We start from the raw sequence: 47,995 nt of genomic DNA on the forward strand, positions 1-47,995 counted from the left end.
TGGTCTTGGAAATAGGCCCGGGAATAGGAACGTTAACACAGTATCTTTGTGAAGCTGCCAGAGAAGTAGTGGCAGTAGAAATCGATAAATCTTTGCTTCCCATACTTGAGGATACCCTTTCTGATTATGACAATGTTACCGTAATAAATGAAGATATTTTAAAGGTTGATATTAACAAATTGGTGCAGGAAAGAAATAACGGAAAACCAATTAAAATTGTAGCAAATCTTCCTTATTATATTACTACCCCCATAATCATGGGACTATTTGAAGCTCATGTTCCTGTTACCAATATAACAGTTATGGTTCAAAAAGAAGTGGCTGATCGTATGCAGTCAGGTCCGGGCAGTAAAGACTATGGTGCACTATCCCTTGCAGTACAATATTATGCCAAGCCATATATTGCTGCCAATGTACCGCCAAACTGTTTTATGCCAAGACCTAATGTGGGTTCCGCAGTGATTCGATTAACGCTTCACGGGCAAAGACCCGTTGATGTAAAAGATGAAAAATTGTTATTTCAGATTATAAGGGCTTCCTTTAATCAAAGAAGAAAGACCTTGGTCAATGGCCTGAATAATTCTCCAGAGATACATTTGCCAAAAGATATTATATCGGAATCCATACAGGAGTTAAACCTGACCCCTTCTATTCGCGGAGAGGCCTTAACTTTAGATCAATTTGCAAAATTAAGTAATATCATTTATGATAAGACTAACGAAATATAAATGGAAAGAATGTTAATTCATAAGAAAAAGCATCTTCCCAATTTGCTTTAAGATGCTCCCTAAGGGGTATTCTTTGGAAGGTTGAAAGGAAATATACAAATAGAAAGGCTGCCACGAAGCTATTCTTTCAATCCGTTTATTTGTGGCAGTGTCATATCGGGCAGCAGAGTACATACCTGAATGAAGATGTGATATGTAATAGGTACAAAAATGATAGGAAATGTGATGGTTGGTCAATCGGGAGGACCTACCGCAGTGATAAATTCCAGTTTGGCTGGTGTTTTTAAAACTGCTAAGGATAAGGGCGTAAAAAAAGTATACGGCATGTTAAACGGAATACAGGGACTTTTAGAAGAAAGGTATATTGACCTGGAGCAGGAGCTGAAAAGCCAAGTGGAAATAGAATTATTAAAAAGAACCCCCTCTTCCTATTTGGGTTCCTGCCGTTATAAATTACCGGAGGCAAAGGACAATTCACAGGTTTATGATAAAGTTTTTCAGATATTAAAGAAGCTGGAGGTAGAATATTTCTTCTACATTGGCGGAAATGATTCCATGGATACCATCATGAAATTATCCAAATATGCGGCCTCCATAGGAAGCAATATTCGTTTTATGGGAGTTCCTAAAACTATTGATAATGATTTGGAAGCTACGGATCACACTCCCGGATATGGCAGTGCAGCTAAGTATATTGCAGCCACAACAAAAGAATTAATAAGAGACAGTTTAGTTTATGATCAGAAGAACTTAACCATTATTGAAATTATGGGACGTAATGTTGGCTGGTTAACAGGAGCAGCGGCTTTATCCAAAGGAGATGACTGTGAAGGACCGGATATGATTTACGTTCCTGAGTTAGTTTTTGATATGGATGATTTTATGGTAAAATTGGAGCAATTGCAAAAAGTAAAAAAATCCGTTGTTATAGCCATATCGGAAGGTATTCATTTAGCAGACGGCAGATATGTATGTGAATTGGTAGATCGTGCTACCTATACCGATAATTTTGGACATACTTTATTAAGCGGATCAGGTAATTATCTGGCCAATAAAGTTTCCTCTGAATTTGGCTGTAAAGCACGTTCCATTGAGCTAAACACCATACAAAGAAGTGCTTCCCATCTAGCCTCTCTGGTGGATATCAATGAAGCCTTTATGGCTGGAGGCGCTGCTGTAGCTGCTGCAATTGCAGGAGAAACTGGCAAAATGATAATCCTAAAGAGGATATCAACCAGTCCTTATCTGTGCGTTACAGATGTTTATGATATTAATAAAATTGCTAATCTGGAGAAAAAGATTCCAGCCGGCTGGATTGGCGAAGACGGAATATCTGTTACAGATGAATTTTTAAATTATGCAAGACCATTGATTCAGGGAGAATTGACTCCATATATGGTGGACGGGCTGCCAAGGCACTTGGTCTATTCTAAAACGAATAGTTAGGTGAAAGAATATTAAGCAGATGTCATTCTGAGCCGAAAAGGCGAAGGATCTCATGGTCATAAGAGATTCTTCGCCTTTCGGGCTCAAAATAACATAAACCAGGCAACTTGATTGGCATATGAATGAGGGCTAAAGGGAAATATATGTAGAAAGATTCTTTTTAGTTTTTATTCATAATAGAAATGGGGATAAGAATGAATTTATTAAATATGGAAAAAATGAGTAAAAGCTATACGGAGAAAATCCTCTTTGATCAAGTAACTTTAGGAATTAATGAGGGTGATAAAATCGGCGTTATTGGAATTAACGGAACCGGTAAATCTACTCTGTTAAAGATAATATCAGGTATTGAGGAGCCCGATGAAGGCAGTGTGGTTAAGGGAAAAGCAGTAAGGGTGGAGTATCTTTCCCAGACACCGGATTTTGATGAGAATCTAACTATTTTAGAGAATGTAGTAGTTGGAAAAAAAGCAGAAGAAGAGTATCGGAACTTGGAAGGGGAAGCCAAAGCCATGCTTCAAAAATTGGGAATTAATGATTTTGATGGCAGAATTGATGTACTTTCCGGAGGTCAGAAGAAACGGGTCGCTTTGGTTCGTACCTTGTTAACACCTGCAGAGATACTGGTGCTGGATGAGCCTACCAACCATTTGGATAATGACATGGCAGAGTGGCTGGAAGAATACCTGATTAAATATCAGGGTGCTTTTATTATGGTTACTCATGACCGTTATTTCCTTGATAAGGTTACCAATAAGATTGTAGAAATTGACAAAGGAAGCATTTACACCTATATAGCCAACTACACCAAATTTCTGGAGCTGAAAGCGGAACGTGAAGATATGGAAATGGCTACGGAACGTAAAAAGAAGAGCCTGTACCGAATGGACCTGGAATGGATGATGCGTGGGGCAAGGGCGCGTTCTACCAAACAAAAGGCACATATACAACGTTTTGAAGAATTAAGGGATAGAAAAGTAATTGAAAAGCAAAAGAACGTTGAGATAAATGCCTTATCTTCCAGGCTTGGTAGAAAGACCATTGAAATCGACCATATCAGTAAGACCTTCGGGGATAAAAAATTATTTGAGGACTTTACTTATATTTTCTTAAAAAATGATAGGATCGGAATTGTAGGTCCAAATGGTTCCGGTAAAACAACCCTTTTAAAGATAATCACAGGTAATTTAGAACCGGACAGCGGCTCTGTTGAAACCGGTGAAACCGTAAAAATAGGTTATTTTTCTCAGGAAAATGAATATATGGATCAAAACCAAAGAGTCATTGATTATATTCGGGATGTGGCAGAATATATTGAGACCAATGATGGCTCGGCCTCTGCTTCTCAAATGCTGGAACGATTTCTATTCACCGGTTCCATGCAATATTCACTAATATCAAAACTATCCGGTGGTGAAAGAAGAAGACTTTATTTACTTAAAGTACTTATGGAAGCACCTAATATACTTATATTGGATGAGCCCACCAACGATTTGGATATTCAAACATTAAGTATTCTAGAAGATTACTTAGATAGTTTTGATGGTATTGTTATAACCGTTTCTCATGATAGATATTTCTTAGATCGAATTGTGGAGAGAATCTTTGCATTTGAGGATAAGGGTGTTATCAAGCAATACGAAGGTGGTTTTAGTGATTATAAAGAGGCTTGCAGAGAAGAGGAAGATGCATCGTCCATTACGGCAAAGCCTAAATCAAATGAGACAGATGATGTCAGCGTTACTTCCAAAGGGAAACCAAAGGAAACTAAATTAAAGTTTTCTTATATGGAACAAAAAGAGTATAATGAAATAGACGAAGTGATTGCCAAATTAGAAACCGATATTGAAGATTTGGATAAACAAATAGAAGAGTCCTCCACCAACTATACTAAGTTAAATGAATTAATGGAACAGAAAGAGAAACTAGAAAAAGGGTTGGAAGAGAAAATGGATCGTTGGGTTTATCTTAACGACTTGGCAGAACAAATAGAAAATGCTAAAATCAAAAATTAAAAAGGCGTTAAAGTGCTTGAATCGAGGTTAGGTCGAAAAAACGAGTTTTTTCAACCGGCAATTTGTGCGGTCGCACAAAATTGCTGTCATTATTAAAATGGTGCTAAAGCACCGGAATCGAGGTTATTATGACAAAAATAGAACTAGTTAGAGCTGAGATGGTTAAAGCCATGAAAGAGAAGAACAAAGGAAGAAAGGATGCTTTATCTGCTCTTCTCACTGCTCTTAAAAATGCAGCCATTGATAAACGGGCTGACTTAACAGAAGAGGAAGAAAATGCAGTTGTATTAAAAGAAATCAAACAGCTGAAAGAAACATTGGAATCTGCACCTGCTGACAGAACAGAGCTTATAGAAGAATGTAAGTTAAGAATAGAAGTTCTTTCTGAGTTTGCGCCTCAGTTTATGAGTGAAGAAGAAATTAAGAAAGTAATTCAGGAGGTTCTAAATGAACTTGGAATTATGGAGCCGACCGCTAAAGACAAGGGTAAAATTATGAAAGAACTTATGCCTAGAGTTAAAGGAAAGTCTGACGGTAAAGTTGTTAACGATTTAGTTGCAGGTATGTTCAATTAATAATATTTGGGATGTTTTGCCTGCTTAGAGTTGATTATGACCTTCGGGAGTACGGGATATATGTAACTCACGAAGGTCGATTTAAGTTTTGAAATATTTATCTCTATGTATTAAAAACAACTATACTTATAGGATTTTTTCGTATAGTTTAAACCAATCTAAACCATATGAGCTATATCCCAGGTCTATGGTATCAATATATTTGAAACCACTTTTTTCATATAACTGAATGGCTGGCTGATTTTTTTCGTAAACATCTAAGCGAAGTGATTTCATATGTTTATTTTTCCCGTATTTTACAGCAAAATCTATTAGTTTTTTTCCTACTCCACAGTGCAGATATTCAGGATGAACAGTTAAAGTATGAATAACAAAAACATCGGAATAATCGGATTCAAATTCCCATTTCGCTTTTTTATATTCTTCTTCCGGTTCCTGTTTTAGAATAATAGAACCGATAATTCTGTCATCATATTTCGCAACAAACAAATCATTACTGCTAATGCCATTAATTGCATTTTGACGAACTGGATATACGCCTTTTTTCCAACCGGGATAATTTATATTCTTTTCTAAATAATCATTTAAATCATTATAGAGTTGTTCTAATTCGTCAATGTCATTTATAGTTGCTAATTGCATTACAATATCCATACAAGTATCCTTTCGGCTATATAATTTTATTTAATTATTTGGAGAACTTGCAACAGAAGGTATTGGGTGTCAAAATACCTATAGTTGAAATCCATATTTATTAACACCAAAGGAAGGATATTTCCCCCGACCTCCATTAACAAGAACCAGAAAACAATCCGGGTCATTGGTACTGATGGAATAATCCATTCCGTTATTATCAAAGTTCATACCAATAATGGTATTACTTTTTCTATGTATAAAGCTTGTACACATTTTAAACCTCCAAAATTATATGGATTTATTGCTAATATTTATATAAACATATTCCACCATGAATTAAGAATTGTCAATATCTTTATTAGTGGAGGTCCATTTTTATCTCTTATTTTATATTGGCATATTTTATCTTTTTTAAGAATATATTTATATGAAAATAGTAGTGCTATGATTGAGTATACTTATCTTAGTTCTATTGTATACAATCAGTGCACAGTATAAAGAGGGAGTTGAATATGCCTGACTATAGAAGATTAGTTTCATACATTTACAATTATGAAGATGGTAAGAAAAGAAACAACGTTGGGTATGCCAGGATTGAAGCACGTAATGGATTGTGCAAATGTACACTTCATATCACTGCCCCCAGCTTAAACGATAAACAATTAAAAGTTTATTTTTTTAGGCGAGACAATGGTGGACTGGATGGTATACAAATAGGTACCATGTCAATAAGAAGCGGTGCAGGTGATCTGAAAGTTCAAACGAATTCAGATCGTATCATGAATTCACCCTATAGTATAGAACATATGGGCGGAATGGTATTATACCTTTCCGATTCCAAATTTTTCGCAACAGAATGGGATGATCAGCCAATTAATATGGAAGTCGTTTCGACCTTAGGGAAAAAAGAAACGGTTAAAGCGGCAGAAAAAGAGCCGGAATTAGTTAAGAATGAAAAAAAACCTGAATTGGCGGAAGCAAATACTAACAAGGAAAAAGAAGATGTTAAAGAAGTTGAGACTGAAGAATATGACATTAAAAAAGACTCGGGGACAAAAGCTTACGAAGTAAAAGAAAGCCCAAAAGCAGATTCTGCCAGTATAAAAAAAGCGGTAGAAACAGTAGGCTGTGACGTAAAAGGTGATACAAAAACAGAAATATCAGAAGTAAAAAAGGAAGAAGAATTCCTTAAAGAGAAAGGACCGGAAGTTGCAGAGACAAAAGGGGAACCTCAGCCAGTTAATCAAGAAATAAAGAATACAAAGGAAGCTGATAAAGGCGAGTTGAATGTGGAGAATCTTCTTAAATTAGCTGCTGCTATTACAGGGCAAATCAGCCCGAAACCGGATACTTTGGAACAACAGGTTTCTGCAGAGTCTAAGCCAATTGTTTCTAACCAACCGGCAACAGAGGAAAAAGCAGAGGATAAGAATAGTACCATTGGTAATGTCACCCCGATTGCTTTAGCAGAGACCAACTGTACGCCCGGAAGAAATCTGGAAAGAGACAGATGGGAAGATGAAATGACAAGAAAGTATTACGAGAGAGAAAGTACCGGTAATAATATGCCGGACAATAGTGACAGGGAGAGACAGGATAGAAGAGAAAAATTAGTAAAACCGTTCTTTGAAGACCATCCTACAGCCAAGTATTTGTTTAATAATTTTCAAAGAATGTATCCATTCGAAGACAATGAGGTTGCCTGGTGTGTTAAAATAGAGCCTCAGGATATAGGAATGCTTCCAATGGAATCCTGGGTATTGGGTAATAATAGTTTTCTTCTTCATGGATATTATAGTTATCGCCATTTGATTTTTGCAAGATTAAATGATGACAAAGAGGCCAGATATGTATTAGGTGTACCGGGAATATACCATAACCGGGAAAAATTTATGGCCAGAATGTTTGGATTTGAGAATTTCAAAAGTATTAAGAGAAGAGATCGCAGATCTGGAGAATTTGGATATTGGTATGTTCCTATAATGCTGAACTGAATCTCGTATAATAATAAGACCCTTGCTTTTATACTTGAGCAGAGGGTCTTAATTTTTTAATCATTATTGATACAGGCATATCTTGCATGATCCTGCCACTGTCCATTTACTTTAATGCTGGAGACAGCTAAGCCTTCGTAGGAAAATCCAAGTTTTTCAATTAAATGTATGGAGGGGAGGTTAGAAGGCATGATATTTGCCTCAATTCTGTGTATATTGTATTCCTGAAACAGAACATTCATTCCTGCCTGAATACTTTCAAAAGCATAACCCTTTCCGGTATGGTTTTGATCAAATTTATAACCGATCTGACAGGAAGAATAAGGTCCCCGTAAAATGTTATAGAAATTAACGGTTCCAATTATAGTATGTAAGTCTTCCTGCTGAAAAACCCAAAAGCGTAATGCTTTCGATTGGAGTATTAAGTTATATTCTATGGATAAAGTAACACGCTGATAGGATATGGTATAAAAATTAGGATCTCTCTCTGGTTCCCAGGGTTCAAAGAAACTCTTATTATTTTCATAAAAAGCCAATACTTTATCTGCTTCCGAATTAGGTAAGATACTTAATACAAGACGGTTTGTATAATTGGTCATCTGCACTATTTCCTCTTTCTTGCTTGAAAAGCAATGCTAATACATACATCCATTATTATCAATATATGATAGTTTTATTCCTATGTTTCCATTAAATCATAAAGTCGTTTATGATCCTGGCAACTTAGTTAGGAATCAATTCCGCGGATGCCTATTTCCATTACATAGGGTTTTACAACCTCGGCAAAAGAAAGAAGTTCCTTTTTTGAATATCCGGTTAACCCGGGGGAGAGAATATCATCAGAGTCTCTGTAGGCTTGGAGGTAGTAAGCTTTCGCTCCTTGAATCCATTTGCTGATAGAAACAAAATCTTCGGTGGTATGATGTTCTTTCACAACGGTGGTACGAAATTCATAATCTATAGTGGAAGATAACAAATAAGAAACACTTTCGGATACTCTTGTGGTGTCAAAGTTGGGAATACCTATGGATAAACTATATTTTTCTTTGGAATTTTTAATATCCATGGCAACATAATCTATGGAACCGTTTGCAACCAAATCCTTTAAAATCTTTGGGTTCTGTCCGTTAGTATCCAATTTTACTTTAAGTCCTATATTTTTTACCTTATCAATAAACTGTGGTAAACCAGAGTATATAGTGGGTTCACCTCCGGTAATGCAGACACCTTCCAGCACACCTTTCCTCTTATTTAAGATTCTTAAAACTTCCTCTTCCGGTATTGTTGGCTGTCCTGTAGGATTTAATACCAGAGAAGAATTATGACAAAAAGGACATCGAAAATTGCATCCTCCCAAGAAAATGGTGGAGGCTAGATGCCCGGGGTAGTCTAAGAGAGTGGTTTTGTTAAAGCCATGTATTTCCATAATAACCTCGATTCTGGCCTTTTAGTGTTTGTTAAATAGCCTGATTTTTCTGAAAGTAAATAGTAAATGGATGTGAATATAACGCATTGCCACATCGTAACCTTCATGATAAAATAACTATAACAGAAGGTGTACATTTCGTCCATAGTACATTAACACTCATTTAAGTAAGAAAAGGATTAGAATATCTAGTATGAATATTAAATATATGAAAGAAGCAATCAAAGAGGCTAAGAAAGCCGCTAAAATCGGGGAAGTTCCCATTGGCTGTGTTATTGTTTATGAGGATAAAGTTATAGCCAGAGGATACAATAAACGTAATACCAAGAAAACCACATTGGCACATGCAGAGCTTCTGGCTATCCAGAAAGCAAGTAAGAAGTTAGGGGATTGGAGACTGGAGGACTGCACTATGTATGTAACACTGGAACCCTGTCAGATGTGTGCCGGTGCCATTATACAGGCAAGAATGAAAGAAGTGGTGGTTGGTGCCATGAATCCCAAAGCCGGCTGTGCAGGTTCTGTTTTAAATATTCTTCAGATGCAGGAGTTTAATCATCAGGCAGAACTCATTACCGGGGTGATGGAGGAAGAGTGTAAGACGGTTTTGCAGGATTTTTTTAAAGAATTAAGAATAAAAAACAAGTTGGAAAAGGAAGAAAATCAGAAATTAAGCGAGAGTTAATTCCGCTTAATAAATTCAGCTTGAATAAATTTAGTTTGAATAAATTCACCGTAAATTTGGAAGAGAAAAACTAATCCTTTTTCCTTGACTTTTTCTAGAAAAGGAAGTATACTGTTTGGTGCAAGTCTCTTAAGATAAGGAATAGTAGAGACTGATTAAAATAAGTCAAAAAGTTTCCGTGCAGCCGGGGAGATAGCGGTGCCCTGTACCTGCAATCCGCTACAGCAGGGGTGATGCTTTGCCTAGGGTGATTTTTTGTGGGGCTGCCCTTTATAAGTGATGTTGACGTTTGGGTCTTACGCAACAAGAATTCGTGAACCGTGTCAGGTCAGGAATGAAGCAGCACTAAGCGAAAGCTCTTGTGTGCCGTAAGGCAGCCTGGACCGAGTTAACTGTAGAGGTAACGCTCATGAAAGACATTCGAAGCGAGGCGCACGGAATTTATATAAAAATGAATAAATTATGATTAACTTCCATGTTTTGGTATTATGAACTTGGAGGTTCTTTTTTGTCTAAAGATGTTGTTTTTTCTGAAATTATTCCCGTTTTAGTACTATTTTACCATGAATTATTACATAAGTTAGCAATTTTCCACTTCCAGTCCGTCGAAATATGGTCTATAATATTGAATATGAGTAAAATGGACAGTTACAGGACGTTTACTCGGCTAAAAAATACTGAGGTGACTATATGGGGATTAAGTTAATTTATAATGCAGTGAATCAAGTTGAAAAAGGAACAACTATTTATAATGAAAATAGCCAGGTTGACAGCGTATGTATTATAATTAAAGGAAGAGTACTTGTATTACGAGACGGTGTTAAGATAGTTTTGGGCTCAGGAAATTTCATTGGAGTAAATGATGTCTACGCAGGAACATATTTAAATACATATATAGCATATGATGACGTAACTTTCTATTGTTTTCCGGTGCAGGAAGTAGAGGACCTATCAAAAATATTTGCAGCGAATAAAGATTATAGAGGTGTAATGGTTGCATCTTTAATTAAAAATTTATATGAAACGGATAAAGTTTATCTAAGCCTAAGTGCTAATATAGAACAGCTGTATGTGTTCATAAAACGATATTATGGACTATATCTGAATGCAGCAGGAAGATATGGTAATACAGCAAAGGCTATCAATTCTATTGAAAATATAGTGCCATATGATACCTCTTTTGAACCAGACGAAAAAAAGATGCAATATTACAGAGAATGTGCAAAGGTGTCCCTGGATGTCTGGAAGAATTTCTGTGGAGTAGGAGATGATACCATATCCCAATACATTTTAGAAGAAGTGTCCGGGCTTATGGGACAACTTTCCGGAGAATGCATGGAAATGACATCTTATCTGGAAGAGTTATTTACAACCTTAACTAATGGCAGTGGGGAATGTTTGTTTAATTCTGTAGCCAAACTTGCTATTGTTATTCAAAATGCCGGTGGAAATGGTAAAGACTTAATAAAAATTCTGGACAATATTATTGACCAGATTAATACCATAGAGACCTTATTTGAAGAAAAGACAAACCGTAGCTTAAAGGTTGATCGTAAAAAGATGGAAGAAATTTATTATATCTTATTATCAACAAGCAGCGCTCGAACCGATGAGGGGCAAGGAGATTCCGGTTTCCCGAAACAGGAGTTGGAAAAAGCAGAAACCGTAGAAAAGGAATTGACTGATTCCCTAAAACAAATTATGGACTATGTCAGCTTTGATAAAGACAGAGGGGCTAATTTTGAAAAAGCAATTACAGATTATATGAATGTAAAAGACAAGCATTCCATGGATGACAACGTAAGAATCTTAAGAAAGATTGTTATGACAAGCTTTTATGATTTATATGAGAAAGTATTCTTTAAAGCCTATAAGGATGAAAAGATTCCAAGGGTAATTGATTTATTCTTAAAATATGGATTTTTGGACGAGCGGATGCTTAGCCAGGAGCAGTTGATAGAGCTGTATTATTTGGAAGACGGAAGTAAAAATTTCTCAGGTCCTTGTGCCGTTTATAATATAAAAGAATGGCTTATAAAAATCTATGAAGGAGAAAAAGAACCTTCTAAAAATGAATTTGACCTGGATTACCGGGATGTATTAAGAGATAAGAGAAAAAGAGGAGAAATCAGAGAGCCCGAAGAAAAAGAACTCCTAGAAAATAATACTCAAAAGGTGATTCATGAAATTCATAACATGTTCCGGTACAACCATCGTGTTGTAAATGGACAAATCAGTTCCTTTGTTCCCTTTTTAAACGGTGAGAATATGCTGCAAGATATGAATAGGCTATTTGTAACTGCAGAAAGGGTAAATCAGGCGGTAAAAGAATTAATGGAAATTGATTATTCTATATTCCACAGAGAAGTATTATACGTAAACGAGGAAAAGGGAATTCAAAAGGAATATATTATGCAGCAGGTATTCCCTGATATTATACTAATGCCTACCCAAGGACATAATGCTGTAATGTGGCAGGATATCACCGGAAAGAGAAAGAGCAGGGAAGGAAGATTCCTGTTGCCTATATTTACAGAATTAGTATTAAAAGATATGCTTATTAAAGTGTTTGGCAGATTCCGCTGGGAGTTGTGCAGAACTATTCAGGGTACTGCCTGGAATAACATTAAGTATAAATCTTTAACTTCAGAATATAGCGATTATATCCAATTCTATCGTAAAAACCGTGATTTGTCCGAGGAAGCAAAAGAAAAGCTAAAGCTGCAGATTCAAAAGGGCAGAAATAACTTAAGAGAAATATTTGTTATTGATTATGAAGCGTGGATAAAAGGTGAAGCAATGGGTGGTTTAAGATTGAATAAAGTAGCCAGAGAATTGCTTGCTACATACTGTCCGTTTAGTCTTAACATAAGGAAGAGATTGCAGGGGCAGCCCCTTTTTATTGATGCTATGGCCAGGTTTGACAGAAATAATACAAAGAAAGTCAGAGAATTAGACCTAAGGTATCGGTCATTGGAAAAAGATAATATTGAAATTACAGAGGAATTAAAAGAAACTCTTATTTTCTTCCGGGATTTATAAAGAATCGATATAAAAATGGAAAAATTTCTACAAAATTTTCAAAAGTATATTGACAAAAATACTCGAATTTTATATAATTCAGTTATAAGAACAAGAAATATTGAATTATCTGAAAACTGTGAGTTGTGATTCATGGAAAGGAGGAGAGTCCAATGGGAATTGAAGAGATAGAATGCCAGTGGCAGCATATCATAATAACGATTATTCCTGCTGGAGGGCCTTCTATATAAATTGGGTATAATTACTTGGCATATTCGAGTGTATTGGATCAATCGTTTATCGTTATTATGATTGAGATGTAGTGCTACACAATATCATGTATACCAAGGAAAATAATAACATAGAGTTACCAATGAGAAATTCATGAAAAGTACAAATGATACCTGGAATACCAAAGATATTAAAATACAAAAGATATTAAAATACAAAAGATATTAAAATACAAAAGATAATATAATACAAAAGATATTAGAACACAAAAGACATTAGAATAATTAAAACACAGAAGAAATTAAAACACAGAAGAAATTAGAATACAAAAGATATTAAAACACAAAAGCAATAGAAAAGCACAGAAGAATAAAAAATACCAAAGATAATAATAAAGTACAATGGATAAAACAAAGTACATAAGGAATTTTGAGAAGGCATTTTAAATATTCTTATAAGGTAAAATTTTGAATGCCCTGTAGAAATGAAATACGAAAGATTAAACGGTTGGTAGCATTTATGTGAACAGATAAGGTATACATGATTTAGGTTTAGTGTTTCGCATAAAGGGTCAAGCAGGATTTAACAGAAGAATGCTTCCGATTACAATTGAATGAATTTAAAAATAAAAAATGCTTGCTGTATTTATTATGGCAAGCATTTTCTATTATTATGTTAATCGTAATTCCGTTGTGCAAATATGCACGGGAATATATTTATGATAGTATAACTTGGAATATTATACAATTGGCACGAGTATTAGTTTTAAACGAATGCAGATTTATACTTGTGCAAATTGTATATGGATGATAATATAAAAACAAGAAATCAGTTAGGAGGTTTTATATTGCTTCAATTGGTGCAGTTAAAAAAATATTATAAAAATAAGAAAGCTATTGATGGAATTTCATTTGAAGTAAATGAAGGAGAAATCTTTGGATTAATTGGTGCCAACGGAGCAGGTAAATCCACTACCATTGCTATGATTGCAACTATGTTAAAACCGGATAGCGGAGATATTTTGTTTGAAGGTAAAAGCATTATAAAGAAGCCAAGTGTTATTCGCAAGAATTTGGGTTATGTTCCCCAAGAAATATCTTTATACACGGCGCTTACGGGAATGGATAATTTATTGTTTTGGGGAAATGCCTATCATGTTCCAAAAGAGAAACTACCAGGAAGAATAAAAGAAGTGTGTGATATGATCGGTTTCGACGAAAACATATTAAAACAAAAAGTAAGTACTTATTCCGGTGGAATGAAACACAGATTAAATATTGGAGCTGCTTTATTGCATCAACCGAAGTTAGTGGTATTGGACGAGCCTACGGCAGGGATTGATATAGTGGCTAGAAACCAAATACTGAATTCAATTTTAAAATTAAAAGAAGCAGGTACCACTATTTTATATTGCGGGCATTATATGGAGGAAGTAGAAAGAATCTGTGATAGAATCTGCATGCTCCATAATGGTAAAATAATAGATATCCGTAATAAAGAAGAACTGTTAAATAACCCGGAGAAAAACTTAGAAACCATATTCCTGGAAGCAATAGGACAGGAATAGAAAAATAGTGGAGCTAAAGTGTGATTAAGAACAATGTAAACAAGGTATAACTTTATGTTACAATAAGTTTGTAACAAATGGATATATATGGGGGAGTCCATATGATAAGATACGAAAACAGGATAAAAATGCAGGAAATTAGAAGGCTGGTTGAAGAACATCAGTATATAAAAGCAGCCCATGTGGTGGATACGCTGGAATTATCAAAAATAAAATCCCTTCCGGATTTGAGCGTAATCGCTGATGTGCTGATTCAAAATGATCGTTTTGATGATGCATTACAGGTTCTTTCTAAAGTATATGCAAAATCCAAAACCAGAAGAATATTATATCAATTAGTGGATTTATCAATAAGAAGTAAAGATGTGGAGGAAGCAGAGAAATATTTATTACAATATATGAAAGTAGCTCCTCAGGATTCTTATCGATTTATTTTCCGATATAGTATTGATAAACTTAAGAATGAGCCTTATGAGGTTTTAATAGAATCCTTGGAAGAATTAAAAGAATACGATTATGTAGAAAAATGGGCATACGAGTTGGCTAAGCTATATCATAAAGCTGGTAAAAAAGATAAATGTGTCAGGGAATGCAGTGATATTGTCTTATGGTTTGGCGATGGAATATACGTAGAAAAGGCTAAGCTTCTAAAAGGATATTATGTTGGAGAAATTGATCCCATCAGAATGTTGAAGGCAACAGAGAAGAAAGAAGCGGAGAAAAGACTGGGTCTTGATAAAACAAAAGATTATAGTTCTATGAAAAATGAAATTGACAAATTTATAGCAGAAGAAGAAAATGCCGGTCAAATTAAGAAGAAGGCCTTTGAAGGAAAGGACACTGAGGAAGCAGAAAAACTGGATGAATTTAAAGCTGACGATAAAAGAACGGTGTCTTATATAACAGAAGAAAAATATGAATTAGCAGGGGAAAAGCCTGGAATAATAAGAGAAAAAGATGGCATAGCAGAAGAAGAATTCGGAATTGTAAGAGAAGAGCCTGAAACAGTAAAAGAAGAATCCAGAATAGTAAAAGAAGAGTCTGAAATAGTACGAGAAGATGAAATAGCAAAAGATGAACTCGAAACAATAAGAGAAGAAGAACCTAAAATAATAAGAGAAAAAGAATCTAAAATAATAAGAGAAGAATCTGAAATAACAAAAAGAGAGCAAGAGATATCAGATGGATTACCTGAATTGGAAGAAACCTACGCCATGAAAGGGGCTCTGGAAACAGAAAAAGGAGTTAATTCTCACAGAGCAGAGGAGGCAGGAATAACACCGGATACAACTGCAGCAGATATTTCTATGGTGGATCAGGAGGAAGCCGTCGAGGATGAAAAGTTAGAACAGATATTCAAGGAGACAAATTTAGACTACCATAAGCTATTCGGATATTTTATTCATAACCGTTATTATAGGAATGAGATTGCTGATTTTTTGGAGAATATGATAACAGACAATAAAAAGCCGATCAATTTAACAATCTGTGGTAATAAAAAATCAGGAAAAACAGCTTTAGCAAGAGAGATAGCTAAGGCTTTATACGGTTTGGGCCGGATTAGTTCCTCCAAGATAGCAAAGATATCAGCATCCAGAATAAATCGTATGAATCTGGAGGATAATTTTGATAAGCTTGTAGACTGTACGCTGCTTATTGAAGAAGCCAGTGCCTTAAATAACAGCGGTATAAAGCAGCTGCTTCATCTTCTGTGGCGTTTGGAAGGTCATATATTTGTTATTTTGGAAGATTCGCCAGATGGAATAAATAAATTATTGGATTCTGATGAGAATATGAAAAATAAATTTGAATATGGAATAACAATTCCTTGTTTTACTGAAGAGGATTTATTTCATTATGCAAATCATTATATTTCAGTTAGCGATTACAAGTTATCAAAGGAAGCAGAAGTTTTATTAAAGAATATAATTCAGGAAATAATGAATTCTGATACACCAGAAGATGGTTTAGAAATAATTATGAAGATAGTAATAGAAGCAGAAGTTCAAGCAGATGAAAGAAACAAAGAAGAATTGCTAAGAATTATAGGTAGTCAAAGGCTTAGCGAAACTGATTTTATGTATATCAAATTAGAAGATTTTGAAAGTATATACGGGGAGGAAATAAAATGAACTCAGAAATTTTTGTAATTGGACATATTAATCCGGATACGGATTCGATATGCTCAGCAATTGCATATGCGGAGTTAAAGAAAAAAATTACAGACGGTAACTATAAAGCCAAAAGAGCAGGGCAGATCAATTCAGAGACAAAATTTGTTTTAGAAAAATTCGGTGTTTCAGCGCCCAGCTATCAACCGGATGTCCGCACTCAGGTTAAGGATGTTGAAATACGTAAGTCACCTGGAGTTGATGGCAGCATATCATTAAAAACAGCATGGACTACCATGAGACAAAACAGTGATGTAACCTTGCCTATCGTGGATGATCAAAACCATCTGCTAGGTTTAATTACAATAGGCGACATTGCAAAATCCTATATGGATGTTTATGATAATAAAATCTTATTTACTGCCAAAACACCAATAAAAAATATCATTGCTACTTTAAACGGTGAGTTGGTTGTTGGTGATGAGAATGATTATTTGACCGAAGGAAAGGTTTTAGTATCTGCTGCTAATCCGGATTTAATGGAAGATTATATTGAAGAAGGAGATCTTGTTATCTTAGGTAATCGATATGAATCTCAATTAAGTTCCATAGAAATGAAAGCAGGTTGTATAATTGTTTGCGACGGAGCAGCAGTATCAAAATCAATTATTCTAATGGCAAAATCGAATAATTGTACTATTATAAAATCACCCTATGATACATTTACTGTATCCAGATTAATTAACCAAAGTATGCCGATTAGTTTCTTTATGAGTACGAAGGATTTAATTACTTTTACCAATGAAGATTTTATAGAGGATATTCAGGGGGTTATGGCAAAGAAGCGTCACCGTCATTTCCCGATTATTGATAAAAATGGCTGCTATTTTGGTATGATTTCCCGAAGAAACTTATTAGGAGCCAGAAAGAAAAAAGTTATATTAGTGGATCATAATGAAAAATCACAGGCAGTAGATGGCATTGAAGAGGCAGAAATCTTGGAAATTATAGACCATCATAGATTAGGCAGTCTTGAGACTATAAGCCCCGTATTCTTCCGAAATCAGCCTTTAGGATGTACTGCTACCATAGTATATCTAATGTATAAGGAAAATCACGTAGAAGTAGAACCCCGGATTGCAGGCTTATTATGCTCCGCTATTCTTTCCGACACATTGGTATACCGTTCACCGACTTGTACGGAAGTTGACCGTATGGCAGCGGAAGAATTAGCTAAAATAGCGAATATTAATGTAGAAGAATATGCGAAAGAAATGTTTGCGGCAGGAAGTAATTTAAGCAACCGATCACCAGAAGAAATATTCTATCAGGACTTTAAGAAGTTTACTGCAGGTGATGTTACATTTGGTGTTGGGCAAATTAACTCCATGAGCAAAGAAGAATTGGAGAAAATAAAAGAAAAGCTTATTCCATATATGGAAAAAGCTCATGGTGTTCACGGAATTGCAATGTTATTCTTCATGCTGACGGATATATTAGAAAGTTCAACAGAACTATTATGCCATGGACATGGGGCACGGGAATTGGCAGTCAATGCGTATAGATTGGATATGAATACAGAAAAAATTTATTTACCGGGAGTAGTATCCAGGAAAAAGCAAGTGATACCAGCCTTAATGTTTACTTTACAGCATGACAGTTAATGGAAAAAGAAAGAATACAAACAAGGTATACCCAAGCCAGGGTATACCTTAAACCACTATAAGCGGAATTGAATTTGAACCTGATTTTTCAAATATTGCCCTTTTTGGGATCTAACGTTTTGAGTAACGGTTAAAACATAAGATTCATTTTGGGAGTAAGGTTCTAAAGGTTCAATTTCAATATATTGATTAATAGAATCATAACGAATACTTGTTTTTAAAGGTATTTTATTTAAAGATGTAACGTAAAGATTACGATTATTAACGGTTGCAGGATTTAAAGGTGCTGAGAACTTTACTCTCCATACAAAGTCACCGGTAGGAAACTTTAATGTTTGTCTTACTTTATCTTGTGCTTCATCAGAAACAGATTCAATCTTAATATAATTGCTAAACATAGTGATCACCTCAAGTTATTTTGTCCATTTAAATATGCATATGTATAATTATACTATATTTTGTCGAAATAGGATAGTTTAAATTGTTATAAAATTAAAATAGTATTTAGAAAAAGGTATACAATATTTTTAAAAGAGATAAAATGCTGTTACAAAACTCGAAACCTTTGGTTTTTGTAACAGCATTTAAATATGAAAACAGTTTATTTTATGATAAAAAAGCTTTAAATAACAGATTGAAAGGTTTATATACATGGAAAAAGAATTTTGGAAGGCAGGTAATATGCTATATCCGCTGCCGGCAGTTATGGTAACTTGTCAAAGAGAGGGAGAAAAGCCTAATATAATTACTATCGGATGGACAGGAACCATATGTACCAACCCTGCTATGGCATATATATCAGTAAGACCGGAAAGGTATTCTTATGATTTGATAAAAGAATCCGGTGAATTTATTATTAATTTAACTACAAAAGCATTGGTGAAAGCAGCGGATTACTGCGGTGTTAAATCAGGAAGAAATACAGATAAGTTTAAGGATATGAAATTGACTCCTGTGGCTGGAAAATATGTAAAAGTACCTATGATTGAAGAATCTCCGGTTAATATTGAATGCAGGGTGAAACAAATCCTTCCTCTTGGTTCACATCATATGTTTGTGGCGGAAGTATTAGGTGTTCATATTAATCCAAATTACTTAAACAATACGGGTAAGTTTGAACTAAATAAAGCGGAACCTATTGTATATTCCCATGGAGAATATTATGGATTAGGAGAAATAGTGGGTACTTTTGGGTACAGCGTTAAAAAAAGGAAGCGAAAATAAGTAAAAAAAGTAAAATAATACTTGGCTTAACAATGAAAAGGTGCTATAATCAGTTGTCTATAAGTAAAAATGTTATTTTGCCGTTAAAAATAAGGACTTCTATAAAGCATCTGTGTAATTACAATAGAAAAACAGGATACGGTGTGATAATGAATAGGAAGAATATAGTTTTAATCGGTATGCCGGGTGCCGGTAAGAGTACCATAGGTGTTATATTAGCCAAGGTACTGGGATTCCATTTTATAGATACCGATTTAATAATTCAAGAGCAGGAAAAAAGTTTACTAAAAGATATTATTAAATGCAAAGGGTTGCAAGGTTTTTTGGAAATAGAAAATCAAGTAAATTGTGATATTAAACTTGAGCGCTCCGTAATAGCAACAGGCGGCAGCGTAATATACGGCTTACAAGCTATGGATCATTTACGGGAAATTGGCACTGTAATATATATAAAATTATCTTATGAAACATTAAAAACTCGTCTTGGGAATATAAAGCAAAGAGGTGTTGTACTGAAAAACGGACAAAACTTGAAGTCTTTATATGAGGAACGGTGCCCATTATATGAAAAATATGCCCATATTATAGTAGATAGTGAAGGGCTTGGAACAGAAGAACTAATGGAGAAAATTGTTTGTGTTCTTGATGAATTGCCTGACAAAAAGTAACGGATACTAACGGTAGTTTATAAAAACTATTTTACATCCATAAGTTTTATGGTATAATCAAGGCGGTATAGTAAAATAATACAATTAGAGAGTGTGTATTATGTGCAATTTGAATATTTTTTATTAAAAATTAGAGGTGTGCAATGGAGCAATATATTATAAAAGGTGGTAAAGCATTGCAGGGTGAGGTTTCAATTGGTGGAGCAAAGAACGCTGCACTTGGAATATTAGCTGCAGCTATTATGACTGATGAGACAGTAACAATTGAAAATCTTCCGGATATTCGTGATATTCACGTTTTATTAGAAGCCATTGAAGAGATTGGAGCTGCTGTAGAACGGGTAGATAAGCATACTGTAAAAATTAACGGTAAAAACATTAAATCAATCAATATAGATTATGAATTTATAAGAAAAATACGTGCTTCCTATTATCTGTTAGGAGCATTACTTGGTAAATATAATAAAGCCCAGGTAGCATTACCTGGAGGATGTAATATAGGCAGCCGTCCTATTGATCAACACATTAAAGGCTTTGAGGCCTTAGGAGCCTCCGTTAAAATTGAACATGGTATGATTGAAGCAGAAGCGAAAGAACTTAAGGGAAGTCATATATATTTAGACGTAGCCAGTGTAGGTGCAACCATTAATATAATGCTTGCTGCCTGTCGTGCAAATGGACAAACCATAATTGAAAATGCTGCGAAAGAGCCCCACATTGTTGACGTAGCCAACTTCTTAAATAGTATGGGGGCTAATATTAAAGGAGCCGGAACCGATGTGATTCGTATTAAAGGCGTTTCAAAATTGTCCGGAAGTGAATATATTATTATTCCTGATCAAATTGAGGCAGGAACTTTTATGCTTGCAGCAGCAGCAACGAAAGGTAATGTATTAATCAAAAACGTAATACCAAAACACTTGGAAGCAATTACTGCAAAACTAGTGGAGATTGGTGTAAAAGTAGAGGAATTTGATGATGCAGTACGTGTAATCGCAACGGAAAAGTTAGGTCATACCCATGTAAAAACCCTTCCTTATCCGGGATTTCCTACAGATATGCAGCCTCAGATTACAGCAGTATTAGCAGCCTCAGAGGGGACTAGTATTGTGACAGAAACCATCTATGAAAATCGTTTTAAATACGTAGATGAATTATCAAGAATGGGTGCCAATATTAAAGTGGAAGGTAATACCGCCATTATTGTAGGTGTAGAAGGTATTACCGGAGCTATTGTAAGCGCTCCAGATTTAAGAGCAGGAGCTGCTCTTGTTATAGCCGGTTTAGTGGCAGAAGGCTTTACTATTGTAGAGCAGGTTGAGTATATAGAAAGAGGATATGAAGATTTTGAGCGTAAAATGCAAGGATTAGGTGCAACTATGGCCAAGATTGACATTGAAGATGAAAAGGCTGTTCAAAAGTTTAAATTACGAGTAAGTTAATTAAGTAAGATATTAATGGGCGAAGAATCTTAAGATTTGCAAGATTCTCCGCCTTAAAATGTATTTTGGTACACTATAAAACAGCCACTATATGTAAATGATGTTCCTTTGATAAATCTATAAATGTATCACCGGATTTTATTACCGGCTTTGAAAGAGCCTGTTTATTTATTAAAATAATCTCTCCTTCTGCATTATTATTAAGACGAACATGATTTCCAACATAAGAATTTACGATTCCCTCTAAAAAGGTCATAATATAATGAGGATCAAATTTTTGCAGACCTACGGACTCAAAGTTCCGGATTGCATCAAATGGACTTAAAGCAGGTCTGTAGACTCTGGCAGAAGTCATGGCATCATAAACGTCAGCGATTGCTACAATTTTTGCAAAAGAGTCAATCTGTTCACCTCGGAGTCTTCTTGGGTAACCGCTTCCATCACAGCGTTCCTGATGCATGAATGCTGCATTTATTACTCTTTGATCCAGATCTTTATATTTCAGTATTTCATAGCCCAAACTTGGGTGAGTTTTCAGAATTTCATATTCTTCATCAGTTAAAGGTTCTTCTTTATACAATATTTCGTGTGGAAGCTTTAACTTTCCAATATCATGCAATAGACCGCATAATGTTAAAACTTCGATATCATTCTCTGATAATTTCAGCCAATGTCCGAATACGTTGCAGATTAAAGCTACATTTAAGGAATGAACATAAGTTATATCGTCAGACCCCCTCATGCAGTGAAGCATATCAAATAAATGGATGCCATTTCTTGTTTCAGACAAGGTCTTTGATACATCAGCTAAAAGGTTAGTCTGATCAATTGGGTTGTCTTTATCCACAATATGACTTAATTGAGATTTAAAATCATCAACGGAGTTCAAAAATTCTTCATTGAATTGTTTGAATTCGGAACTGTTTTTGATTTTCTCCGAATGAATCATTACTGTTTTAATAGGCTTCGGCTCCTCAGGAATCAACACAGTTAAATTATAAATGGAATAATCCTTAAGACGTTTAAGCATTCTGTCGGTTATTACAGTGCCGCGTGGTATTACTAATTGGTTGTTAATTGTATATACATCTTCTGCAACAACCATACCGGGCAGAACATTTTGAATTGATATACGTTTATTCATACCTACACCCATTACATGCCACATACAGACTGAAGACGGACTTTATTGTATTTTTCTACATATATGTTTTACTTTCAACTTTTGAAAGAATTCTTTTGTGGCAACCCTTCTATATTTTTATTTTTAAACCCAACTTTTCTACAAGGAATACTAATATTTTTGTATTCTTATGGTATATTATAGAAAGAATGCTAAGATATGTCAATCATGACAAAACCTAATTTATTTAATTTATAATAAATCAAAAACCTTGCATATTTTATACTGTCAAAAAACCTTACATATTTTATACTTGACAAAAACAAAAAGATAGGATATGCTCAATTATACAATAAAATATATAAATTATATTTCTCTTATTCAGAGTGACGGAGAGTAAAGGCTCTATGAAGTCACGGCAACCCCCTTTGTCGGAAGGTGCCAACCTGAGCGAGTAATCGAGCAATAAGAGGATTTGATTAACTTGATATCAAGTCCGTCTTACGGACTTTTTTTATTGCAGTTATTATTAAAAAGCGCTGAGGTGCTGAAGTTGAGGCTAGATTGAAAAAACATAGTTTTTTAACTGTTATCACAAGGCGCTAAAGCGCTAGAATCGAGGTTATTATGAATAAATTATTATTTACTTCAGAATCTGTTACAGAAGGGCATCCTGACAAAATCTGCGATCAAATATCTGACGCAGTGTTAGATGCTTTGTTAGAACAAGATCCAATGAGCAGGGTAGCCTGTGAAACTGCTATTACTACAGGACTGGTTTTAGTTATGGGTGAAATCACCACCAATGGCTATGTAGACATTCAAAAGACAGTTAGGGATACTATTAGGCAAATCGGATATGATCGTTCCGAATATGGCTTTGATGCTAATACCTGCGGTGTAATTGTTGCATTGGACGAACAGTCACCGGATATCGCCATGGGTGTTAATAAGGCATTGGAAGCTAAAGAAAATTTAATGACAGAAGATGAGATAGAAGCCATTGGTGCAGGGGATCAGGGTATGATGTTTGGATATGCAACCAATGAAACGGACGAGTATATGCCATATCCTATTCATCTGGCTCATAAGTTGACAAAACAACTGACCAAAGTAAGAAAGGACGGAACATTACCATATCTTCGTCCCGATGGAAAATCTCAGGTAACGGTAGAATACAATGAGGACGGAAAACCAATTCATTTGAATGCAGTTGTTTTATCTTCCCAGCATGATCAGGATGTTACGAAAGAACAACTTCACAGTGATATTAAAAAGTATGTATTTGATGAAGTGCTGCCGGAAGAATTGATTGATGAGAATACGAAATTCTATATTAATCCTACCGGAAGATTTGTAATTGGCGGTCCAAACGGAGACAGTGGTTTAACCGGACGAAAAATAATTGTAGATACTTACGGCGGTTATGCCCGTCATGGCGGTGGTGCTTTTTCCGGTAAGGATTGTACGAAGGTAGACCGTTCTGCTTCCTATGCAGCACGTTATGTTGCAAAAAATTTAGTAGCGGCAGGCTTAGCAGATAAATGTGAAATTCAATTATCCTATGCAATTGGTGTAGCCAGTCCTATTTCCATTATGGTTGATACCTTTAATACAGGTAAAAAAGATAATGAAGAATTAATTGAAATCATCAGGGAAAACTTTGACCTTCGTCCAGCAGGAATTATTAAGATGTTGGATTTAAGAAGACCAATTTACAAACAAACAGCGGCTTATGGACACTTTGGCCGCAATGAATTAGATTTACCATGGGAAAGATTAGACAAAGTGGATACTTTAAAAAAATATTTATAGAATCTGTTCCATGAACTCTGGTATCCATTTTACCAATAAAGATCCACTATTTAGATTATGACTGCAATTGGGTAAATGGAGAAAACAAATACTGTTAATTAAATTGAAAATTAGCGATATATAAAAGCCATTCTGGGCAAGCATTTAGCAATGCTGATTGTGGTCAGGAATCTTTAAAACAAGGTTTGAGATTCCTAACCATGGCCTGGAATGGCATTTTTTCATAAAATGTTTATATTTGTCATACATAGTTTATATGAAATTATCCGGCGGATATGATATAATACAAACGGAATGAGGTATTTACATGCTTGCATGAAAAAGCCGATTGGAGTGCCAAGACCATGAACATGCTTTAAGCTCATGGTATAATACAAATAGAATGAGGATTTGCATAATAAAATTATTATGGCAGGACAAAAGTTATAGTAAGCAGAAAGAGGTTCATATGAAATTAAGAGGAAGATTATTAACGGCATTTTTAATCATTGCAGCACTGCCGATGATTTTACTGCTGATAACCGGCGGTACCATTTTCCGGTACCAGACCAATTCCATCGAAGAAAATTATGATATAAAGTCTGATACAATTCAGGTGGTCACCAATCCTTTAAGAATCTTAAACCGTATTACAAGAGGTGTTTATAATGAGATTATATTAACCGGAATGAATGAGCCTGGAAAATTTGAAGACAATGAATATATTGAATATCTGAACCAACAATTAACGGCCAAATATTCTTTTATTGTAGTTCGAAAAGGCAATGATATTATATATAATGGGAATTCGGACAAGTTTGAAAAGATAGACAATCTTCTTCCGGAATTCAGCGATAACAGCATAGATATTGATGGGGGATTTTACGTAGACGGTGAATATCCCTTTTTGTTAAAACAGCAGGATTTCTATTTTACGGATGGAACTGAAGGAAGTATATTTGTTATAACGGATGTAACCACATTAATTCCACTTATAAAATCTTTTATTTATCAGATTATATGTTCCGCGATTTTGATTATGATAATTACTTCTGCGGTACTTATCATATGGATATACCGAAGCATTCTACGGCCTATAAACATTCTTCATGCCGCCACCAATGCAATGAAAGAAGGAAATCTGGACTATTCCATTGAAGGAGATCCGGAGGATGAAATCGGAAGGCTGTGTGAGGATTTTGAAGAAATGAGAATCCGGTTAAAAGAATTGATAGATGTTCGTTTAAAATATGAAGAAGATACCAAAGAATTAATCAGTAATATATCTCATGATTTAAAGACACCTATTACAGCTATTAAAGGATATGCGGAAGGTATTATGGACGGAGTAGCGGATACAGAGGAAAAAAGGGAAAAGTATTTAAGAACCATTTACACCAAAGCCAATGACATGTCTATTTTAGTTGATGAGTTATCTTTTTATTCTAAAATTGACTGCAATACCATGCCATATAATTTTACTTTTATCAATCTTCATGATTACTTTACTGACTGTATTGAAGAAATAAGTTTAGATTTAGAAGTAAAAAATATAGAAATTACTTATAATAATGAAACAGATAAAGATTTAATGATACATGCGGATGCAGAACAATTAAAGCGTGTTATCAGTAATATTATAGGTAACTCTGTAAAATACATTATAAATAGAAAAGGACTTATACAGATTCGAATTAAGGATATAGGAGAATTCGTTGAAGTTGCCGTAGAAGATAATGGACAAGGAATACCGGAAAAAGACCTGCCCCATGTATTTAACCGGTTTTACCGGGGTGATGCATCCAGGAATTCCTCTAAAGGTGGCACTGGCTTAGGTCTTGCCATAGTAAAGACAATTATTCAGGATCATATGGGTAATGTAAGCGTGGAAAGTGAAGAAGGTAAAGGAACAACTATATATTTCACCTTAAAAAAGTACGAGGAGGAGAATGATAAAGATGAGTAAAATATTAATTATTGAAGATGAAATGTCCATAGCAGAATTGGAAAAGGACTATCTGGAATTAAGCGGATTTGAAGTAGAGATAGAGAGTACCGGTGATAAAGGAGAAGAAAGGGCTCTAAATGAAGAATTTGAATTGATTATTCTGGATTTAATGCTTCCTAACGTTGACGGTTTTGAAATCTGTAAAAAAATCAGAACATTAAAAAATATTCCAATCATTATGGTTTCCGCCAAAAAAGATGATATTGATAAAATCCGTGGTCTTGGTTTAGGTGCAGATGATTATATGACCAAACCTTTTAGCCCAAGTGAATTGGTGGCAAGAGTAAAAGCTCATCTTGCCCGTTATGAACGATTAATTGGTTCCGGTGTAAAAGAAAATGAAGTGATAGAGATCCGGGGAATTAAAATTGACAAAACTGCACGAAGAGTTTATGTTAATGGAGTTGAAAAAAACTTTACAACAAAAGAATTCGATCTCCTTACTTTCTTGGCTGAGAACCCTAATCATGTATACACGAAAGAAGAATTGTTTCAGGAGATTTGGGATATGGAATCCCTTGGTGATATTGCAACAGTTACTGTGCATATTAAAAAAATTCGTGAAAAAATTGAATTTAATACTTCAAAGCCTCAATATATTGAAACTATTTGGGGAGTTGGCTATCGGTTTAAAGTGTAATTTATTATACCTATGCTGATTATTTAAGGAATTAAGAAAATGGGAATTGTTAAGTATAAAGAGGTGCGGAAATGGAAACCAGAATAGCTTTAATTGGAATTATTGTAGACAATATGGAAGTAGTGGAAGAACTAAATAAAATTCTTCACGAGTATGGCAAGTACATAGTCGGAAGAATGGGTATACCATATAGAGAAAAGAATGTAAGTATTATCAGTATTGTAATAGATGCAGAGAACAATGTAATAAGTTCCTTATCCGGGAAGTTAGGTATGCTAAAGGGTATTAGTGTCAAGACAGTATATTCTAAAAACGGAAAGTAGATACTTTACGTAAAGAACAGGCAATGATATAATAAAAGCGGAATGAGTAATTTGCAAGCTTGCTTTCAAATTTTGAATGGAGCGCCAAGATCCTGAACATGTATTATGTTCAGGATATAATAAAAGCGGAATGAATAATTTGCAAGCTTGCTTTCAAATTCTGAGTGGAGTGCCCTATATCATGGACATGCTTTACATTCATGATATAATATATAGCATTAAAGGATGGTTTGTGAAAATTTAATTTTAAAAGAAAGCCACTTATTTTTCGTAAAATACGCGGATTTCTTTTTTCATAAAACTATTAATAAATGAAATAGAGAGATAGGAACAGGTGTTAATATGCATATAACGATTACAGGTAATTTAGGAAGCGGTAAATCAACGATTTGTAAAATTTTAAGAGATCAGCATGGGTTTGAAATATATTCAACGGGGACCGTACAAAGGGAACTTGCAAGGGAATTCAACCTGACAACTCTTGAAATGAACCAATTAATGTGCAGCGATCCTAAATATGATAATATGATAGATGATGCAACGGCTAGAATATCAAGAGAAAACAGACATAAGAATATTATATTTGACTCTCGTTTAGCATGGCATTTTGTAGAACAATCTTTTAAAGTGTTTTTATCGGTAAGTCTGGATGTTGCAGCAGAAAGAGTTATGAATGATAGCAGAGGCGAGGTAGAGAAATATACCTCATTGGAAGAAGCAAAAAAATTGTTGGCAGCCAGAGCAGAAACGGAAGATAAACGATATAAGGAGCTTTATGGTTTAGATTATTTTAATTTTTCCAATTATAATTTAGTTATTGACAGTACTTGTACCACACCGGAGAATATAGTTTCTGTTATATTGGAAGAAACTAAGAAATTTGAAGCTATTATGAAGGAAAAAGGTGTTTTTGAACTGGGAAATCAGGGAGTCAATACAATTTTATTAAGCCCTCTAAGCTTATATCCTGGAGAGATTACCAAAGAAGAGAAAGAACAAGCCGCCGATTTAGTGAAATTAAGAAAAGAAAATCCGGAAAAAAGAAAGAAAGAAATACTTGTTAAAAAAATAAAAAATGAATTAAATATTATAGAAGGTAAAGAAGATGTTATCGCTGCCGTTATTGCAGAGGAGCCTTTTGTGCCTGTTATTTTAAAATAAATGGATTTAATTTGATTTTTTGTAAAATATGAATGGGAGAAGCTGTCTCACCATTCTTATGAAATCTATGAAACAATCACCTAACATACAATTTTATATTCTACAAACAATATGTACAGAGAGATATTTATATCTCTCTGTATTTTCTTTTTGCAGTACAATATAAATCTTTGTTATAAATGTAGATAATTTCTTTAGCGCATCTTTGTATAAGAAGGGAGGTTTCTATGATACACTTAAAAAATAAAACCAAACTAATTGTTGCTATGGTTCTTACAATTATTGGTGTGTACTTTGGGTTTCAGTATATATTACCTCTCTTTGCTCCTTTTGTAATCGCATATTTTATTGCATGGATTTTAATGCCCTCGGTAAATTTTTTAAATAAAAAATTAAAATTTCCCAGGGTAATAAGTGCAATCCTATCTTTGGGAGTGCTTGGAAGTCTGGTAATATGGATTTTTTGCTATCTGGGTAATATATTTATAAAACAATTAATGATATTATTGCAAAACATGCCTATCTATTTATCTATATTATCTGGAAAAATTGATTCCTTATGCAATTCATGTGATAATTTTTTTGGAACAAAATTAGGAACCATAAGAGGAATGTTTGATGATCACTTTGAAACTATGATTATTATAGTTAGAAATGATATAATGCCTTCTATAACAACAAAAAGTTTAAATATTGTAATAGGTATGATAGGGATGATAGGTATAATTTTAATTACCCTGGTTTCTTCATTATTATTAATAAAAGATGATGCTGCTTATAAAAAAAGTTTCAGAAGCAGTGTACTTTATCAGGACATACATCTTATCACCGGTAAATTATCAGAAACAGGAGTGGCCTATTTAAGGACTCAGGTTATTTTAATGGCTATTGTATCTGTTATATGTACGGTAGGTCTTTTGATTATAAAGAATAAATATGCTATGATAATCGGACTGGGAATTGGATTATTTGACGCCTTTCCGATGCTGGGAAGCGGTGCAATATTAATACCTTGGAGTATCATTTCTTTATTCAACCAGGATGTATTTTCAGCGGCTATTTTAATGACAATTTATTTTATTATTATGTTTATACGTCAATTTTTGGAACCCAAACTATTAGGGAACCGAATTGGGATAAAACCGGTATTTACCTTAATGTCCATGTACGTTGGATTTAAATTATTCGGTTTATTTGGATTTATCTTGGGGCCTTTGGGACTTGTAATAATAATTACAATAGTAAAAGAAACTGAGATAAGGCTAGCTTACCGGGGGGAAACAAACTAATATGTCGTATATGAGTGGGAGTATAATTAAAACATAAATTTATAGAGTATCTTTATTATTTTAAATGAGAAATGTACTTTTTTATTTAACACCAGATAGCCACTAACAAATTTTGCTTGACAAAAAAGTTTGAGTAGCATAAAATCTTCATTATAATCCTGAATATGAATTCTGGCGGAATAAATAAATTATAAGGTGATTATAACTAATTACTCTTAATTATTTTTTCAAAAGAATTCGGCATTCAGCTGAGAGCGATGAAAAGGAATAGTATATAGTAGTTGTCAATCCAGAGAGAGAATCGTTGGTGGGAAATTCTTTTGACAGCACTATGGAACCTACCTTGGAGCACTGTATGAAAATACAGCGTAAAACCGGCGTTAACGGATTGAAAAGAGAACTGTCAGTGAAACACCTGCAGTTAATTAGGGTGGTACCGCCGAGGTCTTTCGGTCCCTTGTGGATGAAAGGCTTTTTTTGTTGCCTTTCATACATGCATTATGCAAAACCAGAAATGTCAGAAAAAGTATGAAACTAATGAATATTTTTATGGCAGGACTGGAACTAAGAAAGGAGAGAGCGTTATGGCTAAGGAAAAAAAATTAGTAGAAGCAATTACTTCTATGGAAGAAGATTTTGCCCAGTGGTATACCGATGTGGTTAAAAAGGCAGAATTGGTTGAATATTCCAGTGTAAGAGGATGTATGATTATCCGTCCTAATGGTTATGCAATCTGGGAGAATATTCAGAAAGAATTGGACAGAAGATTTAAAGAAACCGGTGTAGAGAATGTATATATGCCAATGTTTATACCGGAAAGTTTATTGCAAAAAGAAAAAGATCATGTGGAAGGTTTTGCACCGGAAGTAGCATGGGTAACACATGGAGGTTTAGAACCTTTACAGGAACGTTTATGTGTAAGACCTACTTCAGAAACTTTATTTTGTGACTTTTATTCGAATATAATACAATCTTACCGTGATCTGCCAAAGCTGTATAATCAGTGGTGTTCCGTAGTTCGTTGGGAGAAAACAACAAGACCTTTCCTTCGTTCCATGGAATTCTTATGGCAAGAGGGACATACTGCACATGCTACCGCAGAAGATGCAGAAGACAGAACCATTCAAATGTTGAATGTGTATGCGGATTTTTGCGAACAAGTCTTAGCAATTCCTATGATTAAGGGTAAAAAGACTGATAAAGAAAAATTTGCAGGTGCTCATTCTACCTATACTATTGAAGCTTTAATGCATGACGGCAAGGCTTTGCAATCAGGAACCAGCCATAACTTTGGTGATGGATTTGCACAAGCTTTTGATATTCAATATACCGATAAGGAAAATAAACTTCAATATGTGCATCAAACCTCCTGGGGTATGTCAACCCGTATCATTGGAGCTGTTATCATGGTTCATGGTGATGACAGCGGCTTGGTATTGCCCCCAAGAATTGCACCTACTCAGGTTATGATAGTTCCAATTGCACAGCATAAAGAAGGGGTTCTGGAGAAGACCGCTGAGCTGAAAGAAAAGCTGGGAAACTTCAGAGTGAAGGTAGACGATTCTGATAAGAGCCCGGGTTGGAAGTTCAGTGAACAGGAAATCAGAGGAATTCCTCTTCGTATAGAAATTGGTCCAAAGGATATAGAAGCGAATCAGGCAGTAATTGTTCGCCGTGATACAAGAGAGAAGATTGTAGCTTCCTTAGATACCATCGAGGCAACAGTTTGTGAAGTTCTTGAAACTATGCAGAAAGATATGCTTGAGAGAGCAAGAGCACATCGTGATGTCCATACATCTTCTGCGGCTGATTATGAAGAATTTAAATCTGCCATTGAGAACAAACCTGGTTTTGTAAAAGCTATGTGGTGTGGAGACAGAGCCTGCGAAGATAAAATTAAAGAAGATACTGGAGCAACTTCCCGCTGCATGCCATTTGAACAGGAAGAAATTGCAGATACTTGTGTATGCTGCGGTAAAAAAGCAAAAGCAATGGTTTACTGGGGTAAGGCTTATTAATTTTAAGCTTCCCGTGCTTTGCATATTTGAGAATGCATAATATAGAGGGAAACCTGCATGAATATGTGTTATAGAAATAAGAGTATCTTATTATCTTTCACATAATGTATTCATGAAGGTCTCCCTTTTTATAATGGAATCTGGTTATTTTCAGTTACTTTATTGGAAGAAATAAATTAACCAATATAAAGCTAATATAAATTGACATACAGTATTATAAATATTTACAATAATATAAACATTTACGGAAATATAAAAAATATTGTTATAGATTTCATCTTAGGCTATAATATAAATAATGAAAGGAAGGATTCCTAAGCAGTAATGGAGGTTTTTCATGAAGATACAGTTGCCACAGAAGGTGGATTATATTATAAATCAATTAATGAATCATGGTTACGAAGCTTATGCTGTTGGTGGCTGCGTTCGGGATTCCATATTGGGTAAAGAACCCGAGGATTGGGATATTACTACCTCTGCAAAACCAGAAGAAGTAAAGAAGATATTTTACAGAACAATTGACACCGGTATTCTGCATGGCACGGTTACGGTTATGCTGGAAAAGGAAGGATACGAAGTAACGACCTATCGAATTGATGGGGAATATGAAGACAACAGGCATCCAAAAGAAGTAGAGTTTACGGCGAACCTGACGGAGGATTTAAAGAGAAGGGATTTTACCATTAATGCTATGGCCTATAATACAGAGGGCGGCATGGTAGATATATTCGGTGGATTAAAAGATATAAAAGAAGGAATTATTCGATGTGTAGGAAGCGCAAGAGACCGATTTGATGAAGACGCACTAAGAATCTTGCGGGCTATCCGATTCTCTGCTCAATTGGGCTTTGAGATAGAAGAAGGAACCTTAGAAGCTATTAAAGAAAAAAAAGAACATCTGAAAAATATAAGCGCAGAAAGAATACGGGTGGAGTTGAACAAATTACTAGTATCCGATCATCCGGATAAAATATTTATTGCCTATGACACTGGCATAACGAAAGTAATTCTGCCGGAATTTGATATTATGATGGCTACGGAGCAGTTTAATCATCATCATATTTACTCGGTGGGTGTTCATACGGTGAAAGGAATTGAAGCAGTTGGGTATACAAAAGATAAAATATCAACGATGAACCACTGGAAGGAATTAAAAATCATAAAACAGATTCAGGAATTTCACAGTAAAGACAAACTGGTTCTAAAATGGACCCTGCTTCTTCATGACGTAGAAAAGCCAAGCTGTAAGTTTCGGGGAAAAGACGGCGAAGATCATTTCTACGGGCATCAGGAAAAGGGAGCTAAAACTGCAAAAGATATTTTAAAAAGACTTAAATTTGATAATGAAACCATGGACAAAGTTGTCCGACTGGTTCAATGGCATGATTATGACTTTTCACTTACCCCAGCAGCAATGAGAAAGGCAATAAATAAAATCGGGGAAGATATTATGGAATTGCTTTTTGAAGTAAAGAGAGCGGATGTTTTAGCTCAAAACCCGGATACATGGGAAGATAAGCTTACCAATATAACAAAAGCTGAGACATTGTTTTATGAAGTTCAAGTGAAAAAGGAATGCATTAATCTAAAAATGCTTGCAATTAATGGGCAGGATTTGATTGGTCTGGGGCTTCAACCAGGGAAGAAGATTGGAGATCTTTTAAATAAGCTGTTGGAATGTGTTTTAGAAAAGCCGGAGTACAATGAGAGAGAGATTTTAATTGATCTTGCAAGAAAATATATAAAGAATTAATAACGAATCTTCGTTAGAAATACAAATAGAAAATCTTCGCAAAACTGTACATCAAAGTTTTTGTGAAGATTTTTTAAGAATGAAATAGATGAAAAGCATTTTATATGTGCAGCAGAGAAATTTAAGCATTTGATCGAGATGGAAAGTAGAACACTTGTCTCCGTCAATGTCAATAAGAAGGCTATGGGCGCCTTCATTGGCAGAGATGCCTGTACCTTTTGATTCAGACAGTAAACCTTTAGATAATTCATAATAAGTTAGATTTACTTTGATTTTTTATTAAAATCAAAGCATTTCCTGTCATGAAATATAATCTTTTATCATAGGATTAGAGAGAGACACCCCTTTGGGGCGGTGCAATAGTTTGGGTCAGGAGGCTTTCCTATGGAGGATAAAAACCAAGAGGTATTTAGGCAATATAATATAAAAATCTATAGTACGTATAGAATCAGGGGGGCATTAATCCTAGAGACGGATAAGGGACTCAAGCTATTGAAGAGCTTTGAGAGTTCTAAAAACCGCGTAGAATTTGAAAATATTTTGCTTGAGCAATTAAGAGAGCAAGACTATCCCTATGTTGATTTATATGTACGAAATGCCGCCGGTGAGATTATCACGGAGGATTCTATGAATAATCGTTACGTATTAAAAAACTGGTTTCCGGGTGAAGAATGCAACTTAAGAGATGAAGCTGATGTAGCAGATGCCGCAACTAACCTTGGGGTAATTCATTCCTTGTTACGTGGGGTTCATTTAAGTGAGGAGCAGGTCTTATACAATTCCAGCGGAAACCTTATTGAGCTGCTGGAAAAAAGGAACAGAGAACTAAAGAGGGTGAGAAGTTATATTCGAGAGAAAAGAAAAAAAAACGAGTTCGAAATGTGTTATATGAATTGCTATGATGATTTTTATGAGCAGGCCCTGGAAGCAACTGAACTATTGGAAAGTTCCAACTATAAGGAGATGTTACAGGAAGCCACGTTCAATAGACATATATGCCATGGAAGTTATACATACCATAATGTTATCATGCTTAAAGTGAATCGAATGCCTTATGAACAGAACAATCCATTTATCTGGGATAAGGCCAATGATATCAATGGCATGCCATATAGGGAACCAAAAGAAGGCCTGTCAGCAGCCGGACTTCGAAGTCCAACTGTTAATACCAATATGGCCACCACCAATTTTGATAAAGCCAATGTTGGAATTCAAATTACAGACTTATACCAGTTTATGCGAAAAGTAATGGAGAAAAATGATTGGGATCTGGATTTTGGAAGTATGATACTGGAAGCTTATAATAATATACTTCCTTTAAGCAGGGACGAACATAGATTGTTATATATTCTGTTGTTATATCCGGAAAAGTTCTGGAAGATAACGAATTTCTATTATAATAGCAAAAAGTCCTGGGTACCTCAAAGAAATATTCAAAAATTAATTGGAATCGTAGAACAAAAGGATAGAAAAAATCAATTTTTAGGTTGTCTTGAGCGGACATTTTGCTAATCAAAAATTATAATACATGGATAAATTATTGGAAAATAGCTGTTACATCTGCGGATGTAGCAGCGTTTTTTCTTTTGTGTTCTGCATAGATGGAGACATATGATTGGGGAAATTTAACTTTAAATTCATTATTATGATTGAATTAATAATTAGGATAGTCTATAATAATAAAAAAGTGTAAAATAATACAAGGGTAATGGCTAAACATAAGATAAAGAGAGGTAAACCAGGGGTATATGGATAACAATTATTTTAATGAGAAAACGAAAGGGAACATAGATAAGGGATTTCCGATTATTTTAGGAATTGCATGCTTTATTATTGTGGTAGCAACCATTATGGCGATTTCTAAAGGGCAAGGGAAGGGAAATGCTAAAACTTTATTTTCAACCAGTAAAGATACTAATGTGGAAGAACAAACCGGCAGCCTGGAATTTGATAAACAAATTATAGGTGTATTAAAAGAAATTAACAGGGAAAACAATAGCATCACTTTTTTTGATGTAAAAAAGAAAGAAGATATTGTTACCAATTACACCAGCGGAACAATTATATATGATAAATATGAACAAGCAATGGTATTAGAACAGCTAAAATTAGGGGAGCTGGTGGAGGTTTATTATAATTCGGATAACTCCGAGCTGGTTAAGCTTCAGATATCTAACCAGGCCTGGGAATATAAGAATGCAAATAATTGGGGAATAGATACCATTAATAAAATATTTACCATTGGAGATAATAAATATAAATATGGCAGGAATATTAGTATACTCAGTAATGATACTTTCCTGAAACCGGAAGATTTACATGAAAAAGATCTGTTAACCATAAAAGGCTTAGACAGAGAGATTTTCTCCATTCAAATCACAAAAGGTCATGGAACCATAACCTTTGAAGAGTATGAAGATTTTGTGGGTGGAATTGTATTTGTTGGTAACGATTCTATTTTACCGATTACTGAGAACATGGTGGTTACTGTCAGAGAAGGAGAATATGAGGTTACTTTGGAAAACGGCAGTTTAGCAGGTACTAAAACCGCTCGCGTAAAAAGAGATGAGAATGTCCTGCTAAATATGAGTGAATATAGAAAACCTGCAGTAAAATCCGGACTGGTTTCCTTTGAGATCCTGCCGGAGGGCGCAGAATTATACCTAGATGATGTAATTCAGTCCTATGATGAACCAATTAAGCTTGAGTACGGAAAATATATGGCGAAAGTTATTCTTAAAGGGTACGAGACTTATGAAAATACTATTATAGTAGATGAAGCGAGTAAGACCATAGCCATTGAATTGGAGGTTCCACTTGATGATTTGGATGACTCGGGCAGTTATAATTCAGACCAGACAGATAATGCTAACGGAGAAGAAAATAATAATGAAGAGATTCCAGATAAATCAAGTTCCCAAGGAGGAAAACAGATTTCAGGCCAGCTCATCTATATATTAGAACCGGAAGGTGCTTCTGTTTACCTGGATGGAGAACTTAAAGGTATTGCGCCGGTGAGCTTTCCAAAGATAACTGGTAATCACTATATTACTTTAATAAAAAATGGATATGAGACCAAAACCTATACCATTGAAGCTACTAATGATGGTGAAGATACCTATTTTAATTTCCCGGAAATGTTAAAATCACAGTAGATAGTTATTAATCTCCTTCGAAATTTAACATAAACAGACAGCTCATATTGAAGGTTAATGTAAGAAAAACAGATGTCTCACATTGAAGGTTAGCGTAAGAAAAACAGGTGTCTTACATTGAAGATTAGTATAAGAAAAACAGATGTCTTACATTGAAGATTAATGTAAGAAAAACAGATGGCTCTCATTGAAGGTTAATGTAAGAAAAGCAGACAACTCACATTGAAGATTAATATAAGAAGACAGACAGCTCTCATTAAGATTAGTTTAAGAAAAACAGATGGCAGTTAAGAGGATAATATATTTTTCAAGAATACCCCAAGGAACTCCGCATGATTTTATGCCATCCGTCATAAAATGAAATGAGGAATTCCTTTGGAGGAAATGATGAAAAGGTTTAAAATGATAATATTACTACTAGGAGTGATAGGAGCAGGTTTGATATTTACTTCATGTAAAGGGGAAAATACAGATGTAAAAAAGGTTCGGGACCTGGAGTTTACAGTTGTAGAGGATGCAGATATTCCTGAACCCCTAATGGAAATCATTAATGAAAAGAAGGCACAGCCCTTTAAAATGCATTATAAAAACACAGACTTTTTATACATAGTGGTGGGATATGGTGAACAGTCCACCGGCGGATACAGTATATCGGTAGATGAACTATTCTTAACCTCCAATGCCATATATATAGATACTAATTTGATTGGCCCGTCTCAGGATGAATTTGTAGCCAACGCAACAACCTATCCATATGTTGTGGTAAAAACTGAATTTTTAGATAAACCGGTTGTATTTAATTAATTTCTACTTATAAATATTCTATTTTTTCATTATGTCCTTCAGAAATACCAGCTTAACTGTCTAGTATTTCCGAAGGGCAATAAAAATATTCTTATATCTTTCCAATTATTTCTCATAATTATTTAAAAATTTAGTGTTGACAGAATATAAATATGTATATCTTGTATATTTTTGAAAAGAAAATGTGAAAATGTTTGTGTATTTTTTATGCCGTTTTTCGATCAAAAGGGAAAGAATGTTTGGATATTTCACTAAAAAGGGAAAGAAAATTATAAAATCTTATCTAAATTTATGTACGCAAGTTGGCTCAAAGCCTTGAATTGTCTGAAAATTCATTGACAAAACATTAAATTTATGGTATAGTGGCAATAGTTGCATTTTCGACACTTGTTCAAATGGTTATAATAGATAGAATATAACCTGGTGATACAGAGTTACCACTAGCAAGGAGGCTATTATATGATAAAGCAAGCAGATGTTAGCAGAGTTCGTAGAGAAGTAGTTAACAACATTGGAAGAAGAGTTAAGATAAAAGCAAACAAGGGCCGACATAAAATTGACATTACAGAAGGTATTATTTCTGAAACATATCCAAGTATATTTTTAATTAAAATTGATGATGGAAGTAGCGATTCGGTAAAAACTATGACATTTAGCTATACCGATGTACTAACAAAAGATGTACAGATGATGCTTTGTTCATAAATGTATAGAACGCCTGGGGCTGTTGCAAACAATAAATTCTTATTGTGCAACAGCCTCAGGCATTTTTTTTATTCTCCTGCCATAGAATTCTTATACATAAATATTACTCCTTGTGAATATGATATGGTATAAGACAAGGAGGGATTTTTTGTGGAGCTGATTAAGAAGAATATTCACATGAATAAAATAAAATGTCGAAGCAGCCTTCAGCTAACTTTGGATGACGACTTTAATGTTCCGGATGTAAAACCTGATATTTATAAAATTATTAAAGAACAAGGGGATATTAAGATTACGGATGTAAAAATGTTAAATGGGAAATTAATGGTGAAGGGCTCCCTTTGCTTTAATATGTTATATTTATCCGAAGAAAATGGAAGGCCGATACATAATATTTCAGGAGAAGTACCTTTTGATGAAGTAATACAATTGGATGATGCCTGTGTTGGGGATGAAGCAATGGTTACCTGGGAATTGGAAGATCTCTCAACAGGACTAATAAATTCCAGAAAAATCAGCGTAAGATCCATACTTCGGCTTACAGTTATAGTTGAAGAATTATATGACGAAGCAACTGCCATATCCATTGAAGGCGACGACGAAGTTCAGTATTTAACAAAAAATATAACCGTAACAGATGTAGCGGTGGATAAAAAAGACACTTACCGGATAAAAGATCAAATCCACCTTCCGTCCAATAAAGGAAATATATCACAAATTTTATATAGTGAAGTTGAATTAAGAAATCCGGAAGTAAGACTTCAGGATAATAAATTCATGGTTAAAGGTGAGATAGTAGTATTTATTATCTATGCCAGCGAAGACGAGGACAATCCGGTTGAATATTTAGAGACAGAGCTTCCTTTTAGTACATCCATTGATTGCAACGGCTGTACGGAAGATATGATTGATAATATCGGCTTCTCTATTGCCAATAAGAATCTGGAAATTATGCCCGATGCAGATGGAGAAGAAAGAATCATAGACATAGAAGTGGTTCTTGAAATGGATATAAAAATATACGAAGAAGAAGAACTGGAAATGCTGCATGATGTTTACTCTCCGTCCAAAGAACTTACTCCAGTCAGAAAAGAAGCCCATTATGAAAACTTATTAGTCAAAAATAACAGCAAAGTCAGAGTAAATGACCGAATCAAAGTAATGAACAATCAGCCTGGAATACTTCAAATCTGTCATGCTTCCGGAGAAGTGAAAATGGATGAAATTAATTTAGTGGAAAACGGATTAGAAGTAAACGGTGTGTTGGAAGTTCAGATTCTCTACATATGTGCCGATGATAACAGGCCTCTCAATGTGTTAAAAGGTTTGATCCCATTTACACAGGTAATTGATGTAAAAGATATAAAACCAACCAGCATTTATCAGGTTAAATCAGGCTTAGAGCAGCTAAGCGTTATGATGCTGGATAGTGAAGAAATAGAAGTAAAATCCGGTATTGGCCTGAATACCATCGTTTTTGATGTATTACAGGAACCTATCATCACCGACATCGAGGTTTCCGGTCTGGATTATGAAATGTTCCAATCCATGCCAAGTGTTGTGGGTTATATTGTAAAAGGCAATGACACTTTATGGGACGTTGCGAAGAAGTATTATACGACCATCGACAAAATTAGGGAATTAAACGGATTAGAAAGCGACCAAATTAAACTGGGCGACAAACTTCTCATAATGAAAAAAGTCGACAAACTGATCTAGGGAATGTATGTCTTGCCCGCTAAAAATTAGTGTAGAACTTCGATGATAGGGGATATAGGTTTTTTGTTACATAGGTGAATACGCTGGTCCTAATATGATAGGAACCATAGCGAATTTCCCTAAGTCACAAAAAACCTATATCCCCTATTATCAAAGTTCATTTAAGTTATTAAGGGCAAAGCTGTGTATTGAAGTATATTGATAAATATGCCAGCTGTTTGCTTAAGCTAAACGCGACCATACTTCCACACAAAGTATTATTAGGTATATTAAAAGTATGGTATAATTTTCTTATAAAATGAAAATTAGTACAAAGCGTATTTAGGTAACCTGCAAGGAGGGGTGTTAGTGAAAGGTTTTAATAGAAATGATTTGCTTTTTTCTTTATGTGGACTTAATTGTTCGTTATGCGTAATGAAATTGGATAACTATTGTCCCGGCTGTGGTGGCGGACAAGGCAACCAAGGATGCCCTATTGCAAGGTGCAGCTTACAATATCAAGAGATAGAATACTGTTTTCAATGTAGGGAATACCCTTGTGAGAAGTACAACGGTATAGACAAGTTCGATTCCTTTATTACACATCGAAATCAACTCAAAGATATGAAAAAAGCACAGTTAATCGGCTTGAAAAAGTATCATCTAGAGTTGGAAGAAAAGAGTGATATACTTAAATATTTACTTAAAAACTACAACGATGGGCGGCGTAAAAGCTTTTTTTGTATAACTGTGAACCTTTTGGATATTCAAGATCTAAGAGAAATTGTTGATAGAATAAAGATCGAAACTGCTTCAACAGATTTAACTCTTAAAGAAAAAGCAGCTATTGCCGTGAAATCTTTTCAAACAATAGCACAGGAGAAAAACTTTGTTCTGAAACTTAATAAGAAACCATCAAAAAATAAAGTTGATTAATTGTAGAATATACATAGAGTGCCTGGATTATTATTTGTATCTAAAATTTACAATTATAAGATATAAGTTTATAACTATTTCTGTTCAATGTGAATGACAATGTTTCTAATATAACATCGATTTTTCAAAAGCAAGCCAATGGATAAACAGCTTTGCTTTCATAAAATTATCTTCACCAACGAAAGTATGGGATGCATGGTTCTTGCTATGGAACAAGAGCCATACATCCCATACCTTTGCCGGTTGGACTACCTACATTAGGGAAAGGGTATCATCCTAAATTTTTAATCTTCCTTAGAAGAATTTTTCCAGGCATTAAGCTTTTCCATGGCAGAGTCGATGGTTTTTTTGCAGATTTCAGGAAGTTCTCCGCCCCAGGCTTTCTTTGCAGCTTCAAAGCCTTTTTGGACTGCTGCGATCATTTCATCGGCTTTTTCAGGGTTTCCGCCAGTTAGTGCTTTGGCGAAAGAAACTAACCGATCGGAGGTTTGTTCAACTCCCCAATAGCCATTTTCGCTGATGTCATTTTGTGCCTGTTTTGCGGTTTCAGGATCAACATCGACTTTTCCTTCTCTTAATAGTTGGTATATATCAGTGCTTTCTAAGGTTTGACCTTGCTTAAGAAGCATTTTTTTAACCAGATCAGTTAATTGCTTTTCTCTTTTTTCCAGATCTGATTTTAACCTATCAATAGAAGCAGTGTCCTGGGTATAAGATGCTTTTTGTGTATTACTGTCCCCTTTTTCATAAATAGCAGCAGAAGTTTGATCTTCTTCTTTAGCTGTTGGTAATTCTCTTGATTTTGGGGTACTTGACTTTTTTTCAACTGTAGTGGATCTGAAAACACCATTCACGTTCATTAACGTAACCTCCTTTGTATAATACTTTGTATTCCTTATATCGGAAAGATCATACAAATTTATTAGTATCCGGGTGAAATAGGTTCGTTAAATAAACTTGCTTGCCCAATGGGCTTACTTTAAAATCGTAAAAAGCTTTTTCTGCTGTTTTGATATCATCAAATAAACCGAATACGGTTGGTCCGCTGCCACTCATTAGGGACACAATTGCTCCATTATCCAGCATTTTGGTTTTTATGTCTTTAATAATAGGATATTCTTTTTCCGTAACTGTTTCTAATACATTGCCAAAATATTTTGAAGCACCGTAAAGATCCTGTTCTTTTATGTGTTTCATAATACCATCAATATCCGGATGGTGGGTAACAGAGTCTAAATGCAGATTCTCGTATACGAATTTTGTAGATACGTTAATATTAGGTTTCGCAATAAGTACGTGGCAGGAGGGGAAGGGGGGAAGAGGTGTTAGTATTTCTCCGATTCCTTCCGATAATGCGGTACCTCTCATTATGCAATAAGGTACATCTGCTCCCAGTTGAATAGCCAGTTTTAATAATTCTTCGTTGCTTAATTTTAGATGAAATAATCGGTTCATGCCATATAAAGTGGTAGCAGCATCGGAACTGCCCCCAGCCATTCCCGCAGCTACTGGAATTCGTTTTTCCAAATGGATGTAAACACCGTCCTTGATATGATAGGTTTCTTTCATCAATGCAGCAGCCTTATATACTAAATTGTTTCTATCCGTAGGCAGATAATGAAGGTTTGTTTTCACTTTAATGGATGGATTATTGGTAGGGTTTATGGAGATTTTGTCGTAAAGACCAATGGTTTGCATAATCATGCGGACTTCATGGTATCCATCTTCTCTTCTTCTGATAACATCCAAACCAAGGTTTATTTTTGCATAAGCTTTTAATCTTACAGTATCCATAGGCAGCTCCTGTTTTCTTCTTTAAAAAAGGGGCTGTTGATTTTACCACAGCCTCCATTGTTAAAATATGATTTATTTTGTGTAATATATATTTCAATAAATTTATAAGTTAATTATATACATTGCCCGCTTATTTTGCAAGAGTTACAATTTATGGTTTTAAGATAAGGTTTATCCTTTATTTATTATCCATCCATTTATCTAACCAGGATAATAATTTAAAACTTACCTTTACTTTAACTTTTTCCTTGTCATTTTTCTTAGAAAATATAGAATCATATTCTTCTTCTGTTAAAACATATTTTAATTCTTCTTTGGAATCTTCGGGAATGACATTGTAAGTGGCATCCACAAAACACAAAGGAGGAAACATAATACACCACCAGTTTCTGCCGGAAGCAGAACCTAGCTCTATTCGAACTGCTTCATATTCTCCGGGAGGAAGGGTTAAATCACCGTATACTTTTAGTGGAAAGTACCCTTTTTCAATAGAGGCAGAAGCGGTGTAAGTAAAGCCGTTTTCTTGAATGATTTTGTCAGAGAGCTCTACTAAATTATTTAATTCTCCATCTAATATATTTCTGGCTTCATTAACATCATTGGCCTTATTTAATTTAGGCTGAAGGGCTTTTGTAACGGCATCCTTTACTTTTAATTTTAATACCTGGTCTTCTTCGGAATCACTGTTGGCAATTACATGGAACCGAAGTATTTCCTTTGCAATACCCTGCTGAATTCGTAATTCTCTTTCTGCTTCTGTGCTTTGGCGGACATCGTTATGTATGCCGGTGGAGATGGTTTCCCGATTAAAGGAAGTATGTTCTGTCCATATCATACCTTCATTTTGAAGATGATAAATAATATAAAATATCGTTATGATTAGTATTAAGCAACATGGCACTATTCTTTGGAATATTCGATCTGTAGTAGGTGAGTAATATTTGCTTTTCATATATATACCTATTGCCTATCACATTTGTTTGCAGATGTGATACTGCCACAATATTAAGTTGAAAGAATTGCTTTGCGGCATCCTTTCCATATCTTTATTTTCTTTCAACTTTCCAAACATGATGCTGTTTAGCGGCATCTTAAATAGTAGATAAAGATTTTTTTACATTTAAAATTAGGAACTGCATGGATTGGGAACACCATGCAAGACAATTTCCTCTTCTATATTGGCATATATTCTATTGACTAGAGTATTGCCAGAAAACGGGTTGATAAACAGGAGAATGGAAGCTTTTTTTGCCTGTCAAAATCCTACTTGACAAAACATATTGATTGTTTTGCGAATAAATAGTACAATGAATATAGAATAAAATCGTATAATAGTTTATATATTGTGAAGTAAGCTTTATATAAATGGGAAACAAAAATGGTATCGAATGATTTGATTATAGATAAATGTAAGATTTATCCATGAAGAAAGGATGTTATTTTATGAATAAGAAAACGGTTGCAGTATTATTTGGGGGCCAATCTTCAGAACATGAAGTTTCTTGTGTCTCAGCCACGACTATTATTTCAAATATGAATCATGATTTATATAATGTAATTGTAATTGGTATTACGAAGGAAGGAAAATGGGTAAAAGTATCTTCCGTAGAAGATATTAAGTCCGGCGAATGGGTAAAAAGTAAAGTAAATGCGATTATATCTCCGGATGCAACTCAAAAATCCGTATTATTAATAGAGGGAAACAAAATTACTTCAGAAAAGGTGGATGTGGTATTCCCTGCTCTTCACGGATTATATGGTGAAGATGGAACTGTACAAGGCCTTTTTGAATTAGCAAAGATTCCTTATGTAGGATGCGGTGTATTAGCTTCTGCAGTTTCCATGGATAAATTGTATACCAAGACGATTGTGGATACCCTGGGAATAAGACAGGCAAAATATGTTCCGGTGTACAAAAAAGATTTAACAAAGATGGAACAAGTTATAGAAAGAATAGAGAACACTTTAAAATACCCTGTATTTGTGAAACCTTCCAATGCAGGTTCTTCCCGTGGAATTTCTAAGGCAAAAAATAAAGAGGAACTGATAAAAGGCTTATATTTAGCACTAGAACATGATAGAAAGATATTAGTAGAAGAAGGCATTGTAGGGCGCGAAGTGGAATGTGCTGTGTTGGGAGGGAATGAACCAAAAGCCTCCGGTGTTGGAGAAATCGTTGCTGCAGCTGATTTCTACGATTATGATGCAAAATATAATAACAATGAGTCAAAAACCATTATAGGACCGGATCTGCCCGGTAATGCAACAGAGGTTATTCGTGAGGATGCTGTCCGTATTTTTAAAGCAGTTGACGGATATGGTTTATCCAGAGTGGATTTCTTTGTGGAAGAAGAAACAGGGGAAGTTGTATTTAACGAAATAAATACTCTTCCGGGATTTACTGCAATTAGTATGTATCCTATGCTATGGGAAGCAAAAGGTATTGGTAAACCACAGTTAGTGGAGAAATTAATACAATTAGCGTTAGCCAGAGCGGAGGAAACAGGGGGAGACAGAAATGGCCAGTAATGCTCCTATTGGGGTCTTCGATTCAGGAGTTGGCGGACTTACTGTAGCCCGTGAAATTTTAAGGCAGGCTCCAAATGAAACTATTATTTATTTTGGTGATACAGCCAGAGTACCTTATGGAAGTAAGTCAAAAGAAACCATAATAACCTATTCCAGACAAATCATTAAGTTCTTGATGTCAAAAAAGGTAAAGGCAATCGTCATTGCATGTAACACTGCCAGTGCGTTGGCTTTGGATGTAGTGGCAGATGAGGTTCCCATACCGGTTATCGGTGTGGTAAAACCAGGTGCGAAAGTAGCGGCAGAAACAACTAAGAATGGTAACATCGGAATTATTGGTACGGAAGGTACTATTAACAGCGGTATATACAATCAACTTTTAAGTAAAACAAATCCGAATGTAAAGGTATATGGTAAAGCCTGTCCTCTTTTTGTTCCACTGGTGGAAGAGGGCTGGATTAATGATCCTATTACCGAGGAAATAGCAAAAAGATATATAACAGAATTAAAGGATTCAGATATTGACACTTTAGTTCTTGGGTGTACCCATTATCCACTGATTCGCCATATGATTGCGTCCATAGTGGGTGATAAAGTAACTTTAGTAAATCCTGCCTATGAAACTGCAAGATGTTTAAAGAAAGTATTAGAAAGCAAAGGATTGGAAAGTGATGCACCTGCAGGAGAGCATCAATTCTTTGTCAGTGATGGTGCGGAGAAATTTAAAGAATTTGCTAATACTATTTTGCCCTGCGAAGTAGTAGAAACAAAAGATGTAAGTGTATAGATAGGAGCTGCTCATGAAGAAAGATGTTTTGGTATCCATATCGGGGCTTCAATTTGAAATAGATAAAGAGGAGGCCGTAGAGATTATTTCTGCCGGTGAATATTATAATCGCAACGGAAAGCATTATATACTATATGATGAAATACTGGAAGAAATAGAAGGCATTACTAACTGTACTCTTAAAATATCCGAAAAGCAGGTTAGTATTCAGAAAAAGGGTGCTAACAATGTTCATATGATTTTTGAAGTGAATAGAAAAAATTTAACTTACTACAGTACTCCTTTTGGTGATTTGCAGATTGGAATCAATACTACTTCTATTAAAGTGGCAGAGGAAGAGAATCAGATTCTTGTAAATATTCAATATGAACTGGACATTAACTATTCTCATGTATCCGATTGTGAGATTCAGGTAAAAATTACTTCCCGGGGAAATGGAAAATAAGTACTTAAATCCATAATGCAGCCCGTAGATTATAACGGTAAAAGATTAATTAAAAAACTCCCAGCAGAAAGATGTAAAACATAAATCTGTTGGGAGTTCAATTTATTTATTTGATACCTTATTTTTTAATCGTTTAAAGAAACCTTGTTTTACTGGTTTTGCATCCAGATTAGAACGCAATCCTTTTACATCCATAATATAAATACCGTTCATAACGGCTTTTACTTCTTTCTTTACTGGAATTAAATCAAAGACTTTGTCATCGCACATTAATGTCATAATCTTTGGACCAATTTTAGCTTTGACAATAGGGGCTTTGGAACCACGCAAATATTTGGGCGTCTGTTCCATTACAAGCTTTGGAAGACCGGCTTCCTTTAATTTCATTCGTTTCTTATCTATAACTAAAATGGAGACGGTTTGGGCACCTGCCTTCATATCAGCTTGCGCTTTTTCATTTTTCTTTTGCAGCCTTGAGCCGAAAATATATAAACCAACTAAAATTGCTATAATAACAGCTAAAATTATTAAAATTATTATTGTCCCGGTTTTCATGTATGTACCTCCTTCCCTCCGTATTACAGTGGTAATATTGTACCATTATTCAAAAAAACAATCAAGACTAGAAAAGTTGTAATTGTTATTTAAAATTGTGTTTTTTGAGGTTGATTTTTAAATAAGTGATTCATTTTTTATTAAGGTTTCTCTAATAATGTTTTGCACGTATGCTCCTAAACGTTTTTGTTGTTCCTTATCTAACTCCTTCGGATAAACCGGTTTTCCATATTCGATGATAACATGAGTTTTTCTTACCCAAGGGAAATGATTTTCAAAAACTTCATCGGTATTGGTTAAAGACACCGGTATGATAGCACAGCCGGATTTTTCAGCTATTTTTAAGCTGCCCTCTTTAAAAGGAAGCATTTCTTTTTCGTGATTTCTGGTTCCTTCCGGTGAAATATATATGGAATATCCCTTTTTAACTAATTCCACACCTTCTAAAATAGTTTTTAAACCTTCACGAATATTATCTCTATCTAAAAACAAACAATTCAGATATCGCATCCAAGTGCGGAGAAACGGAACTTTTCCTATTTCTTTTTTAGCAACAAAACCGGTCAGGTTAGGAACTGTGGCATAAGCTACTACAATATCAAAAAAACTGCGGTGATTAGAAACATATAAAACGGCTTCGTCTTTTGGAACATTTTCAAGACCGATTACAGTTTTTTTAACACCGCCTAAAACCAAGATACCCTTTAATATAGTCGCCACAATTGCCTGTGAGGTTTTTACCTTAAGATGTGGATTAATTTTACCAATGACATATTCAATGAAAAATAAAGGTATACTAAATATAAAGAATATAAGTATAAATAAAAGTATAATAATAGTTCTCATATTGGTTTCCTTTCCATTTGCCAGTCTTTTATTATTTCCGGAAGACTGAAAGCAAATGCCTTATAAAATGCATTAAATATTATACCACAATAACAAGAAAAAATCTCTATATATTTTTCGAATTGGTTGTACATTTGAATTTATATGATATAATAAAAACGGAATGAGGTATTTACATGCTTGCATGTAAATACCGATT

General features: G+C 34.8%; 41 protein-coding genes, 1 other RNA gene, 1 riboswitch and 1 other annotated feature (1 of these 44 cut by a window edge). Of the genes, 31 read left to right on the forward strand and 11 right to left on the reverse strand.

What is annotated here, in order from left to right:
• The 4 genes from rsmA to RT261_RS04885 all read left to right on the forward strand — a co-directional run.
• Positions 1-728, forward strand: partial view of a 16S rRNA (adenine(1518)-N(6)/adenine(1519)-N(6))-dimethyltransferase RsmA gene (rsmA, locus tag RT261_RS04870; protein ID WP_313130085.1) — the 3' portion only. 148 nt of this gene lie to the left of the window's left edge; the window shows 728 of its 876 coding nt (coding positions 149-876); its start codon lies off the left edge, out of view; its stop codon occupies positions 726-728.
• 210 nt (positions 729-938) lie between these two features.
• Positions 939-2,174: a 6-phosphofructokinase gene (locus RT261_RS04875; RefSeq protein ID WP_313130088.1), complete on the forward strand. Its 1,236-nt coding sequence runs from the start codon at positions 939-941 to the stop codon at positions 2,172-2,174.
• Between the two features lie 194 nt (positions 2,175-2,368).
• Complete coding sequence (locus RT261_RS04880) at positions 2,369-4,189, forward strand: ABC-F family ATP-binding cassette domain-containing protein (protein ID WP_313130091.1); 1,821 nt, start codon at positions 2,369-2,371, stop codon at positions 4,187-4,189.
• A 128-nt stretch (positions 4,190-4,317) separates the two neighbouring features.
• Positions 4,318-4,764, forward strand: a complete 447-nt coding sequence (locus RT261_RS04885; RefSeq protein WP_313130093.1) for a GatB/YqeY domain-containing protein — start codon at positions 4,318-4,320, stop codon at positions 4,762-4,764.
• Between the two features lie 126 nt (positions 4,765-4,890).
• On the opposite strand, the gene RT261_RS04890 is transcribed toward RT261_RS04885, so the two are convergent.
• Together RT261_RS04890 and RT261_RS04895 are read right to left on the reverse strand one after the other, a co-directional pair.
• Positions 4,891-5,418 (reverse strand): GNAT family N-acetyltransferase, encoded by a 528-nt coding sequence (locus RT261_RS04890; protein WP_313130096.1) that lies wholly within the window; start codon positions 5,416-5,418, stop codon positions 4,891-4,893.
• Positions 5,419-5,496: 78 nt separating this feature from the next.
• On the reverse strand, positions 5,497-5,673 hold the full coding sequence (locus RT261_RS04895; protein ID WP_313130099.1) for a hypothetical protein: 177 nt from the start codon (positions 5,671-5,673) through the stop codon (positions 5,497-5,499).
• A gap of 239 nt (positions 5,674-5,912) precedes the next feature.
• On the opposite strand from RT261_RS04895, the gene RT261_RS04900 reads away from it, so the two are divergent.
• Positions 5,913-7,394, forward strand: a complete 1,482-nt coding sequence (locus RT261_RS04900; RefSeq protein ID WP_313130101.1) for a DUF6128 domain-containing protein — start codon at positions 5,913-5,915, stop codon at positions 7,392-7,394.
• 56 nt (positions 7,395-7,450) lie between these two features.
• Here the strand turns inward: RT261_RS04900 and RT261_RS04905 are convergent, their stop codons facing one another.
• The gene (locus tag RT261_RS04905; protein ID WP_313130104.1) at positions 7,451-7,993 is read right to left on the reverse strand and encodes a GNAT family N-acetyltransferase; all 543 of its coding nucleotides are present in this window, start codon (positions 7,991-7,993) and stop codon (positions 7,451-7,453) included.
• A gap of 128 nt (positions 7,994-8,121) precedes the next feature.
• Positions 8,122-8,820 (reverse strand): anaerobic ribonucleoside-triphosphate reductase activating protein, encoded by a 699-nt coding sequence (locus RT261_RS04910; protein ID WP_313130106.1) that lies wholly within the window; start codon positions 8,818-8,820, stop codon positions 8,122-8,124.
• A 193-nt stretch (positions 8,821-9,013) separates the two neighbouring features.
• Here RT261_RS04910 and tadA point away from each other — a divergent pair, with 193 nt between their 5' ends.
• From tadA to RT261_RS04940, 6 genes are all read left to right on the forward strand, one after another.
• The gene (gene tadA / locus RT261_RS04915; RefSeq protein ID WP_313130109.1) at positions 9,014-9,505 is read left to right on the forward strand and encodes a tRNA adenosine(34) deaminase TadA; all 492 of its coding nucleotides are present in this window, start codon (positions 9,014-9,016) and stop codon (positions 9,503-9,505) included.
• 176 nt (positions 9,506-9,681) lie between these two features.
• Positions 9,682-9,943: signal recognition particle sRNA large type (gene ffs, locus RT261_RS04920), an RNA gene on the forward strand.
• A gap of 252 nt (positions 9,944-10,195) precedes the next feature.
• Positions 10,196-12,547, forward strand: a complete 2,352-nt coding sequence (locus RT261_RS04925; protein ID WP_313130112.1) for a cyclic nucleotide-binding domain-containing protein — start codon at positions 10,196-10,198, stop codon at positions 12,545-12,547.
• A gap of 1,012 nt (positions 12,548-13,559) precedes the next feature.
• Positions 13,560-14,324, forward strand: a complete 765-nt coding sequence (locus RT261_RS04930; RefSeq protein WP_313130115.1) for an ABC transporter ATP-binding protein — start codon at positions 13,560-13,562, stop codon at positions 14,322-14,324.
• Positions 14,325-14,425: 101 nt separating this feature from the next.
• The gene (locus RT261_RS04935; protein ID WP_313130117.1) at positions 14,426-16,456 is read left to right on the forward strand and encodes a tetratricopeptide repeat protein; all 2,031 of its coding nucleotides are present in this window, start codon (positions 14,426-14,428) and stop codon (positions 16,454-16,456) included.
• Complete coding sequence (locus RT261_RS04940; RefSeq protein WP_313130120.1) at positions 16,453-18,099, forward strand: putative manganese-dependent inorganic diphosphatase; 1,647 nt, start codon at positions 16,453-16,455, stop codon at positions 18,097-18,099. The genes RT261_RS04935 and RT261_RS04940 overlap by 4 nt, the downstream gene beginning before the upstream one ends.
• A gap of 56 nt (positions 18,100-18,155) precedes the next feature.
• On the opposite strand, the gene RT261_RS04945 is transcribed toward RT261_RS04940, so the two are convergent.
• Positions 18,156-18,497 carry an Ig-like domain-containing protein gene (locus RT261_RS04945; RefSeq protein ID WP_313130122.1) on the reverse strand — a complete coding sequence of 114 codons (342 nt, stop codon included), beginning with the start codon at positions 18,495-18,497 and terminating at the stop codon, positions 18,156-18,158.
• A gap of 253 nt (positions 18,498-18,750) precedes the next feature.
• Between RT261_RS04945 and RT261_RS04950 the strand changes: the two genes are divergently transcribed.
• From RT261_RS04950 to RT261_RS04960, 3 genes are all read left to right on the forward strand, one after another.
• A complete protein-coding gene (locus tag RT261_RS04950; RefSeq protein WP_313130124.1) occupies positions 18,751-19,323 on the forward strand; it encodes a flavin reductase family protein in 573 nt (190 codons plus the stop codon).
• A gap of 149 nt (positions 19,324-19,472) precedes the next feature.
• Positions 19,473-19,991, forward strand: coding sequence for a shikimate kinase (locus tag RT261_RS04955; RefSeq protein ID WP_313130127.1), 519 nt, complete (start codon positions 19,473-19,475; stop codon positions 19,989-19,991).
• A 143-nt stretch (positions 19,992-20,134) separates the two neighbouring features.
• On the forward strand, positions 20,135-21,433 hold the full coding sequence (locus tag RT261_RS04960) for a UDP-N-acetylglucosamine 1-carboxyvinyltransferase (protein ID WP_313130129.1): 1,299 nt from the start codon (positions 20,135-20,137) through the stop codon (positions 21,431-21,433).
• A gap of 73 nt (positions 21,434-21,506) precedes the next feature.
• On the opposite strand, the gene RT261_RS04965 is transcribed toward RT261_RS04960, so the two are convergent.
• Positions 21,507-22,577 carry an HD-GYP domain-containing protein gene (locus RT261_RS04965; protein ID WP_313130133.1) on the reverse strand — a complete coding sequence of 357 codons (1,071 nt, stop codon included), beginning with the start codon at positions 22,575-22,577 and terminating at the stop codon, positions 21,507-21,509.
• Positions 22,578-22,930: 353 nt separating this feature from the next.
• Positions 22,931-23,028: riboswitch (SAM riboswitch) on the forward strand.
• Positions 23,029-23,183: 155 nt separating this feature from the next.
• Between RT261_RS04965 and metK the strand changes: the two genes are divergently transcribed.
• The 14 genes from metK (at position 23,184) to RT261_RS05035 (ending at position 40,840) form a co-directional block, all read left to right on the forward strand.
• On the forward strand, positions 23,184-24,371 hold the full coding sequence (metK, locus tag RT261_RS04970; protein WP_313130136.1) for a methionine adenosyltransferase: 1,188 nt from the start codon (positions 23,184-23,186) through the stop codon (positions 24,369-24,371).
• Between the two features lie 448 nt (positions 24,372-24,819).
• Positions 24,820-26,316 carry a sensor histidine kinase gene (locus RT261_RS04975; RefSeq protein WP_313130138.1) on the forward strand — a complete coding sequence of 499 codons (1,497 nt, stop codon included), beginning with the start codon at positions 24,820-24,822 and terminating at the stop codon, positions 26,314-26,316.
• Positions 26,309-26,998, forward strand: coding sequence for a response regulator transcription factor (locus RT261_RS04980; protein WP_313130142.1), 690 nt, complete (start codon positions 26,309-26,311; stop codon positions 26,996-26,998). The genes RT261_RS04975 and RT261_RS04980 overlap by 8 nt, the downstream gene beginning before the upstream one ends.
• Before the next feature lie 71 nt (positions 26,999-27,069).
• Positions 27,070-27,321 (forward strand): TM1266 family iron-only hydrogenase system putative regulator, encoded by a 252-nt coding sequence (locus RT261_RS04985; RefSeq protein WP_313130144.1) that lies wholly within the window; start codon positions 27,070-27,072, stop codon positions 27,319-27,321.
• Between the two features lie 342 nt (positions 27,322-27,663).
• Positions 27,664-28,482, forward strand: a complete 819-nt coding sequence (locus RT261_RS04990; RefSeq protein WP_313130146.1) for a cytidylate kinase family protein — start codon at positions 27,664-27,666, stop codon at positions 28,480-28,482.
• Positions 28,483-28,709: 227 nt separating this feature from the next.
• On the forward strand, positions 28,710-29,771 hold the full coding sequence (gene ytvI, locus RT261_RS04995; protein WP_313130149.1) for a sporulation integral membrane protein YtvI: 1,062 nt from the start codon (positions 28,710-28,712) through the stop codon (positions 29,769-29,771).
• A gap of 248 nt (positions 29,772-30,019) precedes the next feature.
• Positions 30,020-30,232: a binding site (T-box leader), on the forward strand.
• Positions 30,233-30,355: 123 nt separating this feature from the next.
• Positions 30,356-31,789, forward strand: coding sequence for a proline--tRNA ligase (proS, locus tag RT261_RS05000; protein ID WP_313130151.1), 1,434 nt, complete (start codon positions 30,356-30,358; stop codon positions 31,787-31,789).
• A 337-nt stretch (positions 31,790-32,126) separates the two neighbouring features.
• Positions 32,127-33,542, forward strand: coding sequence for a CCA tRNA nucleotidyltransferase (locus RT261_RS05005; RefSeq protein ID WP_313130153.1), 1,416 nt, complete (start codon positions 32,127-32,129; stop codon positions 33,540-33,542).
• 384 nt (positions 33,543-33,926) lie between these two features.
• Positions 33,927-35,054: a hypothetical protein gene (locus RT261_RS05010; RefSeq protein ID WP_313130155.1), complete on the forward strand. Its 1,128-nt coding sequence runs from the start codon at positions 33,927-33,929 to the stop codon at positions 35,052-35,054.
• A 236-nt stretch (positions 35,055-35,290) separates the two neighbouring features.
• A complete protein-coding gene (locus RT261_RS05015) occupies positions 35,291-36,697 on the forward strand; it encodes a PEGA domain-containing protein (protein ID WP_313130157.1) in 1,407 nt (468 codons plus the stop codon).
• Between the two features lie 387 nt (positions 36,698-37,084).
• Positions 37,085-37,501, forward strand: coding sequence for a protease complex subunit PrcB family protein (locus tag RT261_RS05020; protein WP_313130160.1), 417 nt, complete (start codon positions 37,085-37,087; stop codon positions 37,499-37,501).
• Positions 37,502-37,960: 459 nt separating this feature from the next.
• Positions 37,961-38,206, forward strand: a complete 246-nt coding sequence (locus RT261_RS05025) for a Veg family protein (RefSeq protein WP_313130163.1) — start codon at positions 37,961-37,963, stop codon at positions 38,204-38,206.
• Between the two features lie 150 nt (positions 38,207-38,356).
• Positions 38,357-39,925, forward strand: coding sequence for a DUF3794 and LysM peptidoglycan-binding domain-containing protein (locus RT261_RS05030; protein ID WP_313130165.1), 1,569 nt, complete (start codon positions 38,357-38,359; stop codon positions 39,923-39,925).
• Positions 39,926-40,273: 348 nt separating this feature from the next.
• Positions 40,274-40,840: a DUF3795 domain-containing protein gene (locus RT261_RS05035; RefSeq protein ID WP_313130168.1), complete on the forward strand. Its 567-nt coding sequence runs from the start codon at positions 40,274-40,276 to the stop codon at positions 40,838-40,840.
• 284 nt (positions 40,841-41,124) lie between these two features.
• Here RT261_RS05035 and RT261_RS05040 read toward each other — a convergent pair whose 3' ends face one another.
• The 3 genes from RT261_RS05040 to spoIIR form a co-directional block, all read right to left on the reverse strand.
• Complete coding sequence (locus RT261_RS05040) at positions 41,125-41,700, reverse strand: hypothetical protein (protein WP_313130170.1); 576 nt, start codon at positions 41,698-41,700, stop codon at positions 41,125-41,127.
• 49 nt (positions 41,701-41,749) lie between these two features.
• Entirely contained in the window at positions 41,750-42,634 is an 885-nt protein-coding gene (gene ispE, locus RT261_RS05045; protein ID WP_313130171.1) for a 4-(cytidine 5'-diphospho)-2-C-methyl-D-erythritol kinase, read from the reverse strand.
• Positions 42,635-42,812: 178 nt separating this feature from the next.
• Positions 42,813-43,586, reverse strand: coding sequence for a stage II sporulation protein R (spoIIR, locus tag RT261_RS05050; protein WP_313130174.1), 774 nt, complete (start codon positions 43,584-43,586; stop codon positions 42,813-42,815).
• A gap of 491 nt (positions 43,587-44,077) precedes the next feature.
• Here spoIIR and RT261_RS05055 point away from each other — a divergent pair, with 491 nt between their 5' ends.
• From RT261_RS05055 to RT261_RS05065, 3 genes are read left to right on the forward strand one after another with little or no spacing between them, the layout of a single operon-like run.
• Positions 44,078-45,163 (forward strand): D-alanine--D-alanine ligase family protein, encoded by a 1,086-nt coding sequence (locus RT261_RS05055; protein ID WP_313130176.1) that lies wholly within the window; start codon positions 44,078-44,080, stop codon positions 45,161-45,163.
• On the forward strand, positions 45,153-45,950 hold the full coding sequence (murI, locus tag RT261_RS05060) for a glutamate racemase (RefSeq protein WP_313130178.1): 798 nt from the start codon (positions 45,153-45,155) through the stop codon (positions 45,948-45,950). The genes RT261_RS05055 and murI overlap by 11 nt, the downstream gene beginning before the upstream one ends.
• 13 nt (positions 45,951-45,963) lie before the next feature.
• Complete coding sequence (locus RT261_RS05065) at positions 45,964-46,395, forward strand: DUF1934 domain-containing protein (protein WP_313130181.1); 432 nt, start codon at positions 45,964-45,966, stop codon at positions 46,393-46,395.
• Positions 46,396-46,497: 102 nt separating this feature from the next.
• Here RT261_RS05065 and RT261_RS05070 read toward each other — a convergent pair whose 3' ends face one another.
• Together RT261_RS05070 and RT261_RS05075 are read right to left on the reverse strand one after the other, a co-directional pair.
• A complete protein-coding gene (locus RT261_RS05070; protein WP_313130183.1) occupies positions 46,498-46,950 on the reverse strand; it encodes a hypothetical protein in 453 nt (150 codons plus the stop codon).
• Between the two features lie 117 nt (positions 46,951-47,067).
• Entirely contained in the window at positions 47,068-47,796 is a 729-nt protein-coding gene (locus RT261_RS05075; RefSeq protein ID WP_313130185.1) for a lysophospholipid acyltransferase family protein, read from the reverse strand.
• Between the last annotated feature and the right edge of the window lie 199 nt (positions 47,797-47,995).

This window comes from Anaerocolumna sp. (assembly GCF_032079385.1).
Classification (GTDB): Bacteria; Bacillota; Clostridia; order Lachnospirales; family Lachnospiraceae; genus Anaerocolumna.

Excerpts from the sequence above, each read along its gene's own strand:
- RT261_RS04875 (WP_313130088.1), top strand. The coding sequence starts at position 939 with ATGATAGGAAATGTGATGGTTGGTCAATCGGGAGGACCTACCGCAGTG.
- RT261_RS04880 (WP_313130091.1), top strand. The coding sequence starts at position 2,369 with ATGAATTTATTAAATATGGAAAAAATGAGTAAAAGCTATACGGAGAAA.
- RT261_RS04885 (WP_313130093.1), top strand. The coding sequence starts at position 4,318 with ATGACAAAAATAGAACTAGTTAGAGCTGAGATGGTTAAAGCCATGAAA.
- RT261_RS04890 (WP_313130096.1), bottom strand. The coding sequence starts at position 5,418 with ATGGATATTGTAATGCAATTAGCAACTATAAATGACATTGACGAATTA.
- RT261_RS04895 (WP_313130099.1), bottom strand. The coding sequence starts at position 5,673 with ATGTGTACAAGCTTTATACATAGAAAAAGTAATACCATTATTGGTATG.
- RT261_RS04900 (WP_313130101.1), top strand. The coding sequence starts at position 5,913 with ATGCCTGACTATAGAAGATTAGTTTCATACATTTACAATTATGAAGAT.
- RT261_RS04905 (WP_313130104.1), bottom strand. The coding sequence starts at position 7,993 with ATGACCAATTATACAAACCGTCTTGTATTAAGTATCTTACCTAATTCG.
- RT261_RS04910 (WP_313130106.1), bottom strand. The coding sequence starts at position 8,820 with ATGGAAATACATGGCTTTAACAAAACCACTCTCTTAGACTACCCCGGG.
- tadA (WP_313130109.1), top strand. The coding sequence starts at position 9,014 with ATGAATATTAAATATATGAAAGAAGCAATCAAAGAGGCTAAGAAAGCC.
- RT261_RS04925 (WP_313130112.1), top strand. The coding sequence starts at position 10,196 with ATGGGGATTAAGTTAATTTATAATGCAGTGAATCAAGTTGAAAAAGGA.
- RT261_RS04930 (WP_313130115.1), top strand. The coding sequence starts at position 13,560 with ATGGATGATAATATAAAAACAAGAAATCAGTTAGGAGGTTTTATATTG.
- RT261_RS04935 (WP_313130117.1), top strand. The coding sequence starts at position 14,426 with ATGATAAGATACGAAAACAGGATAAAAATGCAGGAAATTAGAAGGCTG.
- RT261_RS04940 (WP_313130120.1), top strand. The coding sequence starts at position 16,453 with ATGAACTCAGAAATTTTTGTAATTGGACATATTAATCCGGATACGGAT.
- RT261_RS04945 (WP_313130122.1), bottom strand. The coding sequence starts at position 18,497 with ATGTTTAGCAATTATATTAAGATTGAATCTGTTTCTGATGAAGCACAA.
- RT261_RS04950 (WP_313130124.1), top strand. The coding sequence starts at position 18,751 with ATGGAAAAAGAATTTTGGAAGGCAGGTAATATGCTATATCCGCTGCCG.
- RT261_RS04955 (WP_313130127.1), top strand. The coding sequence starts at position 19,473 with ATGAATAGGAAGAATATAGTTTTAATCGGTATGCCGGGTGCCGGTAAG.
- RT261_RS04960 (WP_313130129.1), top strand. The coding sequence starts at position 20,135 with ATGGAGCAATATATTATAAAAGGTGGTAAAGCATTGCAGGGTGAGGTT.
- RT261_RS04965 (WP_313130133.1), bottom strand. The coding sequence starts at position 22,577 with ATGAATAAACGTATATCAATTCAAAATGTTCTGCCCGGTATGGTTGTT.
- metK (WP_313130136.1), top strand. The coding sequence starts at position 23,184 with ATGAATAAATTATTATTTACTTCAGAATCTGTTACAGAAGGGCATCCT.
- RT261_RS04975 (WP_313130138.1), top strand. The coding sequence starts at position 24,820 with ATGAAATTAAGAGGAAGATTATTAACGGCATTTTTAATCATTGCAGCA.
- RT261_RS04980 (WP_313130142.1), top strand. The coding sequence starts at position 26,309 with ATGAGTAAAATATTAATTATTGAAGATGAAATGTCCATAGCAGAATTG.
- RT261_RS04985 (WP_313130144.1), top strand. The coding sequence starts at position 27,070 with ATGGAAACCAGAATAGCTTTAATTGGAATTATTGTAGACAATATGGAA.
- RT261_RS04990 (WP_313130146.1), top strand. The coding sequence starts at position 27,664 with ATGCATATAACGATTACAGGTAATTTAGGAAGCGGTAAATCAACGATT.
- ytvI (WP_313130149.1), top strand. The coding sequence starts at position 28,710 with ATGATACACTTAAAAAATAAAACCAAACTAATTGTTGCTATGGTTCTT.
- proS (WP_313130151.1), top strand. The coding sequence starts at position 30,356 with ATGGCTAAGGAAAAAAAATTAGTAGAAGCAATTACTTCTATGGAAGAA.
- RT261_RS05005 (WP_313130153.1), top strand. The coding sequence starts at position 32,127 with ATGAAGATACAGTTGCCACAGAAGGTGGATTATATTATAAATCAATTA.
- RT261_RS05010 (WP_313130155.1), top strand. The coding sequence starts at position 33,927 with ATGGAGGATAAAAACCAAGAGGTATTTAGGCAATATAATATAAAAATC.
- RT261_RS05015 (WP_313130157.1), top strand. The coding sequence starts at position 35,291 with ATGGATAACAATTATTTTAATGAGAAAACGAAAGGGAACATAGATAAG.
- RT261_RS05020 (WP_313130160.1), top strand. The coding sequence starts at position 37,085 with ATGAAAAGGTTTAAAATGATAATATTACTACTAGGAGTGATAGGAGCA.
- RT261_RS05025 (WP_313130163.1), top strand. The coding sequence starts at position 37,961 with ATGATAAAGCAAGCAGATGTTAGCAGAGTTCGTAGAGAAGTAGTTAAC.
- RT261_RS05040 (WP_313130170.1), bottom strand. The coding sequence starts at position 41,700 with ATGAACGTGAATGGTGTTTTCAGATCCACTACAGTTGAAAAAAAGTCA.
- ispE (WP_313130171.1), bottom strand. The coding sequence starts at position 42,634 with ATGGATACTGTAAGATTAAAAGCTTATGCAAAAATAAACCTTGGTTTG.
- spoIIR (WP_313130174.1), bottom strand. The coding sequence starts at position 43,586 with ATGAAAAGCAAATATTACTCACCTACTACAGATCGAATATTCCAAAGA.
- RT261_RS05055 (WP_313130176.1), top strand. The coding sequence starts at position 44,078 with ATGAATAAGAAAACGGTTGCAGTATTATTTGGGGGCCAATCTTCAGAA.
- murI (WP_313130178.1), top strand. The coding sequence starts at position 45,153 with ATGGCCAGTAATGCTCCTATTGGGGTCTTCGATTCAGGAGTTGGCGGA.
- RT261_RS05065 (WP_313130181.1), top strand. The coding sequence starts at position 45,964 with ATGAAGAAAGATGTTTTGGTATCCATATCGGGGCTTCAATTTGAAATA.
- RT261_RS05070 (WP_313130183.1), bottom strand. The coding sequence starts at position 46,950 with ATGAAAACCGGGACAATAATAATTTTAATAATTTTAGCTGTTATTATA.
- RT261_RS05075 (WP_313130185.1), bottom strand. The coding sequence starts at position 47,796 with ATGAGAACTATTATTATACTTTTATTTATACTTATATTCTTTATATTT.